The sequence below is a fragment of the Allofournierella sp. genome (assembly GCF_048388525.1).
In the GTDB taxonomy this organism is placed as follows: Bacteria; Bacillota; Clostridia; order Oscillospirales; family Ruminococcaceae; genus BQOK01.
This window is the reverse complement of record NZ_DBGCTQ010000068.1, coordinates 1-57,295: the sequence shown is the minus strand read 5'-3', so window position 1 is coordinate 57,295 and position 57,295 is coordinate 1. Positions and strand designations below refer to the sequence as shown.

Sequence of the window (57,295 nt, the reverse complement as noted above, 5' to 3'; positions counted from 1 at the left end):
GACAGCAAGAAAAACTTTTTCGACACCTCGGCAGTGGAAGCCGTGATCGAATTGGTGATGAAGGCGAACCCAGAGGCCCTCATGGTGATCAAATCCACGATCCCGGTTGGCTACACCGCTTCCATCCGGGAGAAAACCGGCAGCAAGAACATTATTTTCAGCCCGGAGTTTTTGCGGGAGAGCAAAGCACTGTATGATAACCTTTACCCCAGCAGGATCATTGTGGGCACCGATATGCAGGACGAGCGCCTGGTGCGGGCGGCGCATACCTTTGCGGGCTTACTGCAGGAGGGAGCTTTAAAAGAGGATGTTGACACATTATATATGGGCTTCACCGAAGCGGAGGCGGTGAAATTGTTTGCCAATACATACCTTGCGCTGCGGGTGAGCTATTTTAACGAGCTGGACACCTATGCGGAGATGAAAGGCTTAAATGCCCGGCAGATCATTGAGGGCGTGTGCTTTGACCCGCGCATTGGCAGCCACTACAATAACCCCAGTTTTGGGTATGGCGGTTACTGCCTGCCCAAAGACACGAAGCAGTTGCTGGCCAATTACCAGGATGTGCCCGAGACCCTGATCGAGGCGATCGTGGAATCGAACCGCACCCGCAAGGACTTTATTGCAGACCGGGTGCTGGAGGCTGCCGGGGCATATGCGGCGAACGACAGCTGGAACACGGCCAAGGAACACAGGGTGGTGATCGGCGTTTATCGCTTGACTATGAAGTCTAACTCGGATAATTTCCGCCAGAGCAGCATCCAAGGCGTGATGAAGCGTGTCAAGGCAAAGGGGGCGACGGTGATCATCTACGAGCCGACCTTGAAGAACGGCGAAACGTTCTTCGGCAGCGAGGTGATCAACGATTTGGTGGCTTTTAAAGCGCAGGCACAGGTGATCATCACCAATCGTTACGATACCTGTTTGGACGACGTGCAAGATAAGGTTTATACACGCGATATTTTTCGGCGGGATTGAATGGCTTAATCATTTTGCACGTTTATCTGTGTTTAGTTTTGAAGGAAAAAGGCGTGCAAGTATCTGGTTGGTTATCCAGATACTTGCACGCCTTTTTGATTTATATAATTTCGTTTCAGCCGTTATTATACTATTATCCTTTAAAAAGCAACTGCTTTTCACTGTTATTGTAAAATTTAACCAATAAAATTGTGATATCTGACAGTATTTCGCGAAATAAAAATCGCGAAAAATCGTATAAAACAGCAAATTAAGTCGAACACCCCTACGCCCCGCGCCGGAGAATAAAGGATAATAGTATATTATCAAATCAGCAGCTCACCAGCCCGTTCGCTGCACGGAAAGGAGGGGCGAAAGCGCGGGCATTTTGAAGACAAAACCAAGGTTTGAAAGGAGCTTTATCATGCAGTTATCCACAATCCCTTTGACCAGTATTTTGCCCCACCAGGCGGGCGACACCCAGTGCGGAGCCTACTGCCTGGCCTATTACAATTGGCTGAACGGCACGGGCGATCCGTCACCGTTTGTACAGACCGCCGAAAGCGAGTTTAATTTCCAGAAAAGTGCGCAGCTCAAGGGGCAGATCCAGGACATTTTTGATCATGTCCGGTTTCAGGAGGAGGCCATCCCCGCGCTGCCCCAGGGCTACGAAGACCTGGCCGAGATGCTTGCCGATTTTTCCAGCCCGATCAGCATCATGCGCGAACTGCTGGTGCGGGGGCTCGGGCCCCAGTTCTACAAGGGCGACCTGGCCGACGGCTTGGTGAACCCCATCCTTGCCAGCCATGGCTACCCGGACGGACCGCTGGCCGCACAGGCAAACGCCGCTGCCAGGATCCATGCCGACGCGCTGCCCCTGGACCACATGGGCTATATGATCTCGCTGTGGGGCCTGCCCAACGAGACGACTGGGGCGTTTATCCCCTACCATTATGTGCTGCTCAAGCATGAAGAGGGGGTACTGTATGTGATCGACCCGGCGGCAGGAAAGGTGCAGCCCATCTCTCCGGATCCGACGGTAGCGGGCGCCGTGACCTTTGAAGAGGCGGTGGACGGTATGCAGTACGGGCACGCAGGTTTTGTTTTTTAAAAAGAGAGGAGATTTAAAATGGCGGAATATATTTCTGAAAGTTTGAGCATGCAGCTGGGAGCCGAGTTCACCCTGCTGCGCACCCCGCTGTTCGCCGGGGTGAAAAAGAACGGCGCCGACGGCTATGAGATCCTGGTTACCCCCACCGATAATCTGGCCGGGCCCGGCATGACCATTCAGGAGATGGTGGCGGACGTGAACAAGCTCATGGGCAAGGCGGACGCGCTGAACGCGGAGCAGGTCGAGAGCCAACTCTCCACCCTGAACCCCAATTCCGGGGTGGACTTTACGCAAATCCGCATCTGCCTGAACCAGGCGTTTGTGCACTACACCAGCAGCGACAGCGCGGTGGAATACGCCCTGTGCATCGTGGTGGACGCCCATGAACTGCTGCCGGCGGATATGGGCCTGGTGAACATCAACCGGCTCACACTGGCGGTGTGGAATACCACCCGCCCCGCCGTGCTGGAGCGCATGGGCCTGGGCGGCGACACCGCCCTGCTGGGGGCCTGAGCGGTGGCGAACCTGGCGCTGTATGCGGACGGGCAGCTGTGGGGCCTTTCCTGCCGCGCACAGGCTTTGCGGGTGAACGGCACGGCACAGCTGCAGGGGGAGGTCTCGCTGGACGGCGAGACCTTCCCGCGGCTGCTGACAGGTCTGGGCCTGCCGCAGCAGACTGCCGACGCATTGTGCCGCGCACTGACCCTGCCCAAAACGAAGGCGGCCTTTTTTTACGGCGGCGGCCGCATGGGGCTGGCCGTAAATTGCCCGGGGCTGTGTTTCGCGGCGGCCAAGAGGCCCGAAGCGGTGCTGGTGCTCGCGCTGGAGACCGCGCGCCTTGCGGGGGCGGAAAATCTGCTTTTGCGGGGGGCATACCAGGCGGCGCACTTTTTTTGTGTTGAGCGGCTCTACTTTCAATACGGCAGGGGTCCGCTGCCTGGCGGATGCGCCGCCGCCACGGGGATCAAGGCCCCGGACGAGCTGCCGGAGGCGGCGCTGCAGAGCGATATGATGCTGTATGGGCGGATGCGCCTTGCGGGAAGTGAAAGCCTGTTCGCACAGGGCATGCGGGCACTTTTGGGCCTGGATGAAATGGGGTTTGCCGCCCTTAAGGCAGGGCAGACGGTCTCGGCAGGGGTTTATGTGGGCCGGCTCACCGCCGGCAGCGTGCAGGTAAAAGGGCTTTTTTGCATGGCGGGCAGCAGCGGGGTCAGCGTGAGCGGCGAATTGAGCGTGGGCAGCTTTGCGTTTGTGCTGGCCGGCGCTATGGGTCCGGGTGAGTTTTCCATTGGCGGGGCCATGCCGGAAGGCAAGGTGATCGAGCTGGGCCGGGGATGGAAGATCACCGAGCTGGCGCTGGCCATCGGCTACGGCAAGGGCCTCTCCATCTCGATGCTGGGGCGCATCACGGCGCGGGAACTCATGCTCTTTGTGGCCTTCAGCTTTTGCACCGCCCCCGGCCCGGCGGCGCTCAAGCTGTTCAGCGCCGCCTCCAGCCCGCTCAGTTTGCCAAAACTGGTGAATTCCTTTGTGAACAAGACCGTTTCCGGGGTGGACGCGTTCGATTTTATTCAGATTGAGGGGTTCGCCCTGCCGGGCGCGCCCACCCTGGCCGCGGAAGAACTGAACGGCGGGCAGGCCGCGCTGCTGGCGGGCATGGACCGGGCGCTGACGCCCGCCCGGCTGGCGCTGCAGGGAGCTGGCAAGGTGAGCCGCTTCGGCGATGGATGGATGGTGACCGACACCGCGCGTATGCGCCACTACATGGTGGAAAAGAGCGGCCGGGTGCTGCTGAACCCGCAGTTTTATTATGCGCGGGAGAACCAGCCCCCCCTGGGGGGCTACGAGATCCGGCGCGGGGCGTTTTTCTGCGGGGTGATCCAGCTTTTGGGAGTGAGGATAAAGCTGTTTTTCCAGACCGACGACGACGGCGTTCTGGCTTACCTGAACATCAGCCCCATCCGCACACCGGTTTTCTCGCTGACTCAGTCCACTATGAAGACCTCGCACACGGTGGCAATGTCCGCGCCGGGCAGCATGGTGACCCAGTACCTGGACCCGGACGCCACCGGGCCGGAGCTGTTCCTCTGCATGAATACGGCCCAAAAATGCTTTTATCTGGACGCCCGGCTCAGCCTCTGGTCGATCCTGAACTTTGACGCGCATGTGGTGTTTGCGGACAAGAAGGTGAGCGTGGACGCTCAGTTCGATTTTTTGCGGCTGTTCCAGGTGAGCTTCTTTTTGCGGGCCGATTATTCCAGCTTCAACGCGCTGGATTTTGAGTTTTCCCTGATCGCCGACACCAGCGGCCTGAAAAAGCTGGTGGAGAGGGCAATCAACAAGCTGGAACAGGCCGCGCGGGAATACGACAGGCGCATGGACAACGCCGTGCAGAAGGTGAACGAGGCCCGCAACAGCGTGAACGGCCTGTGGAGCCAGATCCATTCCCTGGACGATAAGATCCAACGCTGCCGGGACCGGGTACGGAACGCCTCGCGCTGGGTGCGGTGGATCGTGGCCATCGGCGCGGGGTTTGAGATCGCGGCCTATGAGATCGCCAAGGCCGGCGTGTATGTGGCAATGGGGGTGGCACAGGCTGCCCTTGCCCTGGCCGAGGGGATCATACGGGCGGCGCAGGCCATCGGCGATGTGGCCCTGGCGGCCGTCCGGGGCTTTTTGCAGGGGGTCATCTCGCTGTTTTACATCGAGCGGCTGGCGCTGGCGGGCAAGGTGAGCGCGGGCTCGCACTCGGCCGCGCTGGGCATCAAGCTGGACTTTGTGGCCCTGGGCAAGAAGTATTCGCTGGGGGGCACGCTTCAGCTGGGAAGCGGCGCGGAGGGCCGGTGCGGCGACTTACTGAACGGCATGGTGGAAAACGGCACCGCCGACGACGTGAAGAAGCTCGGGGAGGCCGGGCGCAGCTCCAAGCAGCGCTACCGGGCAGCGTCGCTGGAGGGAAAGCTGGAACTCTTTGCACAGGGCGCCGATTACTGCGACCGCGCGGGGCGATATATGCGGGATCTGCAGGCAGCCTGTGCGCGGGAGTACGGCGCGGTGCTGCCCGAGAGCGAGAGCGTGCTGCTGGAGCTGGACGACGCGATCCAGGGAGCGCGCCAAAACGCGGAGCTGGTACTGCGCGTGACCGACAACATGAACTTTGCGCCCGCGCTGCGGGCGGTGGAGGAAAAGCTAGAGCAGCAGCCGGAGTCCCGCTTAAAACGCGGGCGGCAGCAAAATCTGGAGGACCTGAACGCCCAGTGGGAGCAGCTGCGCGCGCTGAAAAACCGGGTACGGGCCCAGAGCCGCACTACCTGCGCCCAGGCGGGGGAGGGCGTGCTGCGGGCCGCGCAGCAGAAGGCGGAGCAGGTACAGGCCGCGCGGGGGCCCCTTTCGGTGGAGGATCTGCACAGGGTGGACCCGGATCACATCCTGGACCGGGCCGAGAGCCTGATGTACGAAAAGTTCGGACCGGCCCGGGAGGATGGAACGTTCTGCCCCTATTGCGAACCGGTGATCCTGAGCGCGCTGGATGAGCGCCGCCAAAACCCCGAGAGGGGAAGGCAGGCGCGGGAAGCGCGCCGCACAAGAAGCCGCCGGGCCGATTATTCCCCGCGCTTATAATAACGAGGTGACAGATGGAACTGAAACACAAGCGCCCCCTGGGCAGGGGCATCCTGGCCGCCGCGTCGCTGAGCGCGGCGCTGGGGCTGGGGGCGGCGGTGACCAGCTGGCAGCCCGCCGCCCCCGCCGCCTCACTGCCCGCGGCCAGCTACACCCGACAGGCCGAGGACAGCGAATACGCGCTGCTTTTGTATATGGTGGGCAGCAATCTGGAGAGCGAGTGCGGCGCGGCCACCGCCAACTTGCAGCAGCTGCTGGCGGCGGATCTTGGCACGGTGCGGGTGGTGGGCGAGGCGGGCGGCAGCCTTTTGTGGCACACCGAGGGCTTCGAGGTGGGCAAAAATACCCGCTTTTGCATTGAACAGGGCCGGCTCACGGTCAAGGAGGTCCTGCCCGCCCGGAACATGGGCGAGGCGGGCACCCTGGCGGATTTTATCCGGTACGCCCGCGCCTCGTACCCGGCCGAAAAGACCGTCCTGGTGCTGTGGGACCACGGGGACGGGCCGGTGGGAGGCTTTGGGTGCGACGATCTGTACGGGGGCGATTCCCTCATGCTCACCGAGCTGGACGCCGCGCTGGCCGCCGCGGGCTGCGCAGACCAGCCGCTGGACGTGATCGGGCTGGACGCCTGCTGCATGGCCACGCTGGAAACGGCTCTTACCTTTTCGCCCTATGCCCGGTATATGGTGGCCTCGCAGGAGATGGAACCCGCCGCCGGCTGGGACTATGCCGCCGCGGCGCGGCTGCCCGGCACGGGCCCACGGGACGCAGCGCTGCTGCTGGCACAGCAGTACTACGAAAAAAGCGCCCCCGCCTATGCGGCCGCCACCGTGAGCGTGACCGATCTGGCGGCGCTGGAGGGTCTGGCGCAGCAGGTGGAAACGCTGGCGGCGGGGCTGGAAGAAACGCCGCCTGCCGCGCAGGCGCAGGCACGGGCGGGCGCGTTCGGGTTCGGCGGGGCCGGCCGGGCGCAGGGGCAATCGGATCTGGCGGATCTGCGCAGCCTGGTGGGCGCGCTTGCGCCCCTGACCCCGGCGGGGGCGCAAGGGGCTCTGCCGGCGTTGGACACAGCTCTGGAACAGGCTGTTCTGCTGACCCTCAGCGAGGACGGACAGGCCTGCGGCCTGTCGCTGTATGCGCCCTACGCCGAGCTGTACGACGCGGCGAATCAGCTGCAGCGGTACCGCGCGGTGGGCAAGCTGCCCCGGTACGAGGCCGAGGCCCAGGCGTTTGCAGAATATCTGCAAAGAGCACGTTTGGCCCAATTTGAACCCATGGAGATACAGGCGGCGGACGGCTGGCTGGAGGCGCAGGGGCCGCCGGGTGTGCGCAAGGTATACGCCACCCTGTGGGAGCAGGACGAGGCCACGCCGGATTATTATTACCTGGTGGGCACCGACAGCGATGTGCAGACAGAGAACGGGGAATACAGCTACCCGCTGAACGGTGAGTGGACCTTTTTGGGCGGCCAGCCCCTGTGCACGCTGGAGCTGCAAAGCCCCACCGGCCTGTATACGCAGTATGCCTGCCCGGTGCTGTATGGCGGGCGGCGCGCGAACCTGATCCTGCAGTACGACCTGCAAAACCCCTATGGCCGGGCGGCCTACCTGGTGCCGCTGGGGGAAAACGGCTTTTCCCGCCAGATCCTGCCGCTGCAGGGCGGCGAGCGGCTGACGCCGCTCTACCCGGTGGAGGCCTTTGCCGATGCGGAGACGGGCGGGGGAGCGGAGCCGGAAAACCCGGGCGAGTACCCCACCGCCGTGCCGGGCTTCAAGGTGGGCGAAACGTTTACCTACGGGAGCGGCATGACCCCCGAGGCGCTGCCCGCCGCCGATGCGGCGCTGTACGGCTTCTGGTTTATCACCTGGGAAAACCAGGACGTTTATTCCGACTTTTACGCGGCCGCCTGAGCCGCGCAAGAGATAAACGATTGAAAACAGGGGCGTTCTGCGCTATACCTGCAAATCTCCTCACGGGGAATGGGCTTTGAACTGTGAAGAGGTGCAGACCAACTGCCGGACGTTTTTGCAGGCGCACCCCAACGAAACCATTGTGGTTTCCATTAAAAAAGAAGACGGTGAAGACGCATTGATGGGGGAGCTGGACAGGCCGTTCCCTCCGGACCTGTGGGAAACCGAGTCTACTGCTCCGCCCTGGGCCAATCGGTTCGACACCGGCCTGTGGTACACAGGCCCCGCCGTTCCGGCCCTGGGCGCGGTGCGCGGCAAGCTGGTACTGGTGCGGCGCTTTGCGCTGCCTGACGGCATGGAGAATTTTGGAATCGATCTTTCGCGTTGGGATATCATTCGAGAGAGCGATAAAAGCGTTCGGGTATTCAACATTTCCCCAGGCAACGCTCTTGTGCAGGATAAATACGATTTTAGGCCTACACCCACTCCTGCTGTTACAGCAGAAGACAAATGGGAGCACTGGGTCAAGCCTGCCTTTGAAGATTTCAAAAAGTCCCGACTTCCCCACTCGATTCAGATCAACTGCACCAGCTGCACGAATTTGATGAATGTGCCCGGGATCGCCGAGGTGTTGAATCCCAGGCTGATGGATTACCTCACGGCGCAGCCCATGAACAGCTTTCATTGCTGGGTGGCGAGCGATTATGTAACCGAAGAACTTTGCCGGGCAATTTTTTCCATGAACGACCCGGGCGCAGGACTTTAAATAGGGAACTTTACAAAGAGAGGAGAACAATATGAATTATTTTGTATTGGATCCGGCAAATGGCACGACGGCTCCCAACTTTGCCAACCTGTTTGCCGTTTATAATGCGGCGAACAACTTTGCCGCGGCGCTGGCCGCGCCCTCAGGGACACTGAACCGGGGGGCGCCCATGGGAAATGGAACCAACCTGCTCACGAACCAGCGCACACAGCTGGCGCTGGGCGCGCCGAACATTGCCTGCGTGGCCGGAATGATGACCTGCACGGCGGTGATTGCCAAGTGCGGCGGCTCGCCCTATTTTGTGCTGCACGCGGGCAGCGGCATGCTGGACGCGGATGCCCGCAACACACTGAACCAGCTGATGGCCACCTTCGGGCCGGCGGGCCAGGCGGTATATGTGATCCCGCAGCACATATATGTGGCGAGCTATCAGCGCGATATCGATGAACTCAACGCCCTGGGCTACGACATTTGCTTTATCACCAATCCCGGCGAAAGCATCAGCTCGGTGCAGGTGAACGGCGCGGGCGATCTTTACTTGGCGTGATGGTCCGCAAAGCGGGGCCGCCGCCCGGAATGGATTCAAAAAGGAGGCGTGGATGTAAAATGGATCTTCACACAGAGCCAGGCGGCCCGGCCGCAAAAGGGCCGCGCCGCTTGGAATGGCCCCTGGCCCGGCATGTGCTCACCGCCGGCTGGCTTTACAGCGACGGCAGCCTGCACCGCGCGGTCGACCTTCAAGCGGCCGTGGGCACCCCGGTGTACGCGGCGGCTGTCGGAACGGTGAGCGCCGTGCACCAGTGGAACGGCACCGTGACCTGCGGCGATACCAACAGCTATGGCAATATGGTTAAGCTTGCCCACGGCGAGGGGCTGGAAACCCTGTACGCCCACCTGGACCGGCTTGCAGTGGTGCCGGACCAGCCCGTGAGCGCAGGTGAAGTAATTGGCTACAGCGGAAATACCGGCCACAGCTTTGGGCCGCACCTTCATTTTGAGGTACGGGCGCAGGGGCGCCGGGAAAACCCGCTCTGCTGGCTGGATCCGGATTTTGCCTGCGCCCGCGCGGGAGTGTACACCTACGGCCCGGGCGAGAGCTGGGCCCCGCCCGTGTGGGAGGCGGTGCGGGGCGTGGTGCTGCGCTGCACCAGCGCAGAGCATCCCCGCTGCGAAATTTTCAGTGCACCCAGTGTGGACGCGGCAGCCGGCAGCCTTGCGCTGCACGAGCGTTGCCCTGTGCTGGAAAAAGGGGGCGCGGTGCGGCTGGCCGGAATGACCGGCACCTGGTACAAGCTGCTGCGCAGCGGCCGGCCGGTCTACTGCCTGGCTCTGCCGGACGGCCGCTGTGTGTTGGAAAGTGCGGCGGGCGCAGAAACGCTTTAAACAATGGACAGGGCCTGCCCGAAAAGGGCAGGCCCTGTCCATTGTTGTGTGGGAAATGCGGCCCGCCGTTCATTTAGGGCTTTTCCAGCCGCCCCCGCGCAGAAAGCGGAGCAGGGGCTCGCCGGGGGTGTTGCATTTCACAAAGGCAAGGATCTCGCCCTCGCCGCAGGGCAGTTTGTGGAAACCGGGGGGATAGGGCGCGCCGTCGAAGGCGCACCGCCAGCGGCCCGCGGGCAGGTACACGGTGCGGCCCAGTGCGCCCTCCTCCAGCACAGGGGCCACCAGCAGGCTGCGGCCCAGCATGTATTGGGTATGGCAGGCTTGTGCGGCGGGATCCCCGGGCCAGTCCAGCACCAGGTGCGCCATCAGGGGCCGGGCGTTCTGTGCGCAAAAGTGCGCCTCTGCCGCAAGATAAGGTATAAGCTGCATGCGCAGGTCTGCGTAGTGGCGGAAATAAGCGTTCAGCCAGGGCGCGTGCATACAGCGGGCCATGTTCCAGGGGCTTCGGTCGTTGTTTGCGCCCTGCGTGGGCTCGGAATGGAACTGCATCAGGGCGCTGAACGCCGCCAGGCTCACGCTGCGGCAATACAGCTCCAAGGTGGGAAGCCTGCCCGCAAACCCGGCCAGGTCAAAGCCCATAAACAACACGCCGCTCAGGCCCGCGGAAAGGCAGGCGGCCAGCTGCGCCCGGTATTCGCTGAAACAGGAGCACTGGTCGCCGGTCCAGTGGATGGCGTATTTTTGTGCGCCGGAATAGCCTGCCCGGGTAAAGTTCACGCCGCGCACCTGCTCTTTTTCCAGCAGCTGCCGGTAAGCCGCCTCGTAATGCAGGGGGTAGGTGTTGCGCAGCTGGCGGCCGGTGGCCCCGCCAAAAAACAGGGCGCGGTCATCGGTGACCAGCTCGCCGCTGTCGGTCTTGAAACCGCAGGCGTGGTATTCCTTCAGCAGGTACGCCCGTTTTTGCTGCCACCAGGCCACCGCTTCCGGATTGGTAAAATCCAGCAGCAGGCTGCCCTTGAACCAGCCTTCCGGGCAGCGGAAGGGCTGGCCGGTGGGCAACATAACGCAGTAGCGCTGTTGAATGGCGTATTCCATGTCCTGCTGTGCCTGGGGGTACTCCCCGTTGGGAGGCATGCGCAGAATGGGCGCCTGCCATAGAATCAGGTGCAGCCCGCGCTCGCAGAGAGTTTGGCAGAGCGCGCGTGGGTCGGGCCAGCGGGGGTTGTGGGAAAAATCGAGCTCGCCGCCGGAAAAACAGTGGCTGCCCGGGGAAACGGGGTGCCGGGCAGCCTCGAAGCGATCGAAGAGGGTGTCGTCGCTCCAGCGTTCCAGCACGAACACGGTGGCCGGAATGTGGTGGCGGTCCAGCTGCTGCAGCTGCTCCTGCACAGCGGCGGCGGTTTCCCAGCGGTTGGAGGAAATCCAGGGCCCGAACGCCCAGTCCGGCGGTTCCAGGGCCTGGCCGGTCAGAGCCTGGTACTGCCGCAAAACAGCAGGGGGCGGCCCCAGAAGGATGCGGTCGCTGAAAGCCGGCGTGCCGGGCGTGCACTGGTATTCCAGCCGGGCGCGCACAAGAGCTTCGCACCCGGATTCAAATTCCGCGGTGAATTCCTCGCCGCCCCCGTGCAGCACCCCCACGCCCCGTTCGGTGTAAAACAGCGGGATGGGCAGGTAGCTGCGCTGCCCCTGAAAGGTGAACCGTTCAAAGCTGCTGAAAACGACCTGCCTGCCGGCCTGGTCCGGGCTGGTATACCGCTCGCCGGTGCCGTATAAGTGTTCGCCCGCCAGTTCCAGTGTAAGGCGGGCCTGCCATACGCAGCCCTCTGCGGTGACGAGCAATTCCAGGCGGGTGGGGACGCGCAACAGGCGGCGGCCTTCACACCAAAGCTCCAGCGCGCCGCCGCCGGGGGCGGGCGACAGGGTATAGGGCCCCGCGGTAAGGGAGGCGGGACCCGGCAGCACATCGGAGGGCTGGTGGGCCCCGCACAGCGTAAGGGTGTGGCTGGCGCCAAGTTCGTTCAGGCACCAGCTCCAGCAATATCCGCCCTGCCGCGCACTGAAATAAAGCCGCAGCTCCTGCCCGGCCTGCCGCAGGGCGGCCGGCTGCTCTAAAACAACCGGGTCCAGCACCGTGTATTCAAACAGGTCGCTGCAAACGCCGTTTGAAGCCTGGATGCAGTATTCCACCTGGGAAAAAGACGGCAGGGCGGGCAGCAAAAAGGAAAAATACGCCCGGCCCTCGTCGTCCAGGCCTTCGGGCTCCGCCTGCCGCAGCGGTGGCCGGGCCGCACCGTTCACCGCCCAGGCAAGCTGCCAGGCGCCGCAGTATGGCCCGCAAAGCTCCTCTGCCCGGAAATGGATCCGGACCGGCTGGCCCGCCGCCGGGTAGGCGGGGCTGCGCTCGTAGCCGCAGCTCTCGTAAGGGGAGGCGCTGTTGTATTGATGGCGAATGATCATGGAACCTTCCTTTCTTGCAGGGGGTCAGCCCTTGATTCCGCCCGCGGACAGGCCCTTGATAAAGGATTTTTGGAACAGCAGAAAGATGACGAGCGCGGGGATCATGCCAAGAATGGTGGCCGCGGCCATCAGGTTCCACCTGGCTCCGTAGGTTTGAAAAAAGATGGAAATGGCAATGGGGATGGTGTGCACCTGGCGCTTTTGCAAAAAGAAGATCGCCTGCCCATAGTTGTTCCAGATGGATACCGCGTTCATGATTACCGCGGTGGCGGTGATGGGTTTTAACTGGGGAAAGATGATCCGCCAAAACGCGGAAAACCAGCTGCAGCCGTCGATGATGGCGGCTTCCTCGAACTGGCGGGGGATGGCCTTGATAAAGCCCACATATAAAAATGTGGTCAGGGGCATGCAGTTGGCCGCGAGCAGCAGGATCATGGCCCAGCGGGTGTTCACCCCGCTGATGCGCTGCATCAGGGTATACAGCGGCACCGTGTTCACGATGGGGGGCACCATCATACCCAGCATGAACAGTGAAAAAATAAAGCGGTGCAGCCGGTTTGGAAACCGCACGATCACATATGCCGCGCTGGCGCTTACAAACAGCAGCAAAAGCATTGACCCGGCGGTGATCACGGTGGAGTTGAACATGGCCTGCCCCAAATGCGAAACGCGCCAGGCCTCGGAAAAATTGTCGAAATACAGGCTGGGGGCGAACGCGTCCCCCTTCAGAACAGAAAAATCGGCCGGGTTCAGCCCAATGGTGAGGAGGGTGTAAAAGGGGAATGCCGATACCGCCGTGATGACGGTCAAAAGCAGATAGCCCAGCCCCCGCATGCCCCGGTTGCGCCTTGTCATGTGTATCACCTTTTTCTTTTACATGTCCACTTCTTTTTTCTTGAGCGTCCAGGTGCTGAACAGTACCGGGATCAAAATGACCACAAACAGGATCAGCGCAACGGCGGTGGAATAACCGGTGCTGCTGCCGTAGCACATGCGGTAGATGAAAATGCTCAGCGACTCGGTGGAATAGCCGGGCCCGCCGCTGGTGAGCGCCATGATGATATCGAACACGCTGAAGCAGCCGATCAGGTTCAGGATCAGGTTGATCTTGACCGAGGGGATCAGCAGGGGGAGGGTGATCTTGAAAAATCCGGAGATCGGGCCGCAGCCGTCCACCACGCTGGCCTCCCGCAGCTCCTGCGGAATGGTCTGCAGCCCCGCCAGGTAAACGATCATGCTGCCGCCTATGTATTGCCAGGAATTCACCACAATGATCGCCCAGATTGCCTTGGAGCCGTCGCTCAACAGATCGGGGTAAAACTGCCCCAGCCCGAGGCTGGTGAGAATCTGGTGAAGCGCCCCCGTTTCCGGCTTGATGATCAGCAGCCAGATGTAGCCCATGATCAGCGAACTGATCACGGCAGGGGAGTACACGATGGCCCGCACCAGGCTGGAAAACCGAAGCCCGCAGTCCAGCAAAAGGGCGTACAAAAGGCCGAACACGTTCATCAGGATGGGGGAGATCAGGCCGAACAAAACGGTGATATATAAGGCATGCAGCGCCCGTTCGTCCTTGAAAAAATCGAAAAAGTTTTGCAGGCCGATCCATTTTGGGGCGCCGAAACCGTTCCAGTTGGTGAGGCTGATGCCCACGCCGCTGAAAAATGGAACGATAAAAAATACGGCGAAAAGCAATGCCGCCGGCCAGATCATTGCAAAATGAAGATTTGCACTTATTTTCTGCCACAGATTCATGCGGGCCGTCCTCCTTTGCGTTTTGCCGCGGGCGGGCAGGCGGAGCCGTTTCCAGCCCCGCCTGCCGTTCTGCCTGCCGCTTTTATTGGTAGGTCGCCGTCCAGCATTTTTCAAAAGCCGCTGCATATTCAGCCGCAAATTCCGCACCGGTGGCGTATTTGCCGCTGTACAGATCCTGGATCATGCGGCCGATGTCGTCCGGGGCGAAGCCGATGGGCGAATCGGACCAATCCACAATGAGCGAATTTTGCAGCGCGGCCTCCACGTCGTTTTTCATGGGGCCCCAGTCGGCGTCCACATCTTTAAAAGCGCTGGGGCACTGGCGAAGCTCGGTGAATTCCTTTTGCAGTTCGGGGCTGAACAGGTATTCCAAAAACACCTTGGCCTCTTCGGGATGGGCAGATTCAGCCCCGATGAAGTATTTTACGTCGGGCGCGTTCAGCATGACCGGCTGGCCGCCGGGGACCAAAGCGGGCAGGGGGGCAAACCCGATGTTGGTAAAAGCAGGGTTCTTTTCCTGAATCAGCGAAACAGCCCACAGCCCCTGCATCAGATTGGCGGTTTTGCCGTTTGCGAAGGCGTCCAGCGCGTTGTCGTAGGTGGCGGTCAGAAAGTCGCTGTTGAACAGATCCTGGTCGCGCAGGTCCAGAATGGCATTTGCAAACAGTTCGGGAGCGCTGCCCGGGGCGGCCAGGCCGAGTATGGCCTGGTCGTTTTCAATCATGGCCTTTTTGGTCTGCACGTTGCCGCTGGCCTGCCGGATGGGGCTGTAACCCCAAACGTCCATCATTTGCCCCAGCATCCAGGCGTCCTTGCTGCCCACATAAAGGGGCGCAACATCGGGCTGCTGCTGCCTGATCGCCAAAAGATTCGCTGCAAACTCTTCGTAGGTTTCAGCGGGAGCAAGGCCCAGGGCGCTGTAAATGTCCTTGTTATACAGCAGCCCAAAGCTGGAGGTATTTGTGGTGATAAAGAATTGCTTGCCGGTTTTGTAGTCGGTGCATACTTCCTTTATGCCGGGGACCAGCCGGTCCCACCAGCCGGTCATGTCTGAGAGATCCAAAAAGCGGCCCTGGTCGATGTAAATCTGGCTGGAACCGCCGTTGATGATCTCGGGTACGTCGCCCGTTTGAAATTTCACCTTCAAAGCAGCGTCGTAGTCCTTTTGAAATTCCATTTCCACCTTGATATCGGGATGTTCGGCCTCAAAGCGCTCGATCACGCTTTCGTACCAGTCCACATTTTCAATGATGGCGTTAAAGAAATGAATGGTCACGGGCTGGGCGGCGGCCGGGGTGCTGCCGGAAGCCTGCGGGGCGCCGCCGGCGCAGCCGATCAGGGAAAGGCCCATGACCGCGGCCAGCCCTAAGGCGAGAAGTTTTTTCATGCTGGTTCCTCCTGTTTTTTTGTTCAGAGAATTAGGTGTGTACGAAGTGCAAAACGTTTTGCCGCTGATTTCATTATACGGGTTTGGAGCTGGCTGCGGGCTTCTGATTTTTTTGGATTTGGTGCTCTTTTTTGGGATTTGCGTTGCGCAAATTTAAACTCATTATATAATTGTATTTGTTGAAAAAGAACGAAATATGTCTATAATACACAACGAACGGGGCACATACAAACCCTGCTCTTTCAACCAACCTTGCAGGAAAGGGGCCGCTTTTATGGCAAAAACTCCCCGCCCGTTTGAAAAAACAAATATGAAGCTGCGCATTTATGCGCTGGTGGCGCTGGCGGTCTTGATCTCCACTGCGGCGGCTTCGCTTTTTTCCTATAGCCGTTACACCGCCGACCTGCGGACCAAGGTTTCGCTGAGCAACCAGCAGCTGCTGGAACAGGCCGCCAACAACCTGGACAGTTATTTTGACGATCTGGCCCGGCTCTCGCTGGTGCCGGCTTACAATACCTCGCTGGTGAGTGAACTGGAACAAAGCGGGGGCGGGTTCCAGGCCGCGCACCTGGAGCTGGAAAACCGCCGTTCCATCGAAAATTTTTTGGATGAGATGATGATCTACCCGCGGCAGGATATCCTTCACGCGTTTATTATTTCCGGCCGGCAGGTGTTTTACGGCAGCCGCATGCGCCCCACCATTGATTGGGAACAGGATCCCACCACGCTTGATTGGTACACACAGGTTCAAAATATGAGCGGAGGGCCCATTTACCTGGGGCCGCACCAGGACCCCCTCCTAAAGAATGATTCCACCACCGTGTTTTCGGTGGTCAATATCATCCGCAGCCTGAAGGACAGCCGCGCCGTGCTGGCTTACATTAAAATCAATGCGGATTTTTCAGTGATCAACAACATTTGCGGCCAGATCGACCTGGGGCCGGGCAGCGGCTTGCTGCTGGTGGACGCGGCTGGAAATGAGCTGTTTTGTTCGGCACCAAAAAACCGTGGGATTGAGCCGGAGCAGCTTGCGCAAAGCAAAAACGGAAGCACGCCGGACGGGGAATTTTTGGTTTACCGCATGGAGCTGCCGCGCCCCGGCTGGATGCTGTACGGGGTGGTGGAACAGGAGAGCCTGCAAAAGCAGGCCAAACAGACCAGCCGTATGAGCCTGCTGATCGGCGCGGGATGCGCGGTGGCCGCACTGTTTTTGGTGCTGCTGGCGCTCAAGGCACTGCTGGCACCCCTGTATAAGATCATGAGCCTGGCGCGGCAGGTGGGCGGGGGAAACTTTAAGGTCCGTTTTCCGGCGGACCGGCGCGATGAAGTGGGCCTGCTGGGGCGCTCGATGAATGAGGTGGTACAGCAGCTGGACGCCAGCGTGCAAAAAAATACGCAGCTGGAAAACAAGGTCATCCGGGCGCAGCTGGTGGAAAAGGAAGCGCAGGTTTCCATGCTGTACAGCCAGATCCAGCCGCATTTTATTTACAACACCATGAATATGATCAGCATGCTGGTGGAGCTGGACCGGGGCGAGGCCGCGGTGAAAAACATCCAGCGGCTGAGCCTTTTGCTGCGCAGCATGAGCAAGAGCAACACCATGCACCCTTTGGCCGATGAAGTACAGCTGCTGCGGGCATATCTGGAAATCCAGACCAGCCGCTACGGTGAGCGGCTGGTCTATGAAATCCTGCTGCCGGCCGGGCTGGAACAGTGCGCCGTGCCCACCCTGATTTTGCAGCCCATTGTGGAAAACGCGGTGATTCATTGCTGTGAAGAGGCCTGCGTGCCGGTGCATGTGCAGATTGCCATTTGCGCCGAGGCCGGCGCCCTGATCGCCACGGTTAAGGACGACGGAGCGGGAATGGACGAGGCGGCGCTGAAGAGGATCCGCCAACGGGTGGAATGCAGCGACGAGGCGTTTTCGGCCGAGGGGCCGGGCACCGGCGGCACCGGCCTGCGCAACGTGAACAGGCGCATTCAGATTCGCTATGGGGAGCGCTATGGGCTTTCCATTCAGAGCAGCCCGGGGCGGGGCACCACGGTGACGCTGCGGCTTCCTGCACAGGAGGGAGAAAAATTATGATCAGAATTCTGGCCGTGGATGACGAACCGCTGATGCTGGAGTATCTTGAGCGCTTTTTGACCAACCTTTTCGGCGATGGGGTGCGGGTGACGCTGGCCCAAAACGGAAAGGACGCGCTGGAATTGCTGGAGGCGGTGCCCGTTGAGCTGGTGATCACCGACATCCGCATGCCCGTAATGGACGGGCTGGAGCTGGCGCGCCAGATCAGCGAACGCAAGCTGCAGGCAAAGGTGATTGTTTTATCGGGCTACGAAGACTTTTCCTATGCACACCAAGCGCTGAAATACAGCGTGAGCGACTATCTGCTGAAGCCGGTGAGCAAGGAGGAGCTGGCGCTGGCCGTGCAAAAGCAGATCAGCCAGATCAAGCTTTTAAAGCGCCGGCGGCAGGATTACCTGCAGGTGGTATCGAACTCCAACGCATACCGGACGCTGGTGGGGCAGAACCTGATCAGCGCCGTTACCCACCGGGAAAACCTTCGCTTGCAGCAATATTACAAGCTTGCCTGCCAGCTCGGCATTGAGGAGATCCAGACCGACGGCGCGATCCTTCTGCTGGAGGTGGACCGCTGGAAGGGGGCGTGCACCGGCCTGCCCCCGCGGGAGCAGGGGGTGTTTGCCATGATCCTGGCCCAGCAGGTGAGCGAGTTACTGGGAAAAAAGCAGCTTCCGGGGTTCTCGGTGCCCGAGCCGGACGGAAAAACCCTGGTCTATCTGGCGGGCGAGGATCACCTGCAGGTGCAAAAACAGGCGCGCGATATTTACCGGCAAACAGCCGACTATCTGCGGGTGGAAACAAATACCTTTGTGAGCGGGGCGCTGGGCAGGGTGTACCCGGACGTGCTGCAGATGGACGCCTCGTACCGGCAGGCGGAAAACCTGCTGGCCCAGCGCATGGTGACGGGTAAAAGCGGCCTGCAGCTTGCCGCGAAAGGCAGCAGCAGCAATTTTTGCGGGGAAATGCGGGCCCTTGTCAGCGATTTGTACAGCTGCGCGGCGCGGGGGCGCGAGGTGGGCTGCCACCTGCAGCTGACGAGCTTTGCAGCGGCTATGCCCGATTTCGAGTGTGAAACGGTCTATCGTTTCGGCCTGTTTTTGGCTGAGCGGCTGTTCGCAGCCATGCCCCAGCCCGAGCCTGTGCGGCTGGACGCGGCGGTACAGCAATTGAATGCCCGGCTCAAAACGGAGAGAAAGCCATTTGACGCTGCGGAAACGGGCGAATTGATGGGGGCGCTGGTGCAGTGCTTTTGCGCCCAGGGCGAACAGGGGGTGAATTGCAGCCAGCTGATCGCCGCCAGCAAACGATATATTTACCAGCATTACAGCGAGCCCATCAGCCTGGCGCTGCTGGCCGAAGAACTGGGCGTATCCGAGAGCTACCTGAGCAGCCTGTTCCACAAGGAAACAGGCGAATCCTATATCAAGTTTTTGACCCGGGTGCGCATGGAGAAAGCGGCGGAACTGCTGCGGGCCAACCGGAACATCAAAATGTACGAGGTGGCCCATCAGGTGGGTTATTTCAATGCAAAGCATTTCAACCACGTGTTCAAGCAATGGCAGGGGGTACCGCCCAACGAATACCAGCTGCGTTTTTTCGGCGAACTGTAGGTGCAAAGGAGAAGGAAACATGCCATACACCGTTTTATATTCCGGCCCCGGCGGCACGCGCTGGGGCCAGCCGCCGGCGGGGGGGCAAGACGCGCCCATTGCCCGGCTGCGCCTGCTGCCCCGGGAGCGCCGCCAAACCCTGCTTGGCTTTGGCGGCGCGTTTACCGAGGCAGCGGCCTATGTGTTTTCGCTGCTGCCCGAGCCTGCGCAGGAGGAATTTCTCGGCGCTTATTTTGACCCGGGGCAGGGGCTGGGCTACACGCTGGGGCGGGTGAGCATTCACAGCAGCGACTTTTCCCTGTGCAGCTATGTGTACACCGACCCGGGCGACGAAAAGCTTGTCTCGTTTACCCTGGCGCATGAACAGAAGTGGCTTTTCCCGCTGCTGCGGCGGGCAATGCGCCGCGGCAAGGGCCTTGCACTGCTGGCAAGCCCCTGGAGCCCGCCGCCCTGGCTGAAAACCAACGGCAGCATGCTGCAGGGCGGCGCGCTGCGCGAAGGGGCGCAGGACAAATGGGCCGCCTACATTGACCGCTACCTGAGCGAGATGAAGGCGCAGGGCCTGCCGGTGGAGTATTTGAGCGTGCAGAATGAAGCGGAAGCAGTGCAGCCGTGGGAATCCTGCGTGTACACACCCGCCCAGGAGGCCGCGTTTGTGGCGGATTTTTTGGGCCCGCGGCTTGCACAGCATCACCCGGAGGTAAAGCTGCTGGGGTGGGATCACAACCGCGACAATATTCTGCCCCGGGCGGACGCGCTGTACGGCGGGCGGGCCGCCCGTTATTTGTGGGGGCTGGGGTTCCACTGGTATGTGTGCGATGAACACCGGAATTTAACGGCGGTACATAACGCCTGGCCGCAAAAGCACCTGCTGTTTACCGAGGGTTGCCTGGAGGGGGGACCCCAGCCCCACGGCTGGCAGCCGGCCGTGCGCTATGCCCGCGATTACCTGCAAAACCTGAACCACTGGTGCGAGGGCTTTTTCGACTGGAACCTTTTGCTGGACTGGCAGGGAGGGCCGAACCACGTGGGCAATTATTGCCACGCGCCCATTTTGGCGGATACGGCCGCCGGCCGGATCCATAAAAACAGCGCCTATTATGCCATTGGGCATTTCAGCCGCTTTTTGAAGCCCGGCGCCCATTGTTTGGGGATGGAAAATCCATCCCCCCTTTTGGCCGCCGCCGCTCAAAACCCGGACGGGAGCCTCGCCTGCGTGCTGCTGAACCCCACAGACAAACCGATGCGGGCGCAGCTGAGCCTTTCGCCCGGGCAATCTGCGGAGCTGCTGATGGAGGGCGAAGGGCTTGCCACCGTGCATTTTACAGCCTAGGCGCCGCGCCCGCCCCGGCAAACAGCAAGGCCGCCCTGTAACAGGGCGGCCTTGCTGTTCAGGGGTCCGGGACTGCGGCGCGGGGCAAAGGGACCAGCCCGACTGCTTTGGGGCGCGGGGTCACACCGCGTCCTGGCTGGTCATGCCGGTGCGCAGCTTTTCCACCGCCGCCTTTTCGATGCGGCTGATGTAGCTTCGGCTGATGCCCAAAAGATCAGCCACCTCCTGTTGGGTGAGCGGCGGCTGACCGGAAAGACCGTACCGAAGCAGGATCACCTGCCGCTCACGGCCGGAGAGATGCTCTACAAAATCGTGCAGGCGGGCGCTTTCCTCCCGCTGCTCGTAATCCTCGTGAATGATAAAATCGTCGGGCACCACGTCGATCACCGTGAGGGTACTGCCGTCTTTTCCCGCCTCGATGGGGTCCTGCATGCTCATGGTGGCCGGGGCCTTTTTCAGCTTGCGGAAGCTCATGCGCACCTCGTTGTCGATACACTTGGAGGCGTAGGTGGAAAAGCGGGCCTTCTTGGTGTTGTCGAAGCTGTTCACCGCCTTGATCAGACCAATGGTGCCGATGCTGATCAGATCCTCGGCGTCGCCGGGGGTGGAATAATATTTCTTTACAATGTGCGCCACCAGGCGCAGGTTGTGGCGGATGATGCGGTCCCGCGCGGCCAGGTCGCCGGCCTTGAACGCGGCAAAAGCCTCGATTTCCTGCGTCGGCGTCAAGGGCTTGGGGAAGCTGCTGGCCTCCAGATGAAGCGCCAGATATACGATGTGGCTGGCGACGAAACTTAAAAATACCCCGAACATAAAAAATCCCCTCCCGCATCTACTGTATGGCGGGAGGGGCTTGGCCTATGCCTTATCTTGGCGGGGCAGGCGGCGGAAAAAGCGGACGAGGAACGGGATACAGGTGAGGAAGGTGAGCAGGTCCGCCGCGGGCTGGGCCGCCTGCACCCCCCAAAGGCCGATGGTATAGGGCAGGATCAGGATGAGCGGCAGGTAATACACCCCCTGCCGCAGGCAGGACAAAAAGGTGGCCGAGGCGCTTTCGCCGATGCTCTGGAACAGCATGTTGGCACAGGTGGAGGCGGGCACGAACAGCATGGCGCAGCACTGCAGCCGGCAGGCCAATGCGCCGATGCGCACCACCTCGGGGTCGTTGCGGAAGGTCTGCACCAGCCAGGGCGCGGCGAAAAAGGCGCCGACGGTGACCAGGGTCATGCAGACCTGCCCCAGAATCAGGGTGAAGCGGAAGGCCTGACGCAGCCGGGCGTATTTTCCCGCCCCGTAGTTGTAGCCCGCCACCGGCTGGAAGCCCTGCCCGATGCCCAGCATTACCGAGAACACAAACATAAAAATGCGCCCCACAATGCTCATGGCAGCCACCGCGGCATCGCCCCACATGGCGGCCTGCACGTTCAAAAGGGCGGTGGCCAGGCTGGCCAGGGCCTGGCGCGAAAAGCTGGGCAGGCCGCAGGCCAGAATACGCCCCACGTCCGCCAGGCGGCGGGTGAACAGCCGGGGCGAGAGCACCAGCTGGCTTTTGCGGCGCAAAAACATCGAGAGCAGGATGCAGAAGCTCACACACTGGGAGAGGGCGGTGGCCAGGGCCGCGCCCGAGATCCCGAGATGGAGCACAAAGATGAAAATGGGGTCCAGGGCGATGTTTAAAAGGCCGCCGGTGGTGAGGCCCACCATGGCGAAGGCGGCCTTGCCTTCGAACCGCAAAAGGTTATTCATGGAAAAGCTGGCGCACATGAGCGGCGCGGCCAGCAGGATGAAGCGGGCATAGTCCTTCGCGTAGGGCAGGATGGTGGGGGTGGCGCCCAGCGCCCGCATGAGCGGGTCCAAAAACAAAAGCCCCAGCGCGCCGATCACCGCGCCGCACCCCAGCGAGAGGAAGAACGCCGTGCTGGCAAAACGGTTGGCGCTCTCGCCGTCCTGCTGGCCGAGAAAGCGGCTGATGATGCTGCCCGCGCCCATGCCGATCATAAAGCCGAAGGCCTGCAGGATCGCCATCAGGCTGAACACCACGCCCACCGCCCCCGAGGCGCTGGTGGTGCCGATCTGGCCCACAAAAAAGGTATCGGCCAGGTTGTAGATCGAGCTGATCAGCATGCTGGCGATGGTGGGCGCCGACAGGGTGAGGATGAGCTTTGGGATCGGGGTTTCGATCATGCGGCGGAATTGTGCGTTTGACTGCTCCATGGGTAAATGGCCCCCTCCTGCGCTGCAAACGGCGGGCCATGCCCGCCGTTCTCCCGGTATTTTACATGAATTTTACTTTATCATAGCACGAACCGGCCGTGGGCGCAATGCCGCGGGGCAAGGAGCAAAAAAAGCCCCCGCCCGGCGCGGGGCGGGGGAGAAAAAAGGGGCAGCTTATCCGGCGGGCACGTAGCCGGCCGCCTGGACCGCCTGCCTGCCGGCGGGGCCGCACACCCAATTGAACAGCTGGCGGGCGGGGGCATCGGCCCCGGTTTCAGCGCGCACAGCCGCGTAAAACTCGTTGGTGAGCGGGTAGGTGCCGTCGCCGATGGTCCCGGCGGAGGGGAGCACCCCGTCCACGGCCAAAAATTTGAGGCCGGGCTTTTGGTACATCTCGCTGGCGTAGTAAAACACCGAATAGCCCAGGGCATTGCCCGCGCCGCTGTAGCCGGCCAGGCCGTCGATCAGGCCGCCCATCATGCCGGGCCGCAGCTCGGTGGGGGCGTCCATGAGGGGCTCCGGGCCCATGAGCAGTTTTTTGAACAGGGTCTGGCTGCCGCTGGTCTCGTCCCGCTGGAAGGCCACGATCGGCTGGTCGGGACCGCCCACCTCGCTCCAGTTGACGATGCGGCCGGCGTAGATGGCGACAAGCTGGCTGCGGGTGAGGCTCTCGACCGGATTCTGCTCGTTGACGATGAACACCAGCGCGTCCCGCCCGATGGGGGCGATGTCCAGCGCCGGGCCGCTTTCCAGCTCTTTTTGGACTTCGGCCGGCGCCTCGTACACCAGCAGAAGGTCGGCGGCGCCGCTTGCCAGGTTGCGCCAGCTTTGGGCTGTTTTGCTGGCGGTGCAGCAGGCCTCGGCCTCCCCGACCGGGATGCCGCACACGCTGCTCATCACCTGGGCCATCAGGGGAAGGCAGGCGGTGGAGCCGTCCACCACAGGGTAATTGTCCAGCGTGGGCAGGGCGGCGGGCGCGGAGGCGGCGGGCGGCGGAGAGAGGAGCGGCGCCGCGGAGCCCGCCGGGGGCACGGAGCCGCCGCAGCCCGCGGCAGTGAGCAGCAGCAGCGCGGCCAGCGCGCCGCAAGAAATGCGCTTTACCATGGTTCATCCTCCTCGTCTTCAAAGCTGTCGAAGATGCTTTCGCTCCACACCCAGCGGCCCTGGTAGTCCATCACGCCGCGGGTGAAGCCCCGGCGCACCGCCGCGCCGTATTCATCCGCCGAATAAATGCGGTTGAGCCCGGTGAGCAGGGGCGAGCCGTCCGCGCCCAGCAGATCGCACAGAGACGCCCGCCCCTGCTGGTAGGAGGCCTGGTACAGGCCGGAAAGAAGCTCGTTGTTCGCGATGCCCCGCCACTGGTTGTAGATATAGGTGTAGCGGCTGCTGCGGGCGAGGAGCGCGCCGTCAGGGGAATAAAGGGCCGTGTCGGTGCCGTCTTCCCCGTGAGAGACGGTATAAAAGCCGCCGGGGAGCAGCGAGATGTTTTGGGCGCCCAGGGTGGCGCTGCTGGCGATCGCGCCGCCCTGGGCGTCCAGCAGCAGAACAGTGTCGTTTTCCAGGTTCAGCAAAAAGCGGCCGTCCTGCTGGGTGAACCACCGGCAGGAATACTGCCGCCCGCCGAGCTGCACGGTGTGGAATTCGTCCTCGGGCCCGCGCACGGCCCAGTCATCGCCCATGCACCAGACAAAGGGCTTTGGGCCGCGGGCAAGCTGCCGGCCGGTGGAGAGCTCGGTGACCACATATTCGCCGCCCTGCCCGAAGCAGGCGCGCCCGGGGCCGCAGACGCACTGGAACCCCTCCAGGATCTCGCCGGTGGCGATGCAGAAGAGGGCGTCTTCCGTGCGGCCCAGCTCCCCGTCCCAAACCATTTTGGAGGCGCAAAGATATCCGGGGGTGGGCTCGTTCGGAGAGAAGATATACCAGGGGGCCAGATCGCGGAGGACCTCCAGCTCGTCGTTTACCAGCACGCTGACCGGCTGCATCCCCGGGCGGGTGGCGAGGTAGACGCCCGGGGCGATCTTTTCGGGCCGGCCGTAGCCTTGGAGGCGGGTCTCGCCGGTTTTCAGGTTGCGGTACAGGCTGTCGGACTCGCTGTTGATCTCGATCACCGCGTTGTACTGCAGGTGGGCCCAGTCGTTCAGCAGAGCGTCCGGCGCGCAGCCCAGCAGCTGCCGGCCGGAGAGGTCGTAAAAGCCCCCGAAAGAACCCTCGGGCCGGTGCCCGGTCACCGCGTAGCCGGCGATCCGGCCGGTGGCGGCATCCGTTACAAAGTTTGCCCCGCCCGGGCCGTTGTACAGCACCCGGCCCTCGCCGTACAGAACGGTGTTCTGGCTGTACTCGCCGGCATACAGGATGTAATAGCTGGAAGCCGGCACGCTGCCCTGCGCGGGGACCGCGGCGGGGGCCGGCGCTGAACCGGAAGCGGGGGGCTGGGAGGCCGCCGCGCCGGGGCCGGGCGGCGCGGCGCAGGCCGCGAGCAGAGCACAGACGAGCGCGGGGCACAGGATTCTGCGGATGGTTTTCACAGGCGGATCCACCTCCCAAGCAGGAATGCTTTTACTGTTAAAACGAACGGGGCGGCTGAAATATTGCTTTTGCGCCCCGCGGCGGGGAGATGCGGCCGCCCCCGCGCGGCCCGGGAGGAAAAGGAAAGGGGCAAGGGGAGCTTTTGCCGGAAGATTTATGAAAGCTCCGATCCAAAAAAGTTTACAAATATTTTAAAAGAGGGGCGGTTGTATTTTACACAGGAAAAGAGTATACTGGGCAACGTGAGCCGACCGACCGGTCGGTCGGAAAAATATGGAAGGGCCGCCGCCGGCTGCGGCAGAGCGGCCCGCACAGGGGAGAAAGCCGTACTTATGCCGAAATATTGCGTGAAAAAGCCGTTCACCGTGTTGGTGGCGGTGGTGATGGTAATCGTGCTGGGGGTCATCAGCTTTATGAACATGACCACCGACCTTTTGCCCGCCATGGAGCTGCCCTATGTGGTGGTTGTGACCACCTACCCCGGGGCCAGCCCCGAAAAGGTGGAGACCGCCGTGAGCGCCCCCCTGGAGGCGGGGCTGGGCACCGTGAACGGGGTGACCAGCGTGACCAGCTCTTCCAGCGAGAATGTGAGCATGGTGGTGCTGGAATTTGAGAACGGCACGAATATGGACAGCGCCATGGTGAACCTTTCCACCGCGCTGGACCAGGTGAAGGGCTACCTGCCCGACACCGCCCAAAACCCCATGCTGCTGCAGCTTTCGCCGGATATGCTGCCGGTGATGATCGCCAGCGCCGACAGGGAGGGCATGGACATTTACCAGCTGACCGAGTTTGCAAACGACACCCTGATCCCCGCGTTCGAGCGGCAGGCGGGGGTGGCCAGCGTGAGCGGCACCGGCCTTGTGGAGCGCAGCGTGGAGATCCGCCTGGACGAGGAGAAGATCGAGGCCATCAACACCAGGGTGCTGGCCAGCGTGAACGACAAGCTGGCCGACGCCAAGGCGGAGCTGGACAAGGCCCAGAAAGAGCTTGCGGACGGCAAGGCCGAGCTTGCCAGCGGCAAGACCGAGCTGGAGGACAAACAGGCCGAAACTGCCGACAAGCTGGCCGACGCCAGCGCCCAGCTGGATTCCGCCATCGCCCAGGCGCAGGCCCTGGCCAGCCAGGAAACGGCGCTGAACGCCAGCAAGGCCGCGCTGGAGATGGAACTCAAGGGGATGCAGCAGCTGGCATCGAACCAGAGCATGCTGGAAGGGCTTGCTTGTATGATTGCGAGTGGAATTTCTTCAACAACTGTTACAGACACAACTGCGGCGGTTGGCGTCATTCAAGCAGCTGATGATACTGTGTGGGATGGAGCATGGCAGACAATCATTAATACCCCGGGCGTTGGCGCTACCATTCCTGATGAAATAAAATCTCTTACCAAGGAAAGTTTCCTGGGAATGCTGGCAAAAGCACAAACAGCCCCTGCCCGCGTTGCTGAGATCGAAACCGAGCTGGCGAACCTGACCACCGAGCTGGCGGCCGCGAAGGTGATGAAGGAAGAGGCACAAAAGGGCATCGACAAGGCCCAGGCCGCCTACAAGGAGCTGGAGACGGGCAAGCTGAACGCCGCCGCCGGCTTTGGCAGCGGCGCGGCCCAGATGGCGGCCGCCGAGGCCAGCCTCAAGCAGGGTGAGGAAGCGCTGAAGGACGCCCGGGAGCAGTTCGACGACGCCCGCGAGGAGGCGCTGAAAAATGCCGACATGAGCCAGCTGCTCACCAAGGATATGGTGGCAAAGCTGGTGATGGCGCAGAACTTTGCCATGCCCGCCGGTTATCTGTACCAGGGCGAGGATCAGTATCTGCTGAAGGTGGGCGACGCGTTCGCCAGCCTGGAAGAGTTGGAAAACGCCATGCTGCTGCACATGGAGGCCGGCGGCGTGGGGGACATCCGGCTTTCGGACGTGGCGACGGTGACCATGATCGATAACAGCGGCGAGAGCTATGCCCGGGTGAACGGCAACGTGGCCGTGGCCCTGAGCATCCAGAAAAGCTCCACCGCTTCCACCAGCGCGGTGTCCAAGGCGGCGAACGCCGCCATTGAGGAGCTGGAGGCAAAGTACCCCGGCCTTCGCATTACCCCCCTGATGGACCAGGGCGACTACATTAAAATGACCGTGAACACGGTGCTCTCGAACCTTGCCTGGGGCGCGCTGCTGGCCATTCTGGTGCTGGCGCTGTTCCTGAAGGACCTGCGCCCCACCGGCGTGGTGGCGTTCAGCATCCCCATCAGCCTGATGTTCGCGGTGGTGCTGATGTATTTTTCGGGCGTTACCCTGAACATGATCAGCCTGTCCGGCCTGGCGCTGGGCGTGGGCATGCTGGTGGATAACTCCATTGTGGTGATGGAGAACATCTACCGCCTGCGGGGCGAGGGCATGCCCGCGGCAAAAGCGGCGGTGAGAGGCGCAAAGCAGGTGGCCGGGGCCATTGCGGCCTCCACCCTGACCACGGTGTGCGTGTTCCTGCCCATTGTGTTCACCAGCGGCATTACCCGCCAGCTGTTTGTGGACATGGGCCTGACCATCGCCTATTCGCTGGCCGCCAGCCTGCTGGTGGCGCTGACGGTGGTGCCCGCGCTCAGCTCCACCTTACTGCGCACGACCAGCGAGAAAGGGCACCCCTTGTTCGACAAGGTGCTCGTTCTTTATGAAAAGGCACTGAGCTTCTGCCTGCGCTTCAAGGTGGTGCCCCTGGGCCTTGCCATGGCGCTGCTGGGCGTGTGCGTGTGGCACACCGCCCAGATGGGCATGGAGTTTATGCCCAGCATGGGCGGCAACCAGGTAAGCGCTACCCTTAAGCTGCCGGAGGACACCCCCCGCGCCGACGCTTACGCCATGGCCGATGAGGCGATGGACCTGATGCTCACGGTGGACGGCGTGGAGACCGTGGGCGCCATGGAGGGCGGCGGCGGAATGATGAGCATGATGGGCGGAGGCGGCAGCAGCGGCAATAAGGTGGAGAGCGTGAGCTTTTACCTGCTGCTGAGCGAAAAGGCCGCGCAGAACAGCGCGGAGGCGGCAAAGCAGCTGGAAGCACTTTCGGCCCGGCTGCCGGGCTGTGAGATCGAGGTTTCCACCTCCAACATGGATCTGTCGGCACTGGGGGGCAGCGGGCTGGAACTGATCGTGCGAGGCCGGGAGATCGAGACACTGAACCGCATCACCCACGACCTGATGGACCTGCTCTCGGGCGTGGAGGGCCTGGAAGAGGCCTCGAACGGGCAGGAGGAAGGTGCGCCCCAGCTGCGGGTGGTGATCGACAAGGACGCCGCCATGCGCTATGGCCTGACCGTGGCTCAGATCTACAGCGAGCTGTCGGCCGCACTGACCACGGAGACCACCTCCACCACCCTTACGGTGGGCCAGAGCGACTACGAGGTGAATGTGGTGGACGAGCGCAACGCCGTGGACCGCGACAACCTGATGAATTACGAATTTGAAACCAGTGTGCAGAACGAGGACGGCGAAACCGTGACCGAAACCCACACCCTGGCCGATTTTGCCAGCCTGAAGAGCGATTTGAGCGTGGCCTCGGTGAACCGCGAAAACCAGCAGCGCTACATGACCGTGACCGCGGCCACTGCCGAGGGCTATAACACCACCCTGATCGGCCGCCAGGTGGAAAAGCTGCTGGCCGACTATGAGGTGCCGGACGGCTATACCGTGGAGATCGGCGGCGAAACCCAGACCATTGCCGACGCCATGGGCGATCTGGTGCTGATGATCCTGCTGGCGGTGGTGTTCATTTACCTGATCATGGTGGCCCAGTTCCAAAGCCTGCTGTCGCCCTTTATTGTGATGTTCACCATGCCTCTGGCGTTCACCGGCGGCCTGCTTGCGCTGTGGCTGGCAGGGCAGCCGCTCTCGGTGATTTCCATGCTGGGCTTTTTGATCCTGGCGGGCATTGTGGTGAACAACGGCATTGTGTTCGTGGATTATACCAACCAGCTGCGGCTGGCGGGCATGGAAAAGCGGGCGGCGCTTCTGCTTACGGGCAAGGCCCGCATCCGGCCCATCCTGATGACCGCCCTGACCACCATTCTGGCCATGAGCACGATGGTTTTCTCCAAGGGCATGGGGGCCGAGATGGCGCAGCCTATGGCGCTGGTAACCATCGGCGGCCTGGCCTACGCAACCCTGCTCACCCTGTTCGTGGTGCCGGTGCTGTATGACCTTTTGTTCCGCCGGCAGCTCAAAAATGTGGATGTGGGGGAGGACGACTGATGTATACCGAAAAACAGCAAAGGATATTCGGCGCCGTGCTGGACCTGGCAAAGCAGGGGGAGAACCTGTACACCGTAAAGGTGCAGGATATTGCCACCGCGGCCGGGGTGGCAAGGGCACCCTGTACGAATATTTTGACTCCAAGGAAGAAATTCTGGTGCACACCATGCTCTGGTGCCTGGAGAAGGAGCTGACCGAGTTAAGGGCCTCAATTACGCCCGGCGGCAGCTTTGAAGAGGATTTGGAGGCGCTGCAGCGGTGTGTGGCTGAGCGCAGCCGCCTGCAGGGCGGGGTGTATTGGCTGATCATGAGCAGCTTTTCCGCAAATGATCTGCCGGAGCTTGCCGAGAGATACAAGACCGAGATGGAGCAGCGGGACGCCGAAGGCCGGGCGATAAAAGCTGGGTTGATCGCCAAGGGCAGGGCGGAGGGCCGCATTGCGGCCAGCTGCTCGGACGACTACTGCAATTATGTGATCGACACTGCGATGAAAAGCGTGGCGGAGCCGCTTGGCGGATGCAGCGGCAGCCAAAGCGGCGTGTACAGCCTGACCATGGTACACAAGGCCCTGGCATGAAAAGCGTTAAAAACGAGGGGGCGGCCCTTGACAGGGGCCGCCCCCTCGTTTACAATAGGATACATCCAATAAAAGGGAGTAGTTCGCGCCCCGTTCCCCGGAACGCGGCGTGGCGCGGTCCGTCATCCCGTGCGGGGGCTGCCAGCCCCGGTACCGGGCCGCGCACGGGTGCCTTGGCGTTCGGAGCGAGACTTTTGTTGTGCTTTGGGGCACAATAGAAGTCTCTTTTTTTGTGCCTGCGCCCAAGAATAAGGGAGGAATGGATCGAATGATCTGGAATTGTGTGGTACTGTTGTTCGGCTTTGCGCTGCTGCTCAAGGGGGCGGACGCATTTGTGGACGGCTCCTCCGGCATCGCCCGCCTTTTGCGGGTGCCGGGGGTGGTGATCGGCCTCACCATCGTGGCCATCGGCACCAGCCTGCCCGAGGCGTCGGTATCCATCACCGCGGGGCTTGTGGGGGCAAACGGCCTTTCCCTGGGAAATGTGATCGGCTCGAACATCTTCAATCTCATGGTGGTGGCCTGCCTGTGTGCGCTTATCATGACCTTTTCGCTGGAAAAGCAGCTGCTCACCCGGGATTTCCCGGTGTGCGTGGGGGCCAGCGCCCTGCTGGTGGTATTTTTGCTGGACGGTGTGCTGGCCCGCTGGGAGGGCTTTGTGCTGATGGCGGGAATCATAGCCTATATTGCATGGACGGTGGCGGCCACCCTGAAAAACCGCGCCGGCACCGAGCCCTGCACGGAGACCATCTCCCCGGTCAGATGTGTGGTGTTTATTGTGCTGGGGGCCGCGGCCATTATTTGGGGGGGCGACCTGGTGGTGGAAAGCGCCAGCGCCATCGCCCGCACGCTGGGTCTCACCGAAACGCTGATCGGCCTGACCATCGTGGCGGTGGGCACCAGCCTGCCGGAGCTTGCCACCAGCATTGTGGCGGCAAAAAAAGGGGAGAGCGGCCTTGCGCTGGGCAACGCCATCGGTTCCAGCACCTTTAATATCCTGTTCATTTTGGGCGCGTCCAGCGCGCTGAACCCCATCGAGGCGCCCGCGGGCATTTTGGTGGACGCCCTGATCCTTCTGGCCCTCACAGGCGCGCTTTTTGTGTGGTGCCGCATTAAGGGCCGCATGACAAAGCCCATGGGGGCGGCAGGGCTGACGGCCTATCTCGCTTATATGGTATACCTGATCGTAAACGCATAAGCGGCGCCCAGGCATTGTTTCAAACTTCCCCGGCCAAGGCCAGAAAGGCCTCCATGGCCGGGGTTTTCCATTTTGCGGCGTGGCGGAACAGGCGGCTGGGCACCACCGCCGCAAACCCCTCCACCTGCAGCGGCACAAGCTCGCCCCGGGCCTGGGGCCCCTCCAGCAAAAAGCCGGGCAGCAGGGCCACGCCCAGCCCGCTCAGAGCAAACTTCAAAATGGCGGTGGTGCTGTCGGTTTCCAAAAAAATATGGGGCTGCAGGCCCTGGAGCGCGCAAAAATTTTCAAACACGGCCCGGTAGGGGCAGCCCTGTTCGGTAAAAAGAAAGGGTATGCCCGAAAGCCTGGCGGGCGGCACGGGGCCGGGGCTGGCCCAGGGGCTGCCCGGCGCCGCGGCAAGCTGCAGCGGGTGGGCCCCGGAGCAGCTTTGGGCCCAGCTGCCGGGGACCGGCCCCTCGCCCAAAAGCCATACAAGGTCCAGCCCGCCCGCGTTCAGCTGGCGGGCAAGCTGGTTCCAGCTGCCGGTCTGCACCTCCAGGTTCACCTGGGGATACCGCTCATGATAGCGGCGCAGCAGCTGCGGCAGCGGCCCGCCGCACAGTGAGGTAAAGACCCCCAGCCGCAGCTTGCCCCGGGGCGGGCCGGGCTGCCGCACGGCAAGCTTTGCATTCTCGGCGCCCCGCACCAGAGCGCGGGCGTGCTCCAGCAGGATCTCGCCCGCCGGGGTGAGGGCGATATGCCTGCCCAGCCGGTCAAACAGGGGCAGGCCGAGCTCCTGTTCCAGCAGCTGGACCTGCGTGGTCACGGTGGACTGCATGTAGCCCAGCTCCGCCGCCGCGCGGGAAAAGCTGTTCAGGTCCGCCACCCGTATAAAGGTGTTCAGATTGCGAAGCTCCATATCACCGTCTCCTTGATGTATCGAAAAAAATGAATATAGATATATTATAATTCAATTTTACAAATCCGAAAAGGGGAGCTATACTCAAGGCAGGATGAATTTTAGGAGGTATTTTGTATGAACGTGACCGTGATCGGCAGCCATCTCTGCCCCGACACCGTCTATGCGCTGTGCGAGCTTCGCAGAGCGGGCGCAAACATCGAGTTCAAGGACCTGTCCGCCTCGCTGGCGGATCTGAAAGCGTACCTGGCCCTGCGCGAGAGCGAGCCGATGTACGACACCGTGCGCCGGGCAGGCGGGGTCGGCATTCCCTGCTTTGTGCTGGAAAACGGCGCCAAAACACTGGAGCTGGACGAGGTGCTGGCCGGCTGCTGAGCGCCCGGGAGGGGCTTGTGGCGCCAAGGCCGCGGCATCAAAAACGGGGGTACCGGTCAGCGCTGACCGGTGCCCCCGTTTTTCGGTTGCATCGAAGAGGCGGATGTGCTATAGTGGGAAAAATCACAACAGGGAGGGAACGTGGGATGGATCGAGCCGGCGTTGACGGAGGCCGCCCCTTTGACTGGAGCCTCGCCTCGGGCTATTACGCCCGCTACCGGGATATTTACCCGCCCCGCTTTTGGCAGGCGCTGCCGGACGCGGGGCTTTGCGGCCCGGGCAAAGAGGTGCTGGATCTCGGCACCGGCACTGGGGTGCTGCCCAGGGCCATGTATTCCTGCGGAGCGCACTTTACCGGGGTGGACTCGGCCCCCGGGCAGATCAGGGAGGCCAGGCGGCTGGCGGAACAGGCGGGCATGGAGATCCCGTTTTTCTGCTGCCGCGCCGAGGAAATGCCCTTTGCCCCGGCCAGTTTCGATGAGATCACCGCCTGCCAGTGCTTTACCTATTTTGACCATGGGGTCCTGGCCCCGGCGCTGCACCGCCTGCTGCGGCCGGGCGGCCGGTTTGCGGCGCTCTATATGGCCTGGCTGCCCGCGGAGGACGAGATCGCGGCGGCCAGCGAACGGTTGATCCTGCAATATAACCCCCAGTGGACCGGCTGCAACGAGGTGCGCCGCCCCATCCCGGTGCCGGAAGTGTATGGGGCGTATTTTACGCCCGAGTGCAGCCAGGTGTACGATCTGCCGGTGCCCTTTACCCGCGAGGGCTGGCACGGCCGGATCATGGCCTGCCGCGGGGTGGGCGCCTCGCTCAGGGGGCAGGCGCTGGAACAATTCGGGCAGGAGCATCGCCAGCTGGTGGCGCGCATTGCGCCCGAGCGGTTCCAGGTAGCGCATTACGCGGCCCTGGCGGTGCTGCGGGCAATATGAGCCCTTACAGCTCCACCCGTACCGGACGGTCCAAAGCCATGCTTTCGGGCGTGACCCGGCAGTCATATGCCAGCACCTGCACCCCTGCCGCCGCGGCCATCCGAAGAGCCTCGCCAAACGCGGGATGGGCGGCCCAGTTGGGGCCAAACGCATAGGGGCCTTTCATCTGAATCACGATGAGCACACAGCAGCGCCAGCCCTGCCCGGCCAGTGCCGTGAGCTCCCGCACATGCTTCAGGCCCCGAAGGGTGGGAGCGTCGGGGAAACGGGCGTACCCGCCCGTTTCCAGGGTGCAGCCCTTTACCTCGACCAGCATTTTTTGCCCCGCCTGTTCTGCGTAAAAATCGAAGCGGGAATCGCCCAGCCGGTATTCGGCGCGAAGCGCGCCCAGCGGGCCAAGGCCGCCCGCGGCCAGCCACTCCTTGGCGGCGGCGTTGGGGGCGGCGGAATCCATGTTCACCAGCAGGGAACCCTTTTTTACCGCCACCAGGTCACAGGGGGTCTTGCGGGCCGGGTTTTCGCTGCGCTCCAGGTATACCGGCGCGCCGGGCACCAAAAGCTCAGCGCAGCGCCCGGTATTTTTCACATGCACGGCGAACGGTTCGCCGTTGCCGCGCACCGTTGCCACAAAGCGGTTGGGGCGTGCCAGAAATGTGGCCGGTTCGATGTGGGAATACTGCATTTTTGCGTCCTTTCAGGGGTCGAAAAGACCCGGAAATTGGCTTTTTCAGTGGTTTTGCTTGACGTATTCTACAGGAATGCTATAATTTTACCAAAGCATACCGAAACCGGCCGCACCGGCCGGCAGACCGGCGTATGCGGAGGGTTTTGCACACTGAAAAGGAGAGGTAAAAACAATGAAAAAGAGCAGCGAGCAAACTGTGATCAGTGCAGATAAATATTACACCATCACCGCCGCAAATGGCAAGGTGGTAGAGGTGGCCGACTTCAACACCGAGAACGGCGCCGCCATTCAGCTGTGGGACTATGCGGGCGAGGACTGGCAGCAGTGGAGCTTTGTGCGCGCGGGCGACGGGGTGTACCGCATCTGCAACAGGTTCACCGGCAAAATGCTGGATCTGATCGCCGGCGGCGTGGTGGACGGCACCTGGGTCCACCAGTGGGAGGGGGCCAGCGGTTCCAGCCAGCTGTGGGTGCTGGAATCCACCGGCGACGGCCGCGTGAAGATCCGCTCGAACCTTTCGGGCAAATGTTTGGATGTGGTGGGCATGAACCAGGAGAACGGCGCGCGGCTGCAGATCTGGCAGGACGTGAACGGTGAGAACCAGATCTGGTTGGTGCAGGAGGCAAAGGCTGTGAAGAAAGCCGCCCGCGCCAAAAAAGCCGGAGCAGCGCCGAAAGCCGCCGCCCAAAAGGCTGCTGAGCCCGCAAAAGCCGAAGCAAAGCCTGCTGCCAAAAAGCCGGGCCGAAAGCCCGCCGCCAAAAAGGCCGCGCCCAAGGCCGAGCTGGTGAAGCCCGCCGAGACCACCAAGGCGCTGGCCGAGCAGCCCAAGACCACCAAGGCGCTGACTGAAAAGAAAGCCGCCCCCGCCAAGAAGGCTGCGCCTGCTAAAAAGACGGAAACCGCCAAGAAAACGGAGCCTGCAAAAAAAGCTGCGCCTGCCAAGAAGGCCGACAAAGAATAACAAAAACGGGGCCGGCCCGCTGCCGCCGGACCTTCTGTGGGTAAAATTAAGAACGGCCGCCATCCCTTTGGGGAATGGCGGCCGTTCTTCTGTTCCGCTTGCTTGACCGCGCTGAACAGCGGCCGAACGGGCGGAACTTCCTTACGGCTTTTCTTGCCTCATGTATGCCCGGATGAATTTTTCCGAGGGGGAGTAAAGCTTTTGGGGCAAAGCATCCAGCGAAAACCATTCCCAGGCGTCCTGCTTGCCCGGCTCCATCACCCTGGCCTCTCCCGCGTGGGCCCTGGCGATTACCTGGAGGGTTACAAAATGTTTATGGGGCTGGATATCGTCGACCGCGCTGAAGACCTGAAGGTCCCAAATCGTCAGGCCGGTTTCCTCCCGGACCTCCCGGGCCGCCCCTTCAAAAATCGTTTCGTGGTATTCCTGCTTGCCCCCCGGCAGGCACCAGCTGCCCGGTTCGTAAATGCCGCCGGTGTCTGGCCCATTTACAACGCGATGCCCCAAAAGGATCTTGTTTTCTCTTAGGATCATTACCCCAATGCCCACTTTTATAAAAGGCTCCACAAAATCACCTCACACGTTGACCCGGCGTGCCTGCCACAGAAAAACAGGCTGCTTTTCTACAGTCTAATTCCAGCGGATGTAAATGTCAAACCAGATGTTTTGCACAGGGGGCTGTTAAGCAGCCGCTTTTGGCTTTTTGCACCCCTTATGTGACTTTGCCACAGTAAGTTAGCGCAAACCCGCATATAATAAAAACCATTCCCCCTTTTACAGGGGCATCCCAACAAAAAGGAGGCCTGTTTTATGGGCTTTACCGTTGAAACCGGGGTTTCGGCCCTTACTGTTTTTGTGCAGGGGCTGCTGAGCTTTTTTTCCCCGTGTGTGCTGCCGCTGGTGCCGCTGTACCTGGGGTATCTGGCCGGGGGAGCGGCCGCCGGAGATCTGACCGACCGGCAGCGCCGCCGGGTCACAATGCGCAATACAGTATTCTTTGTGATCGGCGTGAGCTTTGCGTTTTTCCTGCTGGGGCTGGGTTTTACCAGCCTGGGGCGCTTTTTGAGCGGCAACCGCGCCATGGTGGCCCGCATTGGGGGCATCCTGATTATGCTGCTGGGCCTGGTGCAGCTGGGCTTTTTGAGCTCGAAATTCATGCAGCGCGAGTGGCGGCTGCCCTTTAACCTGCAAAAATGGGGCATGAACCCGCTCACCGCACTGCTGCTGGGGTTCACCTTCAGCTTTGCCTGGACCCCCTGTGTGGGCCCTGCGCTCACCAGCGTGCTGCTGATGGCGGGCTCGGCCGCCACCCGCGGCATGGGCTTTGTGCTGATCGGGGTGTACACCCTGGGCTTTATTCTGCCCTTTTTGGCGGTAGGCATGTTCACCAGCCAGGTGCTGGGCTTTTTCAAGCGGCACACCAATTGGGTGCGCTGGACCGCCAAGGCCGGGGGCGTGCTGCTGATTGTGATGGGCCTGATGATGTTTACCGGCTGGATGAATGGGTTCACGGGGTATCTGTCCGGTCTTGGGGGCGCGGGGGGCGGCCCTGGCACAAGCCAAAGCGCCCCGGCCCCCACCGAGGCCCCGTCCGCCCCCGGCAGCGAGGTGCAGGGTGAGGCGGACGCTTCTTCCCCGGGCAGCTCTTCGGCAGGCAGCGAGGCGGCCCCGGACAGCAGTTCGGCCGCCGAGCTTCCCCCTGCGCCGGATTTCACCCTGGTGGACCAGAACGGCGAAACCCACACCCTGTCCGACTACCAGGGCAAGGTGGTGTTCCTGAACTTTTGGGCTACCTGGTGCGGCCCCTGCCAGCGCGAGATGCCCGAGATCGAGCAGCTTTACCTGGACAGCGGCGGAAACGCCGAGGATCTGGTGGTGCTGGGCGTGGCAAACCCCAAAAGTGCAGATTACCCCAATGCAGTGGACAACAAAACCGCCGAGGAGATCACCAAATTTTTGGCCGACGGCGGCTACACCTACCCGGTGGTGATGGATGTGACGGGCGATTTGTTCCGCCAGTATGGCATCAGCGCCTACCCCACCACCTTTATGATTGACGCGGAGGGCAGCGTGTTCGGTTACATCCAGGGCAGCCTGACCCGCGATATCATGGACAGCATTGTGGAACAGACAAAAAGCGGCGTGCGCACCCAATAAAAAGTAAAGCGGCGCCCCGGCTGTGGAAGCTTCACAGCCGGGGCGCCGCTTTGTTCAAAAGGCAAAAGCGCGGTCAGATCACATGGTAGCGCTGCATGAGCTCCTCGATGACAGTGCCGTGCATCTTTTTGAGTGCCTTGTTCAGAACAAAGCGCAGCATGAAGGGGAGCTTCATGTCGGTGATTTTTTTGCCGTCGCGCATTTTTACGGTGGCGTCGAGCAGGGCGCGCACATCGTATACGCTGCCCCATACCTCGGGCACGCCGCGGTCCACATCCAAAAGGGTATAGACCGCCTCCATGGCCGTGCGCACGGAATACTCGGTGGTGAACACGGTGTCGCGCACGGTGTCGGCAAACTGGCCCAGGAACGCAAAGTTCACGCAGCCCTCGGGCACCACCTGGGGCCGGTCGCCCTGGGTGCGGGGCATGAAGAACGCGGTGATGTAGGGCATCATGCAGGGGATGCAGTGGGCCGAATTGCGGGCCATGTCCGGGATGTCCTGCACGGGCACGCCCAGGTGGTAGAGCCATTCCTGGGTGATCTCATAACCGGTGCACTGCCGCATGGGCTTTTTTACATAGTCGCCGGGCACATCGGTGAACAGGCCGTACACCCACACCACCAGCTGGTCCTTTGGCTGGTCCTTGAAATGGGGCTGGCGGTTCACGGTCCAGCTCATGAGCCACTTGGAATCGCGGCAGGTGACGATGCCGCCGGTGACCACCTTGCCGCTGAAGGGGTCGCGCTGGCAGATCTTTTGGATGTAGGGCGGAATGCGGCCGTCCAGCGTGGTGACGGTGGCCGACTCCCAGTTGGTGGCGGGCAGATCGGTGCAGAATTTGTCCGGGCGGCCAAAGGCCGGGTCCTGCTTTGCGATGTTGCGCCACAGCTGCCAGCAGCCGCCCTGGCCGGGCTGGGTGTTCAGCACAGGGGCGTGGTCGTCGTCGCCAAGGCTGGAGTTTTCGGTGCAGCTGCCGTTGGTCACGAACACCAGGTCGTTTTCGGTGAGGGGCAGGGTGCGGGCCTGGCCGTTTTGTTCCAGCACCAGCTGGGAGGCCACCTTTTTGCCGCCGCGCTTTTGGAACAGCACGTTGGTCACCCGGGTGTTGTACACAAAATCGACCCCGTGCTTTTCCAGGTAGTCCACCATGGGCAGGATCAGGGATTCATATTGGTTGTACTTGGTGAATTTGAGGGCCGACAGATCGGGCAGGCCGCCGATGTGGTGGATGAACCGCTGCACATACAGCTTCATTTCCAGCGCGCTGTGCCAGTCCTCAAAGGCGAACATGCTGCGCCAGTACAGCCAGAAGTTGGACTTGAAGAATTCCTCGCCCAGCACGTCGCTGATCTTTTTGTCGTAGAGGTCCTCGTCCCTGGTGAAGAACAGCTGCATCAGCTCCATACAGGCCTTGTCGCTCATGGCAAACTTTTTGTCGGTGTGGGCGTCCTGGCCGCGGCGCTCGGTGACCCGCATGAGCGAATAGTTGGGGTCGGCCTTGTTCAGCCAGTAGTATTCGTCCAGCACGCTCACGTCCGGGGTTTCGAGGGAGGGGATGGAGCGGAACAGATCCCACAGGCACTCAAAATGATTTTCCATTTCGCGGCCGCCCCGGATGATGAACCCCTTGGTGGGATCGCAGATGCCGTCGCAGGCGCCGCCAGGCAGGGGCAGCTCTTCCAGGATGTGGATGCGCTCGCCCTTCATCTGGCCGTCGCGCACCAAAAAGCAGGCGGCCGCCAGGCTGGCCAGGCCAGCGCCCACCAGCCAGGCCGATTTTTCATCCACGCCCGCAGGCTTTAAGGGGCGGGCGAATGCTTCGTAGTTGCCGTTGCTGTAATACATACTTGTTACCTCCCATGCGATCTGCGGGGCCCTTTTGTGCCCCGTGGTTTCCTGATGGCCCTATGATAGCCCCCGGCGGGGCACGCCGCAATGAACAAGGGCGGGCGCCTGTCGTGTTTTGCTACGCACAGCGCCGGCTGTAGCATTTTTTGACAGAACGCGCAGGCTGTAAAAAACGGAGGAGGGGATTGACAAATAGGACTGTCCTATTGTATAATTAGGTCAGTCCTATTTCCGCAGGGAGGTGATTTACTGGAAACGGGCAAAAAAAGAGGCCCCAAGACGGATAATCCCAAACCGTATAAAATAGGTGTAAAGATCGATGCAAGGTCGAAAAAAATACTTGATGCCTATTGTGAACAAGAAACGGTATCTGCTGCCGAAGCAGTAAGACGAGGGATATCCCGACTGGAACCCGACCTCAAAAAATGAAAGGAAGCGGCGTCCTCCCAACAAGAAAACACGCCGCTTCCCCAGCCCGCACATGCCCGAAGGCAGATGCAGCGTAAATATTATATCATGCGCCGCAGACCCTTTCAAGCAATGTGGGACGATCGACTGAAAGGAAGCGTGTTTATGATTATCCGGCAGCTAAAGGAAACGCAGTTTGAGCATCTCTACAACGCTTTGATCATGAAAGCCCACGCCGAGCCGTTGGATGCGAGCTATACTGTAAACATGACCATCAACGGCGCGGAATATGCTGTTAAGGTGCAACCGGAGCAGCACAACAAGATGGCGGTGCTGCAGGCCCTGCGCATTTTCCGCGAGGAATACGGGCCCAACTTTGAGCTCATCACCAATGGAACCGTGTTATCCGCCCTTTTGGAAATCCTGATTTACCAAGGGGGGCGTTAACAGGCACTGCCCTTAACGCTCTGCAAATCACTGCAAAGTGCGGCGGGGCTGCCGTAAAAGGCAGGAACGCCCAAAAAGAAAAACAAGGTCGGGCTGCATCCCTTTGAGAAGTCAGCCCGACCTTGTTTATATGGAATCAATTTGCAGGGGGAAAGGCCGCAGTGGAAAACAAAGGCCTGGAGGATAAGGAAAACCGGCAGCTACGTTTCGGGAAAGGGCGAAACGGCGTTTTATTTGACCCGGAAGGTCCTGGGGGCAAACCGGTAAACGAGCGCCAGCGCGCCGGCGATGTAAACGACAGTGAAGCCCAGCACCGCCAGGGTAAAGGCAAGGCCCCCCACCTTGATCTGCAGGCAGAAAAAGCACAGCGTATACATGAAGACGTTTACCACCGAGTAAAAGGGGTTTTTGACCTTCAGGCTCTCCGAATAGGGCTGGAAGATATAGTAAAGGCACAGATGGTGCGCGGTGAACAGCACCGATAACAAAAGGATCGCCGCACAGAAGAGCGCAAAGTCGGCGGTGAGCAGCGGGGTGCCGCACAAAAGGCAAAAGCCCGCCGCCGCAAGGCACACGGCCCCCGCGATGGCAAGATCGTACAGGGCGACGCGGACAAGGCGGATGCGAAAATTTTCAAGGATCGTTTGGGGCTGGCGGTAATAAGCATAGCGCAGCATATCCTTGTCGCAGTTGTAGAACATGGCCCGGCCGGCTTTGTCGGCCACGGTCATGAAATACATCACATAGATGAACAGCGGCAGCTGTGCGGCCAGATTTTGGCTCAGCTGTACCGCCGTTTCGCGGCTGGCGAGGGCAAACGCCGTGCCCGCGGCAAACAGGGCTCCCGCCGCCGCGAGCCGATAGTATACCGGCTTTATCAGCTGCCGCCGGTGCCGGGCAAAGAACAGGGCGTTCAGATAGGAATACCCCCGCAGGGCTTTGAGCTTTTTTTCTTGGGCGCGGGGCACCGCGGCGTCCTTTTCCCGCATTTCCACTTCTTTCACAGCGGTGGCGGAGGACGAGGATTTCAACATGGTGGCGAGCAGGAAGTTGAGGTCGATGGAGCGGTGGAATTTGCTCTCGTAGCCCCGGTAACCCAGGGCGATGTACCACAGCGCCGCCCCGCCCAGCAGGGCGTAAGGCACCGCGCAGGCGGGGTGCAGCAGAACCGCCCCCAGCTGCCAGCCCCCGCCCAGGGCAAGGGGCAGGTATGCCCCCCCGAGCCCCACCGCGATCATGGCCCAGCTGTACGCCATATTGCGCGAGATCACCCTGCCTGTGCGGTCGAACAGCAGCAGCTGGAACCCTTCACCCAGCATGCGGAAGGCCAGCAGCATAAGCCACACCAAAGCGCCCTGCAAAAGCGTGCCGCCCAGCAGGCGGGCCGCCGCCAGCAGCCAGGGCAGGTAATAGATAAAAAAGGGCAGGTATTTAAAGGCCAGGTATCCCTGCACATAGCGGCGCGCATTCAGGCGCATGTGCTTGACGCACACGATCTTGTCGCGGGTGACGGTGAAGATCTGGCTGTCGCCAAAGGCGCCCAACACACAGTTCAGAAAAAACAGGATCTGCGCCATGGCGGCGACCCCCTGCCCCTCGGGCACCCGGCCCTGCCCGAGAGCGGACAGCAGCGGCAGCCCGGCAAAGACCAACAGATAAAGCGGCTTTGTGCAAAAGCCGGCGATCTGCTGAAGGATCACCGCCGCCGCCGCGAGACCCTTTTTGAGGCCATAGCGCGAGTAGATGTTTTCCGGCATCAGGCGGCCCAGGAGCCAGAGCCGTTTGAAGTAGTAGCAAAAGGCGTTTACCCCCAGGGCGGCCTTCATGCCGGCGATCTGTTTCAGGGTGTCAATCATGGTGTTCCTCGTCTTTCAGCATCTCGATGATCTCGGCCTCAAAATCCTTGCTCTTCAGGGTCTGGCTGTCCACCTGCCGCAGGCGCCCCTCGCTCAGCACCGCGATCTCATCACACAGGTCGGTGGCAAGCTGCAAAATATGGGTGGAAAAAATGATCACATGGTCCTGCCGCAGCTCCCGCAGCAGCTGTTTGATCTCCAGGGCCACCACCACGTCGAACGAGGTCAGGGGTTCGTCCAGCAGGATCACCGGCGGCCGGGCGATGATGAACATGAGCATCTGCACCTTGTTTTTCATCCCGTGGGAATAGCCTTTGATCAGCCGGTGGCGGTCCTGGGCGTCGATGTTTACCAGATCAAAGTAATCGTCGATGGTCTTGTTGGGGGCGAGCCCGGTTTTGTTCACATCCATGTAAAAACGCAAAAATTCATAGCCGGTTAAAAAGTCCGGCAGCACCGGGGTGGAAAACACATACCCCACCTGCTCAGGCCGCAGAGGACGCTCGCCGCCCTCGTCCAGGATCACCGCGCCGCCGCCGTCCGGCGTCACCTCGTCGGTCAGGCAGTTGAACAGGGTCGTTTTGCCCGCGCCGTTGCGGCCCAGCAGGCCGTAGATCTTGCCCTTTTCAAAGGTGAAGGTGCAGTCTTTCAGCACCTGTTTGGAGCCATAGGCCTTTTGGATCCCGTTCAATTGCAGTTTCATAACAGTCCTCCTTGCCGGGCGCGGGGCGCCCATCAGCACAAAAAGGCACGGCCCCCACCCTTGAAAAGCGTGCAGGCTGTGCCTTTTTGTTCGGTCGTATCAACATTTTACAGGGGGCAGCGTCGCCGGCGGCGTTGTCCATAAAAGGAAGCTCTCCTTTGCGGTGTTGGGTTTGCTGCCCATTATATCCGTTTTTTTTGCTCAAGGCAAGAGCCGCGGCGCGATTTTACAAAGTTTTTACCCGGGCCGGCACCGGCGCGCCCGGCTTTCTGTGCAAGGGCGCAAAACGCGGCAATAACGGCACGCCGGGCCCGTGCGGCGGATCTGCACCGGGCAATTTGCGCCAAAATCGCCCCGCATCGGTTTTTTTGCGGCTTGCGCCGGACCGGGGTGGCCTGCTACAATTTCAGTAATTTACACAACCCTACAAGGAGGGCCCCATGCAGGACGACGCCGCCGGCGACGCTGCCCCTTATCACGGCATCCGGATATCATAAAAGCATTGCTGCGCTCTTTTTATGCGGGAGCGGCGGCAGTGCTTTTTGTTTTTTCAGCCAGGTGTTTTGGTTGGCCCGTGGGGGCGGGAAACACGGCCGCCTGGAGAAGGTCTTTATAAAAACGCATCTGAAAACGGCCCCAGGCCGGCGCCCACAGCGCCGTTTTAAATACAGCTTTATGAAAGAAAGGAACCACGCCGCCATGCAAAGCGAAATGATCCCGCTGCTCATCATTGTTTTTTGTATCATTATGTCCGCCTATTTTTCGGCCACCGAGACCGCGTTCTCCTCGCTCAGCCGCATTAAAATCAAAAATATGGCCGATAAGGGCGATCAGCGGGCCGGCCTGGTGCTGCGCCTGTCTGAAAATTATGACGCTCTGCTCTCCACCATCCTGATCGGCAACAACATTGTGAACATTGCCTCGGCCTCGCTGGCAACCGTGCTGTTCGTGCGGTTTCTGGGCGAGGAAAACGGCCCGGGCGTTTCGACCCTTGTTACCACTGTGGTGGTGCTGATCTTTGGCGAGGTTTCGCCCAAAAGCATCGCCAAGGAATCGCCAGAGCGGTTTGCCATGTTCTCGGCCCCTTTGCTGAGGATCTTCGTTTTCTGCCTTACGCCGGTAAACTTTTTGTTCAAGCAGTGGAAGAAGCTGCTCTCGGCGGTTTTCAAGCCCGCCGAGGGCGGCGGCGTAACCGAGGAGGAGCTGCTCACCTTTGTGGATGAGGTACAGCAGGGCGGCGGCATCAACGAGCAGGAGGGCGCGCTCATCCGCAGCGCCATCGAGTTTTCCGAGCGCAGGGCCGACGAGATCATGACCCCGCGCCCGGATGTGGTGGGCATTCCGGCCGCCGCCACAAAACAGGAGATCGCAGCTATTTTTGCCGAGTCCGGCTTTTCCAGGCTGCCGGTCTACAGCGGCAGCCTGGACCATATCAGCGGCGTGATCTGCCAGAAGGACTTCCACCACACAGTGTACCGCACCGACGCCGCGGTGGCCAGTATCGTGCGGCCGGTGCTGTTCTGCCCGGAGAATCAAAAGATCGGCCGCCTGCTCAAAAACCTGCAAAAGGGCAAGCTGCACATCGCCGTGGTGGTGGATGAATTCGGTGGTACCTGCGGCATCGTGACGCTGGAGGACGTGCTGGAGGAGCTGGTGGGTGAAATATGGGACGAACACGACGAGGTGGTGCAGCAGATCGCCCCGACCGGCGCGGGCGAGTATACCGTGCTGGGCAGCGCGCATGTGGCCGAGCTGTTTGGGCTGCTGGGCAGGGAACAGCAGTTCAACATGGTCACCGTGAGCGGCTGGATCGTGGAAACGCTGGGCAGCCTGCCCGAGCAGGGCGATACCTTTGAGGCGCAGGGGCTGCGGGTCACGGTGCTTTCCACCCTGGGCCGCCGGGTGGACAAGGCCCGGGTGGAGGTGCTGGAAGAGCCAAAGACCGAGCAATAAAAGCGGCGCGCCCCCTTTTTGGGGGCGCGCCGCTGCGGCACAGAGAGGCTGCCCGTTCACACCTCGGGCAGGTTGGGGCGGTCCTGATCGCCGTCGGCCCGGAACATCACGAACTGTTCGGGGGCGCTGGTGAAATAGTAATAATCCGTGTTCTCGTAAAGGGGCGGGGCGAGGTAATTGGGCAGTATGTCGGCGCTGCCCTCGGCCCGCTCACAGAAGCCTGCGGCCTGCAGCACTGCGGCGGGCAGCCCCGCGCAGTAAAGCTCGGCATATTCGGCGCCGCTGGCCAGGAGCAGCCGGTCGATGGCCTTTCCCAGGCGCGGCAGAACTTCGTCGCGACCGATGTAATCGGCAATGCGCAGCACCTTGCCGCGGCCGCTGTCCACCACGCGGCACACAAGATAGGCCAGCAGGGCGCCGCTGTGCCGGGCTGCGTATACCTGGTAAGCAAGGTGGGGGAATGCAAAATACCGCCGGGCCAGATACCACACGTCCTTTTTGGGGGTGTGGGGCGTTTCGGGCAGGCCCAGGGCGGCCAGCGCGCTGGGGCCGGGCACCGGTTCGAGGGAAAGGTCGCCGCCCACCGGCAGGATCGCCGGGGCCTGCACCTGGGCCAGCTGATACCGGGGCAGGGGGACCAGGCGGTAGAAGTGGCCCATGCGGCCGGCATGCCAGCCCAAAAAGCGGTAAAGGGCCATGGTTTTGGGGCGGATGTTGTTGCAGGCCAGAACGCCCGCGCCCGCCAGGCGGGGCAGCGCGTCCATCAGGGCAAGCCCCGCGCCGTTCGCCCCCTTTTTTGCCACCCACACCGACGCCCAGAGATCCGGCCGGGGGCCCTGCGAGGCGCGGATGTAGCCCACAACCGCCAGCCATTCGCCGCCCTGCTCGGCCAGGGCGAACTGCAGCCCCTGGCCGCTGCGGTAATAAAAATCGAAAAACTCGGGCCGGTTGACCACGGGCAGCTTCCAGTCAAAGTGCAGGTTTATAAATTCCACCACCCGGCCGGCCTCTTCGGGCTTTGCCAGCCGGAACGAGGGCCCGCCGCTCACAGGGCGCTGCCCCCGGTGATGGGCAGGGTGACGCCGGTGATAAAGCCCGCTTCCCCGCCCAGCAAAAACGCCATGGCGGGCACCACGTCGGCCGGGCGGGCGTTGCGGCCCATGGGGTTTGCCTCGGCGGAGGCCTGCACGATCAGGTCGCTGGTATCGGCCAGAAACTTTGTTTCCATCATGCTGGGGGCCACGCAGTTCACGGTCACACCGAAGGGCGCATAGTCTGCCGCGAGGCTTTTGGCCAGGCCCGAAAGCGCGCTTTTTGCCATGATGTAGGCGGCGGTGTTTTTGGGGGGAAGCCCCAGCAGGTAGCTGGTGAGCATAAACAGCACCCGGCCCTTTTTGGCCTTTGCCATGGCGGGCAAAAACGCCTTGCACAGCGCCACAGCGCTGCGCACCTGCACGCTGAGATCCAGCTCGAAGCGGGCTTCGTCGAAATTTTTGAACTTGGCGTTCACCACCCGCAGCGCCGGCAGATGCACAAAATGGGTGGGGGCGGGGCAGGTGGCCTTTACATCACAGATAAAGGCTTCCAGCGCCTTTTCGCTGGTGAGGTCCACGTCGTAGGTGCGCACGGCGCCCGGGTGGGCTTTGCACACCGCCGCAAGGCCGGAAAGATCGCCCGCACCCTGCGCGATAAAAAGGTCCCCCTCGGCATACAGCCGTTCGATCAGCGCGCAGCCCACATCGCTGGAAGCGCCGGTGATGAGATAAACGTTGCCCATGTGAAAAACTCCTTTATTTTGCCACGCCGGCCCTGATGAGCCCGCGGGTCACTTTTTTGCCGTCCTGGTTGGTGATGACCGCCTTGATGGTAACTTCGCCGAAGGTCTCGTTCACTTCCTCCACGCGGCCGGCCACGGTGAGGACATCGCCGATGAAGATGGGCTTTGCAAACTTGGCCTCCACACTGTGCAGAAGGCAGTGCTCGCCCGGCAGCCAGACCCCCGCCAGGGTGGAAAAAAAGCTCGCCCCCAGCATGCCGTACACCACCCGGCCGGGGTAGCCCCGCCCGGCGGCGTATTCCCCGCTCATGTGGATGGGGCTGCAATCGCCGGTGAGGGCGCAGAAGGCGTCCATCATGGCGGCGGTTACGGTTACGGTGAACTGTTCGGTCATGCCGGGCTCAAGCTCGGCCAGGGTATAATGGTTCATTCGGAGCCTCCTTGTGTGCGGCAGAAAAAGCGGGGCCGGGCCTTTGGCCCAGCCCCGCGCGGTCGCTTTGGTTCAGGCGCTCAGCCGCTCGATCAGATCCAGCAGGTCGCCCACGTTCTTGAGATCCCGCACATCGTCCAGCCGGAACTTCAGGCCGAACTTCTTTTCCATGGCGGTGAGCAGGTTGATCTGCTCGAGGCTGTCCCAGTCCTCGATGTCGTCGGCGCAGGTCTCGCGGGTGATCACCAGCTCCTCGTCATCGAAATTATCGCGGAAAATATCCTGCACCGCTTCAAAAATGCCTTGTTTGTCCATCTCAAAAGCTCCTTATACCTGTTCGATTTCCATCACGCCGCACTGGGGCTGGTACCCTGCAAGGTCTGTGAACTCAAACACGGCGTTCCCAGCCTCGTCCCCGGCGGTTTTTACAAAGCCGATTGTAGCATAAAAATCCTTTACAAGCAAGTTTTTGGCGGTGGGATAATAGTGCCCCACGATCTTTTTGACCCCGGCGGCCCGGGCGGCGGCCACCAGCTGGTCGAACATGGCGTGTTCCAGCCGGCGCTTGAAGGTGCGGCAGCTCATGACCCACAGCTCGATGTCCAGCGTTTCGCCCTGGACCCGGCCGATCAGCGCGGTGACCAGGCCGTTGTCGCCGAACTTGTCCACCAGGCGGCCGTACAGGGTGATGGCCTGCGGGCTGCCGATCAGCGCCCCGATCTCGGCGGCGGTGTAGCGCCGGGTGGTCAGGTTGAACTGGTTGGTCTTGTTCACCAGCTGGGTGATGCGCTCGGCGTGGGCCGCATCGAACGCGCCGATCTCGCAGCGCATTTCAAGGCTCTTCAAATAGTCGTTGTAATTGCCGAAGCTCTGTTCCAGCTGAGCGCGGCGGGCGTTCTGCTTGTACATATCGGCCCGGTTGCGGTCGTCGGCTGAGAGGGTGGTGACCTCGAAATAACCGGCCCGGTCCACGGCCGCGATGTAGCCCTCGGGCGCAGCCAGCTCGGGCACGGTGACGGCGGGCAGCTCCCGCCGCACGATCTCCCGCTCGGCGGGGTTATCGTCCACAAACACAAAGCTTTCGGGCAGCAGGTTGATCTCGGCAGCCATGGCGGCCAGGTTCAGGTGCTTTGGCTCCCAATTGGCCTTGAAGCTCACAAAGTCGGCCGGTGTGAGCACGCTGTCCGGCCGGTCAAAGCCGGTTTTGGCAACGGCTTCCTCGTTTTTGCTGCACACGTTCAGCAAAACGCCCAGCCTGGAGAGCTCCTTTAAGTAGCTTTGGAACTCGGTGTAGGCCATGCCGGCGGGGCTTTCGCTGCCCAGCACGATGCCCTCGGGGCCGTCGTCGCCGATCACGCCGCCCCACAGGGTGTTGTCCAGATCCAGCGCCAGGGCCTTTTTGTTGCGGCCCAAAAGGCTTTTTACGATGTTCGCCACGCTTTGGGCAAGGTAGGGCACGCATTCCAGGCTCACCGCATATTTGTAGGCATACCAGGCGGTGGGGTCGCTGAAGCGCTCCATGCCGTGCTGCGCCTGCAGGTAGCACAGATCGTTCAGATAGAGGTTCGGGGTGGCCTGGGCCAGGGCGGCCAGCTTTTCGTTCAGCCGGCGCACAAACCGCACCCGGCCCCCGGCAAAGCTGGCGTCCGCGTTGCCCATGGCCCGCCACAGGGGCAGATCGAAGTTGTTCAGAATGACCGGGCAGCCAAACCCCAAGGCCGCCTTTGCGGCCTGTTCAAACCGGCCGAACTCGGCTTTCAGCTTTTCCTGCGCCTGCGCTTCGCCGTCGGTGGGTTCGGGCCAGAGCTTCAGGTTGCGCTGGCTGGTGTGGATATAAATGACATCCGGCCCAAAGGCGGCCAGGGAACCGTCGTCGAACACCAGGTTTTCGTAAAACAGGGCGTAACCGCCCTCGTAAAATTCCGGCTGGATGCCGTTTGCCAGCAAAAACAGCTCCAGCATGTTTTTTACTTCGCCAATGGTGCTGCCGCTCATAATGGCCACTTTTTTGTGGATCAGGCCGGGCTTTTGCAATAATTCGCGCCGGATGCGGCGTTTTTTTTGCAGCAGCCCGGCGGCGTCGAAGGGGTGGGTCAAAAGTTCCACGCGATTCGCCTCCGTTTATATTCAAATTACGACCTAAATTTTACCACAGCCGGGCGGCAAACACAAGCAATGCAAAGGCTGACCCGCAAACAGCAGGCGCGCCTCAGGCGCCGAAATCTTCCAGCAGGCGGTCGAGCTGTTCCTCGCTTTGGATGGGAATGCCGGCCACCAGGCTTTCCACGTCCTGCCGGGGCAGCAGGTGGGTGTATATCTCATAAATTTCCAGCGGCTGCGTTTCGCCCGGGCGGTAGAGCGCCAGGCGGCCGCCGTGGTCCTTGAGCAGATATTGCGCGGCGCTGGAGGCCGCCCCCGGCGCGGAATCGGGCCTTGCCAGCCAGAACAGGCTGAACGCAAGGCTGACCGCGCACAGCAGTGCCAACACATAAAACCAGGGCTTTGCCAATTTATGTCACCTCTTTTCAAGGGCAGTATGGCCCTTTCGGGGCGCGGCAAAACATTTTTAAAAGTCTTTTCACTGTACTTGCGGGCCATACTTGTGGTATAATACCATAATAGCAAAATTAAGCCCTTTTCGTTCCCGAGGGAACGTTGTACATTTTTTCCGCGTAAGGAGGCGGTCCCCATCGAAAACAACGAACACCGCAGCATTCGCCGGCCGGATGGCACTGGCACTTCTTCCCAAAACGGCGGCCAGGGCCGAAAGCTGAACCGCGCCGGGGCCCAGGGCCAGCCGGCCCAGGGCCCTTCCCGCAGCCAGGGCGCTTCGCGCGGGCCGGCGAAGCCGGCGCCCGGCACGGCGGGCACGCGCCGCCCGGCCAGCGGGCCCGCGCGCATTTCGTCGTCGCCGCGGCGCGGGGCGCAAAGCGCCCAAGCCCAGGGAGGCCACGGCGCGCCGCCGCCCCAGGGGGGGCGCGGGCACAAAAAGCAGGGCAGGGGCATGCGCATTTTCAAGGGCTTTATGAAGTTTGTGGGCGTGTGCATCTGCCTGGGCATTATGGCGGGCAGCGTGCTGGCCGTGGTGCTGAGCATGTACGTGGTCAAGATCACCGCCGGCGACGCCGACCTGCTGGATCTGACAAACCTCAAGCTGGCCCAGACCACCAAGATCATGTGCCCCGACCCGGACACCGGGGAGTGGATCGAGTACGCCTCGCTGCACTCGGAGAATAACCGGGAGTGGGTGGACCTGCAGGAGATCGAGGCGAACCCCTACCTGAAGTGGGCGTTCATCTGCGTGGAGGACAAGGACTTTTATACCCACAGCGGCGTGAACTTCAAGCGGACCATCGGCGCCTTCATCAACGAGTATGTGCTGCCCATCTATTCCAGCCGGCAGGGCGCATCGACGCTGGACCAGCAGCTCATCAAAAACATCACCGACGACGACGAGCAGAGCGCCGAGCGCAAGGTGCGAGAGATCTTCCGCGCGCTGGGGCTGGACAACCGCTATGAAAAGGACACGATCCTGGAAGCCTACCTGAACACCATCAGCCTCACCAACACCGTGGCGGGCGTGCAGGCCGGCGCCACCGTTTATTTTAATGTGGATGAATTGGCGAACCTGTCGGCCGCGCAGTGCGCCAGCATTGCGGCCATTACCAAAAACCCCACCGCCTATAACCCCTACACCAACCCCGAACAGCACCTGCAGCGGCGCAACTGGATTTTGAAGCTGATGCACGACCAGGGCAAGCTGCCGGACGCAGAGTACGAGGCGGCCCGCACCGCACCGCTGGTGCTGGCCGAAGAGGCGGAAAAGGAAGTGATTACCCACACCAGCAACAACTCTTACTTCACCGACGCCGTGTTCGAGGCGGTGACCCAGCAGCTCATGGCGGACCGCGGCCTGACCCAAAAGGAGGCCCACAGCCTGATCTACAACGGCGGCCTGCGCATTTACGCCACCGTGAACCCCTTCATCCAGCAGGAGATGGAAAAGATCATGCTGAACGCGGACGACGCGATCCCCGCGCTGTGGCGTGAAGAGAAGGTGGCCGCCAAGACCAGCACCGGCGAGGACGTGGATCCCACCACCATTGAGAATATTGTTACCAACGAGGACGGCAGCTATAAGACCGGCACCGACACCGACGGCAGCCCTGTGTATTACCGCAGGGTCCGCACCCAGGCCGCCATGCTCACCATGGACTACGAGGGCAACGTGCTGGCGCTGGTGGGGGGCCTTGGCCAAAAGAACGAGGACCTGGGGCTGAACCGCGCCATTCTGGACGACCATCCCCGGCAGACCGGCTCCACCATGAAGCCCATCGCGGCCTATGCGCTGGGCATTGATTCCGGCCTGATCAACTACTCCCAGGGCTTTCCGGATTACGGCATCGGCATGATGCTGCAAAGCGAGCTGAACAGCCGGTATCCCGCCCTTGCCGGCCAGCTGCTGGACTTTGACGACCCCGAGGTGCTGGCGCACCCCGAGCTGTTCAACCAGTGGCCCCGCAACTACGAGGGCTTTGGCGACGGAAGCACCGTGACCGTACGCCTTGCACTCGCCAAATCCCGGAACACGGTCGCCGTGCGGGTGGGCCAGCTGGTGGGCGTGGACTATATGTACAGCTTTGCAAAAGACACGGTGGGCCTTTCGCACCTGCTTGCCACCGACGCCAACTACGCCCCCATCGTGCTGGGCGCACAGGGCGGCGGCGTGACCCTGATGGAGCTCACCGGGGCCTACCAGATGTTCGGCAACGGCGGCGAATACGTGACCCCGCACCTGTATACCCGGGTGGAGTACGCCACCACCGGCGAGGTGCTGATCGACAACGACATCAACATCACCCACACCCAGGCGATCCAGTCCAGCACGGCCATGATCATGAACAAGCTGCTGCAGAACGTGCTGGGAGGGGACGGCACGGCCGGTACCTCCATCAAGCCCGCGGGCGATATGGAGGCGGCGGCCAAAACCGGCACCACCACCGACAATAAGGACTATACCTTTGTGGGCATGACCCCCTATTATGTGACCGGGGTGTGGTGGGGGTTTGACCAGCCCTACGACATGACCAAGGCCGGCGCGGCGGGCAAAAACGCAAAGCCCATCCAAAAGGCGTGGAAACAGTTCATGGACACCATTCAGACCGGCCTTGAGTTCAAGGCGTTCCCCTCCAGCGACGATGTGGTTACCGCCACCTATTGCGACGACAGCGGCGACCTGGCCGGGCCGAACTGCCCCAGCAGACGCACGGGCTATTACACGCAGGACAATATGCCCGAATACTGCACCCTGCACCCCTGAGCACAAATTGTTTGTGTTGTTCCTAAGCGGGCTGCTGTTTGCGCATTGCAAACAGCAGCCCGCTTTTGTGCACTGTGCGCATACAAAAGGGGCTGAGAGAAAAGTTTGTGCCTGTTTTGCCAAAATTCGCGCAGGCGGGGGCTGCGGCCTTGCGCTGCGCTGTGTCAAAGTGGTATAGTTATAGCATTGTATGGAAGGTGTACACAACTGTAGCTGTGAGGTGAACGATTCATGGAACGACGTTTTTTGCTTGTGGACGCCGGCGTGCTGCCGGATGTGTTTTTAAAAGTGCTGAAGGCGAAGGAGCTGCTGGCCAGCGGCGAGGCGCGCAATATCTCCGCGGCCACAAGGCAGGCGGAGCTTTCGCGCAGCGCGTTTTATAAATACAAAGACTGCATTTTCGACGCCCGCAACAGCCGCCAGGTCATCACGGTCATGGCCACCCTGCTGGATGAAACCGGCGCGCTGCAGGCGCTGCTGGCGGGCATCAGCGCGGCGGGGGGCAGCGTGGTGACCATAAACCAGGCCACCCCGGAAAGCGGCGCGGCCCGGGTGGCCGTGAGCGTGCGTACCGACACCATGCAGTTGACGGTGGAGGAAATGCTGGAAAAACTGCGCCGCCAGCGCACGGTGGTGGAGGTGCGGCAGGGCGTATAAGGCCCGGGCTGCCGGGGCGCGCATGCAGGCGCGCCCGCGCAGAACATAACAGGAAAGGGGCCATGGCAAAATGGCAAAGATCGCAATTCTGGGCTTTGGTACGGTGGGCAGCGGCGTTTTGGAGGTGCTGCGCCGCAACGCGGCGGGCATTGCGCGCCGGGCCGGGGAGCCGGTGGAGGTAAAATATATTTTGGAGGTGCGCGATTTTTCCGCGCACCCCGATGCGGCGCTGTTTGTGAACAACATGGATGTGATTCTGGCCGACCCGGAAATACGGGTGGTGGTAGAGACCATCGGCGGCACCCGCTTTGCCTACCCGTATGTGCGCCGGGCGCTGGAGAGCGGGCGCAGCGTGGTGACCAGCAACAAAGAGATGGTGGCCACCTATGGCGCCCAGCTGCTGGCCCTGGCAAAGCAGAAGGGCGCGGCCTTTTTGTTTGAGGCGAGCGTGGGGGGCGGCACGCCGGTGATCACCCCGCTGCACCAATGCCTTGCGGCAAACCAGATCAGCCAGATCCAGGGCATTGTGAACGGAACCACCAACTTTATGCTCACCAAAATGGCCCGCGAGAACATGGGCTTTGACCAGGCCCTTAAAATCGCCCAGGACCTGGGCTACGCCGAAACAAAAGACCCCTCGGACGACGTGGACGGCGCCGACGCCTGCCGCAAGATCGCCATTCTGGCAAGCCTTGCCTTTGGGCGGCACGTTTACCCGGCCAACATTCCCACCCAGGGCATCCGCCCCATCACAGTGGCGGACATTGCCGCCGCGGCCGGCATGGACTGCGCCATCAAGCTGATCGCCTGGGCCCGGCGGGATGAGGGCGGCCAGGTGGCCGCCGGGGTGGAGCCGATGCTGGTGCCCCGCCAAAACCAGCTTGCGGGCGTGGACGACGTGTTCAACGCGGTGCTCATGAAGGGCGACATGCTGGGCGACGTGGTGTTTTACGGCAAGGGCGCGGGCCGGCTGCCCACCGCCAGCGCGGTGGCGGCGGATGTGATCGACGCCTTGAAAAACGGGGCGAAGGTGCACGACAGCCTGTTCTGGCAGCCCTCGGAACCCTTTGACGGCTTTCTGACCGACGCGACCCCGGCCACATATTATGTGCGCACAAAGAATATACCTGCTACTGTACTGCCTGCGCTTTACGGCGAGGGGGAGCTTGTGCTGGACAAGGGAGCCGAGGCGGCGTATCTGGTGACCTATATCGGCCCGCAGGGCCTGTTTGAGGCGCGCCGCAAGGCCGAGGCGCTGGGCGGCAGCGTGGAGCTGACCCTGCGCCAGCTCAGCGAATAAGAGCGGGGGAGGGAAATAAGCGCGATGATCAAAGTTACCGTGCCGGCCACCAGCGCCAATGTGGGCGCCGGGTTCGACGCCCTGGGCCTTGCCCTTTCGCTGCACAACACCGTGACCCTGGAGGAGAGCGGCCGGATCGACATCCAGTCGAGTGACGGCTCGCTGATCCCCACCGGCACCTCGAACCTTGTTTACCGCTCGGCAAGGGCCGTGTTCGACCAGCTGGGCCAGCCGCTGCCGGGCATCTGCATCCGGCAGGAAAACCCCATTCCCATGGCGCGGGGGCTGGGCTCCAGCTCGGCCTGCATCGTGGCGGGGATTCTGGGCGCGAACGCCCTGCTGGGCTCGCCCCTGACCCCGCGGCAGATGCTCACCCTTGCCACCAGCATTGAGGGCCACCCCGACAACGTGGCCCCGGCCATGCTGGGGGGCTTTGTGACCAGCGTGTATGACGAGGGGCAGGTGTACAGTGCCCGCAAGGCCATTAACGAGGAGCTGGCCTTTGCCGCGTTTATTCCGAATTTCAAGCTTCTCACCGAAAAGGCCCGCGCGGCGCTGCCAAAAACGGTGGAGCGGACGGACGCGGTGTATAACCTGTCCCGCGCGGCGCTGGCCACCGCCGCTTTCTGCGACGGCGATTATGAGCTGCTGAAGGTGGCCACCAAGGACGCGCTGCACCAGCAGTACCGCCTGCCGCTGATCCCCGGGGGCGAGCGGGTGTTTGAGCTGGCGTGGGACCTGGGGGCCTATGCGGTGTACATTTCGGGCGCGGGGCCCACCATTATGGCGGTGGTGCACCGCGAGAACAGCGACTTTTTTGCCCGCGCCGAGGAGGCGCTGATGCAGCAGCCCGAAACGATGGCGTTTTCTTTGCGGCGCATGGTTGCGGACAACCGGGGCGCTGTGGTAGAATAAAGCGGTACGCGGCGCGCGGTGTGCCGCGCGCATCCGAACAGAGAGGGAGTTGAGGAATTTGGCGTTGATCGTGCAAAAGTTCGGCGGCAGCTCGGTTGCCGACCGTGACCATGTGTTCAACGTGGCCCGCATTGTGGCCGACACCCGCCACGCAGGCAACGAGGTGGTGGTGGTGGTATCGGCACAGGGCGACACCACCGACGATCTGATCCAAAAGGCGGCCGAGATCACCGACACGCCGTCGTTGCGCGAAATGGATATGCTGCTGGCCTCGGGCGAGCAGATCTCGGTGTCGCTGCTGGCCATGGCCCTGAGCAAGCTGGGGGTGCAGGCGGTGAGCCTGACCGGCTGGCAGGCGGGCTTTATGACCGATCGCGCCTATTCCAAGGCGCGCATCCGCCGCATCGACACCGAGCGGGTGGAGAGCGAGCTGGCCCGCAACCGGGTGGTGGTGGTGGCGGGCTTCCAGGGGCTGAACCGCATGGAGGACATTACCACCCTGGGCCGCGGCGGCTCGGACACCAGCGCCGTGGCGCTGGCCGCCGCACTGCACGCCGACCGCTGCCAGATCTACACCGACGTGGAGGGGGTTTACACCGCCGACCCGCGCAAGGTGCCCAACGCCAAAAAGCTGAGCGAGATCACCTTTGACGAAATGCTGGAGCTGGCGAGCCTGGGCGCCCAGGTGCTGAACAACCGCAGCGTGGAGCTGGCCAAAAAATACGGCGTGGAGCTGGAAGTGCTCTCCAGCCTGAACCCCGTGCCGGGCACGGTAGTTAAGGAGGTTACTGAGGATATGGAAGGTATGCTGATCAAGGGCGTTGCCAAGGACACCAACGTGGCCGTTATCTCCATTCTGGAGGTGCCGGATGTGCCGGGCATGTCCTTTAAGGTGTTCGGCGCACTGGCGCAGAAAAACGTGAACGTGGACATTATTCTGCAATCCACCGGGCGGGGCGAAAACAAGGACCTGATCTTTACTGTGCCCCTGGCCGACGCCGAGACAGCGGTGGAGGTGCTGAAGGAGAACCAGCCCCGCTTTGGCGGCAGGGAGATCCTGGTGGAAAAGAACTTTGCCAAGGTGAGCGTGGTGGGCGCTGGCATGCAGTCGAACCCCGGCGTTGCCAGCCGCATGTTCGAGGCCCTGTTCGAGGCCAACGTGAACATCCACATGATCTCGACCAGCGAAATAAAGATCAGCGTGATCATCGACGAGGCCGACGCCGACAAGGCCGTGGTGGCCATTCACGACGCGTTCATCCGCTGAACTTGTTTTTGAATAGAGAAAGCCGCGCTCCGGAATATTCCGGGGCGCGGCTTTTAATATGCAGGGCCTTCTGCCAGAAATTTATCCTTTGCATAGTTCAAAGCGAGACCCAGCAATTCGTTGCGGCTATGGCCGGTCTGCTGGGCCAGCCTGTCGTAAAAATCCAGAATCGAGCGGTCGATTCGGACCGTAAACATCACAGCTTCCGTCTTTTTAAAGACTTTCAGTTCATCCATCTTTCCTGTTGTCCCCACTCTTTTGTTGTTTCCAGAAAAGTATACTCCATAAGGCGTAAGGCGAAAAGCTGTAAAATGTGTTGCCCAACTTCTTGCACATGTCTATAGAGGGGGATCCTTACCGGCCGGTTTTTGCGCCGCAGGCCGGGCTTTCGAGGCACAGCAGGCGGTTTTTGCGGAGCCTGTAATACACAAGGCCCACGGCGTCGGCCAGGGCCCAGCCGATGGGCACCGACCACCAGATGCCCACGACACCCACGCCCGGCAGGGAGGAGAGCAGGTAGGCCAGCGCCACCCGGGTGCCCAGCGAGACCACGGTGAGCACCACCGACATGCCGGGGCGCGCCAGCGCACGGTAAAACCCATAGAGCAGCGACAGGCAGCCGATGCCGCAGTAAAACGCGCCCTCGATACGCAGGTAGCGCACCCCCTCGGCCAGGATGGCCGTTTGCTGCCCGCCCACGAACAGCAGCATCAGGGGGCGGGCGAACACCCACACCGCCGCCGATACGACGAGGCAGAAGCAAAGCGCCGCCCACACCGCGCACCGCAGCCCCTGGCGGATGCGCGCGGTTTTTTGCGCGCCGAAGTTCTGCGCGATAAAGGTGGAAAAGGCGTTGCCGAAATCCTGCACCGGCATATAAGCGAAGGAGTCGATCTTGACCGCCGCGGCAAAGGCGGCCATCACGGTGGTGCCGAAGCTGTTCACAAGGCCCTGCACCAGCAGAATGCCCAGGTTCATCACGGATTGCTGCAGGCAGGTCAAAAAGGAAAAACCCGCGATCTCCTTTACACAGGCCCAGCGCAGCCGCCGCAGGCGCAGGCCGGCCCGCAGCGCCGGGCACCGCAGCCAGGCGTAGGCCGCAATGCCAAGGCCCGAAACATATTGGGCGATCACGGTGGCCCAGGCCGCGCCCGCCACGCCCCGGTGGAGGCCCAGCACAAACCAAAGATCCAGCGCGATGTTGAGCAGGGCAGAGACGGCCAGGAACACCAGAGGCGCGGCCGAGTTGCCCAGCGCCCGCAGCAGCGAGGCAAAATAG

Annotated in this window: 48 protein-coding genes (1 of these 48 cut by a window edge); 26 read left to right on the top strand and 22 right to left on the bottom strand. The window is 61.7% G+C overall.

Annotated features, from left to right (window positions below):
• From ACMLHZ_RS08980 to ACMLHZ_RS08945, 8 genes are all read left to right on the top strand, one after another.
• Positions 1-978, top strand: partial view of a nucleotide sugar dehydrogenase gene (locus tag ACMLHZ_RS08980; RefSeq protein WP_418667406.1) — the 3' portion only. It extends 261 nt beyond the left edge of the window; the window shows 978 of its 1,239 coding nt (coding positions 262-1,239); its start codon lies beyond the left edge, outside the window; its stop codon occupies positions 976-978.
• A gap of 403 nt (positions 979-1,381) precedes the next feature.
• Positions 1,382-2,068 carry a hypothetical protein gene (locus tag ACMLHZ_RS08975; protein ID WP_418667405.1) on the top strand — a complete coding sequence of 229 codons (687 nt, stop codon included), beginning with the start codon at positions 1,382-1,384 and terminating at the stop codon, positions 2,066-2,068.
• Positions 2,069-2,086: 18 nt separating this feature from the next.
• A complete protein-coding gene (locus ACMLHZ_RS08970; protein WP_418667404.1) occupies positions 2,087-2,581 on the top strand; it encodes a hypothetical protein in 495 nt (164 codons plus the stop codon).
• A gap of 3 nt (positions 2,582-2,584) precedes the next feature.
• Positions 2,585-5,689, top strand: coding sequence for a hypothetical protein (locus tag ACMLHZ_RS08965; RefSeq protein WP_418667403.1), 3,105 nt, complete (start codon positions 2,585-2,587; stop codon positions 5,687-5,689).
• Positions 5,690-5,703: 14 nt separating this feature from the next.
• On the top strand, positions 5,704-7,599 hold the full coding sequence (locus ACMLHZ_RS08960; RefSeq protein WP_418667402.1) for a clostripain-related cysteine peptidase: 1,896 nt from the start codon (positions 5,704-5,706) through the stop codon (positions 7,597-7,599).
• Positions 7,600-7,675: 76 nt separating this feature from the next.
• Positions 7,676-8,365, top strand: a complete 690-nt coding sequence (locus ACMLHZ_RS08955) for a hypothetical protein (protein WP_418667401.1) — start codon at positions 7,676-7,678, stop codon at positions 8,363-8,365.
• A gap of 31 nt (positions 8,366-8,396) precedes the next feature.
• Positions 8,397-8,912 carry a hypothetical protein gene (locus tag ACMLHZ_RS08950; RefSeq protein ID WP_418667400.1) on the top strand — a complete coding sequence of 172 codons (516 nt, stop codon included), beginning with the start codon at positions 8,397-8,399 and terminating at the stop codon, positions 8,910-8,912.
• A gap of 59 nt (positions 8,913-8,971) precedes the next feature.
• A complete protein-coding gene (locus ACMLHZ_RS08945; RefSeq protein WP_418667399.1) occupies positions 8,972-9,748 on the top strand; it encodes a M23 family metallopeptidase in 777 nt (258 codons plus the stop codon).
• Between the two features lie 69 nt (positions 9,749-9,817).
• Here the strand turns inward: ACMLHZ_RS08945 and ACMLHZ_RS08940 are convergent, their stop codons facing one another.
• The 4 genes from ACMLHZ_RS08940 to ACMLHZ_RS08925 all read right to left on the bottom strand — a co-directional run bounded on the left by ACMLHZ_RS08940 (position 9,818) and on the right by ACMLHZ_RS08925 (position 15,347).
• Positions 9,818-12,205 (bottom strand): TIM-barrel domain-containing protein, encoded by a 2,388-nt coding sequence (locus ACMLHZ_RS08940; RefSeq protein ID WP_418667398.1) that lies wholly within the window; start codon positions 12,203-12,205, stop codon positions 9,818-9,820.
• 24 nt (positions 12,206-12,229) lie between these two features.
• On the bottom strand, positions 12,230-13,060 hold the full coding sequence (locus ACMLHZ_RS08935) for a carbohydrate ABC transporter permease (protein ID WP_418667397.1): 831 nt from the start codon (positions 13,058-13,060) through the stop codon (positions 12,230-12,232).
• 18 nt (positions 13,061-13,078) lie between these two features.
• Positions 13,079-13,960, bottom strand: a complete 882-nt coding sequence (locus ACMLHZ_RS08930) for a carbohydrate ABC transporter permease (protein ID WP_418667396.1) — start codon at positions 13,958-13,960, stop codon at positions 13,079-13,081.
• A gap of 82 nt (positions 13,961-14,042) precedes the next feature.
• Positions 14,043-15,347, bottom strand: coding sequence for an ABC transporter substrate-binding protein (locus tag ACMLHZ_RS08925; protein WP_418667395.1), 1,305 nt, complete (start codon positions 15,345-15,347; stop codon positions 14,043-14,045).
• A gap of 274 nt (positions 15,348-15,621) precedes the next feature.
• Between ACMLHZ_RS08925 and ACMLHZ_RS08920 the strand changes: the two genes are divergently transcribed.
• From ACMLHZ_RS08920 to ACMLHZ_RS08910, 3 genes are read left to right on the top strand one after another with little or no spacing between them, the layout of a single operon-like run.
• Positions 15,622-17,433 carry a cache domain-containing sensor histidine kinase gene (locus ACMLHZ_RS08920; RefSeq protein ID WP_418667394.1) on the top strand — a complete coding sequence of 604 codons (1,812 nt, stop codon included), beginning with the start codon at positions 15,622-15,624 and terminating at the stop codon, positions 17,431-17,433.
• Entirely contained in the window at positions 17,430-19,040 is a 1,611-nt protein-coding gene (locus tag ACMLHZ_RS08915) for a response regulator transcription factor (protein ID WP_418667393.1), read from the top strand. Before ACMLHZ_RS08920 ends, ACMLHZ_RS08915 begins: the two co-directional genes overlap by 4 nt.
• A gap of 19 nt (positions 19,041-19,059) precedes the next feature.
• On the top strand, positions 19,060-20,373 hold the full coding sequence (locus ACMLHZ_RS08910) for a glycoside hydrolase family 30 protein (protein ID WP_418667392.1): 1,314 nt from the start codon (positions 19,060-19,062) through the stop codon (positions 20,371-20,373).
• A gap of 120 nt (positions 20,374-20,493) precedes the next feature.
• Here ACMLHZ_RS08910 and ACMLHZ_RS08905 read toward each other — a convergent pair whose 3' ends face one another.
• From ACMLHZ_RS08905 to ACMLHZ_RS08890, 4 genes are all read right to left on the bottom strand, one after another.
• Positions 20,494-21,186 (bottom strand): sigma-70 family RNA polymerase sigma factor, encoded by a 693-nt coding sequence (locus ACMLHZ_RS08905; protein ID WP_418667391.1) that lies wholly within the window; start codon positions 21,184-21,186, stop codon positions 20,494-20,496.
• A gap of 45 nt (positions 21,187-21,231) precedes the next feature.
• Complete coding sequence (locus ACMLHZ_RS08900) at positions 21,232-22,587, bottom strand: MATE family efflux transporter (RefSeq protein ID WP_418667390.1); 1,356 nt, start codon at positions 22,585-22,587, stop codon at positions 21,232-21,234.
• A gap of 174 nt (positions 22,588-22,761) precedes the next feature.
• A complete protein-coding gene (locus ACMLHZ_RS08895) occupies positions 22,762-23,691 on the bottom strand; it encodes a PstS family phosphate ABC transporter substrate-binding protein (RefSeq protein ID WP_418667389.1) in 930 nt (309 codons plus the stop codon).
• Positions 23,685-25,115, bottom strand: coding sequence for a DUF5046 domain-containing protein (locus tag ACMLHZ_RS08890; RefSeq protein WP_418667388.1), 1,431 nt, complete (start codon positions 25,113-25,115; stop codon positions 23,685-23,687). The genes ACMLHZ_RS08895 and ACMLHZ_RS08890 overlap by 7 nt, the downstream gene beginning before the upstream one ends.
• Positions 25,116-25,448: 333 nt before the next feature.
• Here ACMLHZ_RS08890 and ACMLHZ_RS08885 point away from each other — a divergent pair, with 333 nt between their 5' ends.
• The 4 genes from ACMLHZ_RS08885 to ACMLHZ_RS08870 all read left to right on the top strand — a co-directional run bounded on the left by ACMLHZ_RS08885 (position 25,449) and on the right by ACMLHZ_RS08870 (position 31,123).
• Positions 25,449-29,348 carry an efflux RND transporter permease subunit gene (locus tag ACMLHZ_RS08885; RefSeq protein WP_418667387.1) on the top strand — a complete coding sequence of 1,300 codons (3,900 nt, stop codon included), beginning with the start codon at positions 25,449-25,451 and terminating at the stop codon, positions 29,346-29,348.
• A complete protein-coding gene (locus ACMLHZ_RS08880; protein WP_418667386.1) occupies positions 29,348-29,542 on the top strand; it encodes a hypothetical protein in 195 nt (64 codons plus the stop codon). Before ACMLHZ_RS08885 ends, ACMLHZ_RS08880 begins: the two co-directional genes overlap by 1 nt.
• Positions 29,506-29,925: a hypothetical protein gene (locus ACMLHZ_RS08875; RefSeq protein ID WP_418667385.1), complete on the top strand. Its 420-nt coding sequence runs from the start codon at positions 29,506-29,508 to the stop codon at positions 29,923-29,925. The genes ACMLHZ_RS08880 and ACMLHZ_RS08875 overlap by 37 nt, the downstream gene beginning before the upstream one ends.
• Before the next feature lie 268 nt (positions 29,926-30,193).
• Positions 30,194-31,123, top strand: coding sequence for a calcium/sodium antiporter (locus ACMLHZ_RS08870; RefSeq protein ID WP_418667384.1), 930 nt, complete (start codon positions 30,194-30,196; stop codon positions 31,121-31,123).
• Positions 31,124-31,142: 19 nt separating this feature from the next.
• Here the strand turns inward: ACMLHZ_RS08870 and ACMLHZ_RS08865 are convergent, their stop codons facing one another.
• Positions 31,143-32,021 (bottom strand): LysR family transcriptional regulator, encoded by an 879-nt coding sequence (locus tag ACMLHZ_RS08865; protein ID WP_418667383.1) that lies wholly within the window; start codon positions 32,019-32,021, stop codon positions 31,143-31,145.
• 117 nt (positions 32,022-32,138) lie between these two features.
• Here ACMLHZ_RS08865 and ACMLHZ_RS08860 point away from each other — a divergent pair, with 117 nt between their 5' ends.
• Positions 32,139-32,396 (top strand): glutaredoxin, encoded by a 258-nt coding sequence (locus ACMLHZ_RS08860; RefSeq protein ID WP_418667382.1) that lies wholly within the window; start codon positions 32,139-32,141, stop codon positions 32,394-32,396.
• A gap of 146 nt (positions 32,397-32,542) precedes the next feature.
• Positions 32,543-33,328 carry a class I SAM-dependent methyltransferase gene (locus ACMLHZ_RS08855; RefSeq protein WP_418667381.1) on the top strand — a complete coding sequence of 262 codons (786 nt, stop codon included), beginning with the start codon at positions 32,543-32,545 and terminating at the stop codon, positions 33,326-33,328.
• 4 nt (positions 33,329-33,332) lie between these two features.
• On the opposite strand, the gene sfsA is transcribed toward ACMLHZ_RS08855, so the two are convergent.
• The gene (gene sfsA / locus ACMLHZ_RS08850; protein WP_418667380.1) at positions 33,333-34,010 is read right to left on the bottom strand and encodes a DNA/RNA nuclease SfsA; all 678 of its coding nucleotides are present in this window, start codon (positions 34,008-34,010) and stop codon (positions 33,333-33,335) included.
• Positions 34,011-34,185: 175 nt separating this feature from the next.
• On the opposite strand from sfsA, the gene ACMLHZ_RS08845 reads away from it, so the two are divergent.
• On the top strand, positions 34,186-34,974 hold the full coding sequence (locus tag ACMLHZ_RS08845; RefSeq protein ID WP_418667379.1) for an RICIN domain-containing protein: 789 nt from the start codon (positions 34,186-34,188) through the stop codon (positions 34,972-34,974).
• Between the two features lie 141 nt (positions 34,975-35,115).
• On the opposite strand, the gene ACMLHZ_RS08840 is transcribed toward ACMLHZ_RS08845, so the two are convergent.
• Complete coding sequence (locus tag ACMLHZ_RS08840) at positions 35,116-35,523, bottom strand: nucleotide triphosphate diphosphatase NUDT15 (RefSeq protein WP_418667411.1); 408 nt, start codon at positions 35,521-35,523, stop codon at positions 35,116-35,118.
• Positions 35,524-35,784: 261 nt separating this feature from the next.
• Between ACMLHZ_RS08840 and ACMLHZ_RS08835 the strand changes: the two genes are divergently transcribed.
• Entirely contained in the window at positions 35,785-37,131 is a 1,347-nt protein-coding gene (locus ACMLHZ_RS08835; RefSeq protein WP_418667378.1) for a cytochrome c biogenesis protein CcdA, read from the top strand.
• A 73-nt stretch (positions 37,132-37,204) separates the two neighbouring features.
• On the opposite strand, the gene ACMLHZ_RS08830 is transcribed toward ACMLHZ_RS08835, so the two are convergent.
• Complete coding sequence (locus ACMLHZ_RS08830; RefSeq protein ID WP_418667377.1) at positions 37,205-38,980, bottom strand: oleate hydratase; 1,776 nt, start codon at positions 38,978-38,980, stop codon at positions 37,205-37,207.
• Positions 38,981-39,556: 576 nt separating this feature from the next.
• Here ACMLHZ_RS08830 and ACMLHZ_RS08825 point away from each other — a divergent pair.
• Positions 39,557-39,838 (top strand): hypothetical protein, encoded by a 282-nt coding sequence (locus ACMLHZ_RS08825; RefSeq protein WP_418667376.1) that lies wholly within the window; start codon positions 39,557-39,559, stop codon positions 39,836-39,838.
• Between the two features lie 230 nt (positions 39,839-40,068).
• Here the strand turns inward: ACMLHZ_RS08825 and ACMLHZ_RS08820 are convergent, their stop codons facing one another.
• A complete protein-coding gene (locus ACMLHZ_RS08820; protein ID WP_418667375.1) occupies positions 40,069-41,694 on the bottom strand; it encodes a hypothetical protein in 1,626 nt (541 codons plus the stop codon).
• On the bottom strand, positions 41,687-42,397 hold the full coding sequence (locus ACMLHZ_RS08815; protein ID WP_418667374.1) for an ATP-binding cassette domain-containing protein: 711 nt from the start codon (positions 42,395-42,397) through the stop codon (positions 41,687-41,689). Before ACMLHZ_RS08815 ends, ACMLHZ_RS08820 begins: the two co-directional genes overlap by 8 nt.
• Positions 42,398-43,096: 699 nt before the next feature.
• Here ACMLHZ_RS08815 and ACMLHZ_RS08810 point away from each other — a divergent pair.
• Entirely contained in the window at positions 43,097-44,350 is a 1,254-nt protein-coding gene (locus ACMLHZ_RS08810) for an HlyC/CorC family transporter (protein WP_418667373.1), read from the top strand.
• A 56-nt stretch (positions 44,351-44,406) separates the two neighbouring features.
• Here ACMLHZ_RS08810 and ACMLHZ_RS08805 read toward each other — a convergent pair whose 3' ends face one another.
• The 6 genes from ACMLHZ_RS08805 to ACMLHZ_RS08780 form a co-directional block, all read right to left on the bottom strand.
• The gene (locus ACMLHZ_RS08805; protein ID WP_418667372.1) at positions 44,407-45,399 is read right to left on the bottom strand and encodes a hypothetical protein; all 993 of its coding nucleotides are present in this window, start codon (positions 45,397-45,399) and stop codon (positions 44,407-44,409) included.
• Positions 45,396-46,127 (bottom strand): SDR family NAD(P)-dependent oxidoreductase, encoded by a 732-nt coding sequence (locus ACMLHZ_RS08800; protein ID WP_418667371.1) that lies wholly within the window; start codon positions 46,125-46,127, stop codon positions 45,396-45,398. The genes ACMLHZ_RS08805 and ACMLHZ_RS08800 overlap by 4 nt, the downstream gene beginning before the upstream one ends.
• A 13-nt stretch (positions 46,128-46,140) precedes the next feature.
• Positions 46,141-46,557 carry a MaoC family dehydratase gene (locus ACMLHZ_RS08795; protein WP_418667370.1) on the bottom strand — a complete coding sequence of 139 codons (417 nt, stop codon included), beginning with the start codon at positions 46,555-46,557 and terminating at the stop codon, positions 46,141-46,143.
• A gap of 72 nt (positions 46,558-46,629) precedes the next feature.
• Positions 46,630-46,872, bottom strand: coding sequence for an acyl carrier protein (locus ACMLHZ_RS08790; protein ID WP_418667369.1), 243 nt, complete (start codon positions 46,870-46,872; stop codon positions 46,630-46,632).
• Between the two features lie 12 nt (positions 46,873-46,884).
• Positions 46,885-48,663: an HAD-IIIC family phosphatase gene (locus ACMLHZ_RS08785; RefSeq protein WP_418667368.1), complete on the bottom strand. Its 1,779-nt coding sequence runs from the start codon at positions 48,661-48,663 to the stop codon at positions 46,885-46,887.
• A gap of 103 nt (positions 48,664-48,766) precedes the next feature.
• A complete protein-coding gene (locus ACMLHZ_RS08780) occupies positions 48,767-49,066 on the bottom strand; it encodes a hypothetical protein (RefSeq protein WP_418667367.1) in 300 nt (99 codons plus the stop codon).
• A 495-nt stretch (positions 49,067-49,561) separates the two neighbouring features.
• Between ACMLHZ_RS08780 and ACMLHZ_RS08775 the strand changes: the two genes are divergently transcribed.
• The 5 genes from ACMLHZ_RS08775 (at position 49,562) to ACMLHZ_RS08755 (ending at position 56,016) form a co-directional block, all read left to right on the top strand.
• Positions 49,562-51,877 (top strand): transglycosylase domain-containing protein, encoded by a 2,316-nt coding sequence (locus ACMLHZ_RS08775; protein WP_418667366.1) that lies wholly within the window; start codon positions 49,562-49,564, stop codon positions 51,875-51,877.
• Positions 51,878-52,108: 231 nt separating this feature from the next.
• Positions 52,109-52,534: an ACT domain-containing protein gene (locus ACMLHZ_RS08770; protein WP_177565451.1), complete on the top strand. Its 426-nt coding sequence runs from the start codon at positions 52,109-52,111 to the stop codon at positions 52,532-52,534.
• A 70-nt stretch (positions 52,535-52,604) separates the two neighbouring features.
• Positions 52,605-53,834: a homoserine dehydrogenase gene (locus ACMLHZ_RS08765; protein WP_418667365.1), complete on the top strand. Its 1,230-nt coding sequence runs from the start codon at positions 52,605-52,607 to the stop codon at positions 53,832-53,834.
• Between the two features lie 24 nt (positions 53,835-53,858).
• Positions 53,859-54,749, top strand: coding sequence for a homoserine kinase (gene thrB, locus ACMLHZ_RS08760; RefSeq protein WP_418667364.1), 891 nt, complete (start codon positions 53,859-53,861; stop codon positions 54,747-54,749).
• 58 nt (positions 54,750-54,807) lie between these two features.
• Positions 54,808-56,016 carry an aspartate kinase gene (locus tag ACMLHZ_RS08755; RefSeq protein ID WP_418667363.1) on the top strand — a complete coding sequence of 403 codons (1,209 nt, stop codon included), beginning with the start codon at positions 54,808-54,810 and terminating at the stop codon, positions 56,014-56,016.
• 53 nt (positions 56,017-56,069) lie between these two features.
• On the opposite strand, the gene ACMLHZ_RS08750 is transcribed toward ACMLHZ_RS08755, so the two are convergent.
• Positions 56,070-56,252: a CopG family transcriptional regulator gene (locus tag ACMLHZ_RS08750; protein WP_418667362.1), complete on the bottom strand. Its 183-nt coding sequence runs from the start codon at positions 56,250-56,252 to the stop codon at positions 56,070-56,072.
• A 118-nt stretch (positions 56,253-56,370) separates the two neighbouring features.
• Positions 56,371-57,295 (bottom strand): MATE family efflux transporter (locus ACMLHZ_RS08745; protein WP_418667361.1); only part of this gene is annotated, 925 nt, incomplete at its 5' end.

Bases quoted from the DNA above. Each gene is read 5' to 3' on its own strand.
- ACMLHZ_RS08885 (WP_418667387.1), top strand. From the start codon at position 25,449: ATGCCGAAATATTGCGTGAAAAAGCCGTTCACCGTGTTGGTGGCGGTG.
- ACMLHZ_RS08950 (WP_418667400.1), top strand. From the start codon at position 8,397: ATGAATTATTTTGTATTGGATCCGGCAAATGGCACGACGGCTCCCAAC.
- ACMLHZ_RS08835 (WP_418667378.1), top strand. From the start codon at position 35,785: ATGGGCTTTACCGTTGAAACCGGGGTTTCGGCCCTTACTGTTTTTGTG.
- ACMLHZ_RS08930 (WP_418667396.1), bottom strand. From the start codon at position 13,960: ATGAATCTGTGGCAGAAAATAAGTGCAAATCTTCATTTTGCAATGATC.
- ACMLHZ_RS08800 (WP_418667371.1), bottom strand. From the start codon at position 46,127: ATGGGCAACGTTTATCTCATCACCGGCGCTTCCAGCGATGTGGGCTGC.
- ACMLHZ_RS08770 (WP_177565451.1), top strand. From the start codon at position 52,109: ATGGAACGACGTTTTTTGCTTGTGGACGCCGGCGTGCTGCCGGATGTG.
- ACMLHZ_RS08775 (WP_418667366.1), top strand. From the start codon at position 49,562: ATGCGCATTTTCAAGGGCTTTATGAAGTTTGTGGGCGTGTGCATCTGC.
- ACMLHZ_RS08855 (WP_418667381.1), top strand. From the start codon at position 32,543: ATGGATCGAGCCGGCGTTGACGGAGGCCGCCCCTTTGACTGGAGCCTC.
- ACMLHZ_RS08880 (WP_418667386.1), top strand. From the start codon at position 29,348: ATGTATACCGAAAAACAGCAAAGGATATTCGGCGCCGTGCTGGACCTG.
- ACMLHZ_RS08865 (WP_418667383.1), bottom strand. From the start codon at position 32,021: ATGGAGCTTCGCAATCTGAACACCTTTATACGGGTGGCGGACCTGAAC.
- ACMLHZ_RS08940 (WP_418667398.1), bottom strand. From the start codon at position 12,205: ATGATCATTCGCCATCAATACAACAGCGCCTCCCCTTACGAGAGCTGC.
- ACMLHZ_RS08960 (WP_418667402.1), top strand. From the start codon at position 5,704: ATGGAACTGAAACACAAGCGCCCCCTGGGCAGGGGCATCCTGGCCGCC.
- ACMLHZ_RS08975 (WP_418667405.1), top strand. From the start codon at position 1,382: ATGCAGTTATCCACAATCCCTTTGACCAGTATTTTGCCCCACCAGGCG.
- ACMLHZ_RS08820 (WP_418667375.1), bottom strand. From the start codon at position 41,694: ATGATTGACACCCTGAAACAGATCGCCGGCATGAAGGCCGCCCTGGGG.
- thrB (WP_418667364.1), top strand. From the start codon at position 53,859: ATGATCAAAGTTACCGTGCCGGCCACCAGCGCCAATGTGGGCGCCGGG.
- ACMLHZ_RS08970 (WP_418667404.1), top strand. From the start codon at position 2,087: ATGGCGGAATATATTTCTGAAAGTTTGAGCATGCAGCTGGGAGCCGAG.
- ACMLHZ_RS08815 (WP_418667374.1), bottom strand. From the start codon at position 42,397: ATGAAACTGCAATTGAACGGGATCCAAAAGGCCTATGGCTCCAAACAG.
- ACMLHZ_RS08925 (WP_418667395.1), bottom strand. From the start codon at position 15,347: ATGAAAAAACTTCTCGCCTTAGGGCTGGCCGCGGTCATGGGCCTTTCC.
- ACMLHZ_RS08830 (WP_418667377.1), bottom strand. From the start codon at position 38,980: ATGTATTACAGCAACGGCAACTACGAAGCATTCGCCCGCCCCTTAAAG.
- ACMLHZ_RS08810 (WP_418667373.1), top strand. From the start codon at position 43,097: ATGCAAAGCGAAATGATCCCGCTGCTCATCATTGTTTTTTGTATCATT.
- ACMLHZ_RS08915 (WP_418667393.1), top strand. From the start codon at position 17,430: ATGATCAGAATTCTGGCCGTGGATGACGAACCGCTGATGCTGGAGTAT.
- ACMLHZ_RS08790 (WP_418667369.1), bottom strand. From the start codon at position 46,872: ATGGACAAACAAGGCATTTTTGAAGCGGTGCAGGATATTTTCCGCGAT.
- ACMLHZ_RS08900 (WP_418667390.1), bottom strand. From the start codon at position 22,587: ATGGAGCAGTCAAACGCACAATTCCGCCGCATGATCGAAACCCCGATC.
- ACMLHZ_RS08765 (WP_418667365.1), top strand. From the start codon at position 52,605: ATGGCAAAGATCGCAATTCTGGGCTTTGGTACGGTGGGCAGCGGCGTT.
- ACMLHZ_RS08795 (WP_418667370.1), bottom strand. From the start codon at position 46,557: ATGAACCATTATACCCTGGCCGAGCTTGAGCCCGGCATGACCGAACAG.
- ACMLHZ_RS08895 (WP_418667389.1), bottom strand. From the start codon at position 23,691: ATGGTAAAGCGCATTTCTTGCGGCGCGCTGGCCGCGCTGCTGCTGCTC.
- ACMLHZ_RS08860 (WP_418667382.1), top strand. From the start codon at position 32,139: ATGAACGTGACCGTGATCGGCAGCCATCTCTGCCCCGACACCGTCTAT.
- ACMLHZ_RS08920 (WP_418667394.1), top strand. From the start codon at position 15,622: ATGGCAAAAACTCCCCGCCCGTTTGAAAAAACAAATATGAAGCTGCGC.
- ACMLHZ_RS08870 (WP_418667384.1), top strand. From the start codon at position 30,194: ATGATCTGGAATTGTGTGGTACTGTTGTTCGGCTTTGCGCTGCTGCTC.
- ACMLHZ_RS08905 (WP_418667391.1), bottom strand. From the start codon at position 21,186: ATGTTCGGGGTATTTTTAAGTTTCGTCGCCAGCCACATCGTATATCTG.
- ACMLHZ_RS08750 (WP_418667362.1), bottom strand. From the start codon at position 56,252: ATGGATGAACTGAAAGTCTTTAAAAAGACGGAAGCTGTGATGTTTACG.
- ACMLHZ_RS08935 (WP_418667397.1), bottom strand. From the start codon at position 13,060: ATGACAAGGCGCAACCGGGGCATGCGGGGGCTGGGCTATCTGCTTTTG.
- ACMLHZ_RS08910 (WP_418667392.1), top strand. From the start codon at position 19,060: ATGCCATACACCGTTTTATATTCCGGCCCCGGCGGCACGCGCTGGGGC.
- ACMLHZ_RS08825 (WP_418667376.1), top strand. From the start codon at position 39,557: ATGATTATCCGGCAGCTAAAGGAAACGCAGTTTGAGCATCTCTACAAC.
- sfsA (WP_418667380.1), bottom strand. From the start codon at position 34,010: ATGCAGTATTCCCACATCGAACCGGCCACATTTCTGGCACGCCCCAAC.
- ACMLHZ_RS08945 (WP_418667399.1), top strand. From the start codon at position 8,972: ATGGATCTTCACACAGAGCCAGGCGGCCCGGCCGCAAAAGGGCCGCGC.
- ACMLHZ_RS08845 (WP_418667379.1), top strand. From the start codon at position 34,186: ATGAAAAAGAGCAGCGAGCAAACTGTGATCAGTGCAGATAAATATTAC.